General features: G+C 64.4%; 49 protein-coding genes and 1 pseudogene (1 of these 50 running past the window's edge). 22 read left to right on the top strand and 28 right to left on the bottom strand.

Annotated features, from left to right (window positions below):
- Positions 1–166: 166 nt before the first annotated feature.
- The 11 genes from HNS03_RS16350 to HNS03_RS16400 all read right to left on the bottom strand — a co-directional run bounded on the left by HNS03_RS16350 (position 167) and on the right by HNS03_RS16400 (position 12,418).
- Positions 167–604, bottom strand: a complete 438-nt coding sequence (locus HNS03_RS16350; protein ID WP_367196782.1) for a hypothetical protein — start codon at positions 602–604, stop codon at positions 167–169.
- A 155-nt stretch (positions 605–759) separates the two neighbouring features.
- Entirely contained in the window at positions 760–2,079 is a 1,320-nt protein-coding gene (locus HNS03_RS16355) for a TRAP transporter large permease (protein ID WP_367196783.1), read from the bottom strand.
- Positions 2,076–2,651, bottom strand: coding sequence for a TRAP transporter small permease (locus tag HNS03_RS16360; protein WP_367196785.1), 576 nt, complete (start codon positions 2,649–2,651; stop codon positions 2,076–2,078). The genes HNS03_RS16355 and HNS03_RS16360 overlap by 4 nt, the downstream gene beginning before the upstream one ends.
- Before the next feature lie 172 nt (positions 2,652–2,823).
- A complete protein-coding gene (gene dctP / locus HNS03_RS16365) occupies positions 2,824–3,942 on the bottom strand; it encodes a TRAP transporter substrate-binding protein DctP (RefSeq protein WP_367196786.1) in 1,119 nt (372 codons plus the stop codon).
- Positions 3,943–4,275: 333 nt separating this feature from the next.
- Positions 4,276–5,472 carry a multidrug effflux MFS transporter gene (locus HNS03_RS16370; protein WP_367196787.1) on the bottom strand — a complete coding sequence of 399 codons (1,197 nt, stop codon included), beginning with the start codon at positions 5,470–5,472 and terminating at the stop codon, positions 4,276–4,278.
- A 281-nt stretch (positions 5,473–5,753) separates the two neighbouring features.
- The gene (locus HNS03_RS16375; RefSeq protein ID WP_367196789.1) at positions 5,754–6,644 is read right to left on the bottom strand and encodes a LysR family transcriptional regulator; all 891 of its coding nucleotides are present in this window, start codon (positions 6,642–6,644) and stop codon (positions 5,754–5,756) included.
- Positions 6,645–7,968: 1,324 nt separating this feature from the next.
- Positions 7,969–9,261 (bottom strand): nitrate/nitrite transporter, encoded by a 1,293-nt coding sequence (locus HNS03_RS16380; protein WP_367196791.1) that lies wholly within the window; start codon positions 9,259–9,261, stop codon positions 7,969–7,971.
- A gap of 84 nt (positions 9,262–9,345) precedes the next feature.
- On the bottom strand, positions 9,346–9,792 hold the full coding sequence (locus HNS03_RS16385; RefSeq protein WP_367196792.1) for a cupin domain-containing protein: 447 nt from the start codon (positions 9,790–9,792) through the stop codon (positions 9,346–9,348).
- A gap of 21 nt (positions 9,793–9,813) precedes the next feature.
- Complete coding sequence (locus HNS03_RS16390; RefSeq protein WP_367196794.1) at positions 9,814–10,602, bottom strand: alpha/beta fold hydrolase; 789 nt, start codon at positions 10,600–10,602, stop codon at positions 9,814–9,816.
- The gene (locus tag HNS03_RS16395) at positions 10,599–11,186 is read right to left on the bottom strand and encodes an NAD(P)H-dependent oxidoreductase (RefSeq protein ID WP_367196796.1); all 588 of its coding nucleotides are present in this window, start codon (positions 11,184–11,186) and stop codon (positions 10,599–10,601) included. The genes HNS03_RS16390 and HNS03_RS16395 overlap by 4 nt, the downstream gene beginning before the upstream one ends.
- 11 nt (positions 11,187–11,197) lie before the next feature.
- A complete protein-coding gene (locus tag HNS03_RS16400) occupies positions 11,198–12,418 on the bottom strand; it encodes an acyl-CoA dehydrogenase family protein (protein WP_367196797.1) in 1,221 nt (406 codons plus the stop codon).
- Between the two features lie 213 nt (positions 12,419–12,631).
- Here HNS03_RS16400 and HNS03_RS16405 point away from each other — a divergent pair, with 213 nt between their 5' ends.
- Positions 12,632–13,408 (top strand): LuxR C-terminal-related transcriptional regulator, encoded by a 777-nt coding sequence (locus HNS03_RS16405; RefSeq protein ID WP_367196799.1) that lies wholly within the window; start codon positions 12,632–12,634, stop codon positions 13,406–13,408.
- A 517-nt stretch (positions 13,409–13,925) separates the two neighbouring features.
- Here HNS03_RS16405 and HNS03_RS16410 read toward each other — a convergent pair.
- Both HNS03_RS16410 and HNS03_RS16415 read right to left on the bottom strand, forming a co-directional pair.
- Positions 13,926–14,870 (bottom strand): Gfo/Idh/MocA family oxidoreductase, encoded by a 945-nt coding sequence (locus tag HNS03_RS16410; RefSeq protein WP_367196801.1) that lies wholly within the window; start codon positions 14,868–14,870, stop codon positions 13,926–13,928.
- Between the two features lie 195 nt (positions 14,871–15,065).
- Positions 15,066–16,310: a LysR family transcriptional regulator gene (locus HNS03_RS16415; RefSeq protein WP_367196934.1), complete on the bottom strand. Its 1,245-nt coding sequence runs from the start codon at positions 16,308–16,310 to the stop codon at positions 15,066–15,068.
- 173 nt (positions 16,311–16,483) lie between these two features.
- Here HNS03_RS16415 and HNS03_RS16420 point away from each other — a divergent pair, with 173 nt between their 5' ends.
- The 7 genes from HNS03_RS16420 (at position 16,484) to HNS03_RS16450 (ending at position 24,260) form a co-directional block, all read left to right on the top strand.
- Positions 16,484–17,365 (top strand): amidohydrolase family protein, encoded by an 882-nt coding sequence (locus tag HNS03_RS16420; RefSeq protein WP_367196803.1) that lies wholly within the window; start codon positions 16,484–16,486, stop codon positions 17,363–17,365.
- Between the two features lie 121 nt (positions 17,366–17,486).
- Complete coding sequence (locus HNS03_RS16425; RefSeq protein ID WP_367196936.1) at positions 17,487–17,837, top strand: protocatechuate 4,5-dioxygenase subunit alpha; 351 nt, start codon at positions 17,487–17,489, stop codon at positions 17,835–17,837.
- Between the two features lie 2 nt (positions 17,838–17,839).
- Positions 17,840–18,688 (top strand): class III extradiol dioxygenase family protein, encoded by an 849-nt coding sequence (locus HNS03_RS16430; protein ID WP_367196805.1) that lies wholly within the window; start codon positions 17,840–17,842, stop codon positions 18,686–18,688.
- 447 nt (positions 18,689–19,135) lie between these two features.
- Positions 19,136–20,254 carry a DNA polymerase III subunit beta gene (gene dnaN, locus HNS03_RS16435; protein WP_367196806.1) on the top strand — a complete coding sequence of 373 codons (1,119 nt, stop codon included), beginning with the start codon at positions 19,136–19,138 and terminating at the stop codon, positions 20,252–20,254.
- A 17-nt stretch (positions 20,255–20,271) separates the two neighbouring features.
- Positions 20,272–21,432, top strand: coding sequence for a DNA replication/repair protein RecF (gene recF, locus HNS03_RS16440; protein ID WP_367196808.1), 1,161 nt, complete (start codon positions 20,272–20,274; stop codon positions 21,430–21,432).
- Positions 21,433–21,487: 55 nt separating this feature from the next.
- The gene (locus HNS03_RS16445; protein ID WP_367196810.1) at positions 21,488–22,546 is read left to right on the top strand and encodes a low specificity L-threonine aldolase; all 1,059 of its coding nucleotides are present in this window, start codon (positions 21,488–21,490) and stop codon (positions 22,544–22,546) included.
- Between the two features lie 211 nt (positions 22,547–22,757).
- Positions 22,758–24,260: an acetyl-CoA hydrolase/transferase family protein gene (locus HNS03_RS16450; RefSeq protein WP_367196811.1), complete on the top strand. Its 1,503-nt coding sequence runs from the start codon at positions 22,758–22,760 to the stop codon at positions 24,258–24,260.
- A gap of 42 nt (positions 24,261–24,302) precedes the next feature.
- On the opposite strand, the gene HNS03_RS16455 is transcribed toward HNS03_RS16450, so the two are convergent.
- Positions 24,303–25,652, bottom strand: a complete 1,350-nt coding sequence (locus HNS03_RS16455; RefSeq protein ID WP_367196937.1) for an undecaprenyl-phosphate glucose phosphotransferase — start codon at positions 25,650–25,652, stop codon at positions 24,303–24,305.
- Between HNS03_RS16455 and HNS03_RS16460 the strand changes: the two genes are divergently transcribed.
- From HNS03_RS16460 to HNS03_RS16475, 4 genes are all read left to right on the top strand, one after another.
- Positions 25,602–25,802 carry a hypothetical protein gene (locus HNS03_RS16460; RefSeq protein ID WP_367196946.1) on the top strand — a complete coding sequence of 67 codons (201 nt, stop codon included), beginning with the start codon at positions 25,602–25,604 and terminating at the stop codon, positions 25,800–25,802. The two genes, HNS03_RS16455 and HNS03_RS16460, sit on opposite strands and share 51 nt — an antisense overlap.
- A 208-nt stretch (positions 25,803–26,010) precedes the next feature.
- Entirely contained in the window at positions 26,011–27,801 is a 1,791-nt protein-coding gene (locus tag HNS03_RS16465) for an ABC transporter ATP-binding protein (RefSeq protein ID WP_367196813.1), read from the top strand.
- Between the two features lie 57 nt (positions 27,802–27,858).
- Positions 27,859–28,761: a glycosyltransferase family 2 protein gene (locus HNS03_RS16470; protein WP_367196815.1), complete on the top strand. Its 903-nt coding sequence runs from the start codon at positions 27,859–27,861 to the stop codon at positions 28,759–28,761.
- The gene (locus HNS03_RS16475; protein WP_367196816.1) at positions 28,758–29,693 is read left to right on the top strand and encodes a glycosyltransferase family 2 protein; all 936 of its coding nucleotides are present in this window, start codon (positions 28,758–28,760) and stop codon (positions 29,691–29,693) included. Before HNS03_RS16470 ends, HNS03_RS16475 begins: the two co-directional genes overlap by 4 nt.
- Positions 29,694–29,805: 112 nt before the next feature.
- Here the strand turns inward: HNS03_RS16475 and polA are convergent, their stop codons facing one another.
- Entirely contained in the window at positions 29,806–32,805 is a 3,000-nt protein-coding gene (gene polA / locus HNS03_RS16480) for a DNA polymerase I (RefSeq protein ID WP_367196818.1), read from the bottom strand.
- A gap of 402 nt (positions 32,806–33,207) precedes the next feature.
- On the opposite strand from polA, the gene HNS03_RS16485 reads away from it, so the two are divergent.
- Positions 33,208–35,472 carry a transglycosylase domain-containing protein gene (locus HNS03_RS16485; RefSeq protein ID WP_367196820.1) on the top strand — a complete coding sequence of 755 codons (2,265 nt, stop codon included), beginning with the start codon at positions 33,208–33,210 and terminating at the stop codon, positions 35,470–35,472.
- Between the two features lie 30 nt (positions 35,473–35,502).
- Here the strand turns inward: HNS03_RS16485 and HNS03_RS16490 are convergent, their stop codons facing one another.
- Together HNS03_RS16490 and rplS are read right to left on the bottom strand one after the other, a co-directional pair.
- A complete protein-coding gene (locus HNS03_RS16490; RefSeq protein WP_367196821.1) occupies positions 35,503–36,702 on the bottom strand; it encodes a multidrug effflux MFS transporter in 1,200 nt (399 codons plus the stop codon).
- Between the two features lie 365 nt (positions 36,703–37,067).
- Positions 37,068–37,409 (bottom strand): annotated as a pseudogene (gene rplS, locus HNS03_RS16495) (50S ribosomal protein L19); the annotation flags it as partial.
- Here rplS and HNS03_RS16500 point away from each other — a divergent pair.
- Entirely contained in the window at positions 37,399–37,731 is a 333-nt protein-coding gene (locus HNS03_RS16500; RefSeq protein WP_367196823.1) for a hypothetical protein, read from the top strand. The pseudogene rplS and the gene HNS03_RS16500 overlap by 11 nt on opposite strands.
- Here the strand turns inward: HNS03_RS16500 and HNS03_RS16505 are convergent.
- From HNS03_RS16505 to HNS03_RS16540, 8 genes are all read right to left on the bottom strand, one after another.
- Complete coding sequence (locus HNS03_RS16505) at positions 37,684–38,916, bottom strand: phenylacetate--CoA ligase family protein (RefSeq protein ID WP_367196824.1); 1,233 nt, start codon at positions 38,914–38,916, stop codon at positions 37,684–37,686. The two genes, HNS03_RS16500 and HNS03_RS16505, sit on opposite strands and share 48 nt — an antisense overlap.
- 205 nt (positions 38,917–39,121) lie before the next feature.
- The gene (locus HNS03_RS16510; protein ID WP_367196826.1) at positions 39,122–39,976 is read right to left on the bottom strand and encodes an ABC transporter ATP-binding protein; all 855 of its coding nucleotides are present in this window, start codon (positions 39,974–39,976) and stop codon (positions 39,122–39,124) included.
- Positions 39,967–41,016 (bottom strand): alpha/beta hydrolase, encoded by a 1,050-nt coding sequence (locus HNS03_RS16515; RefSeq protein ID WP_367196828.1) that lies wholly within the window; start codon positions 41,014–41,016, stop codon positions 39,967–39,969. The genes HNS03_RS16510 and HNS03_RS16515 overlap by 10 nt, the downstream gene beginning before the upstream one ends.
- Before the next feature lie 135 nt (positions 41,017–41,151).
- Positions 41,152–42,486: an ABC transporter substrate-binding protein gene (locus tag HNS03_RS16520; RefSeq protein ID WP_367196829.1), complete on the bottom strand. Its 1,335-nt coding sequence runs from the start codon at positions 42,484–42,486 to the stop codon at positions 41,152–41,154.
- A gap of 156 nt (positions 42,487–42,642) precedes the next feature.
- Entirely contained in the window at positions 42,643–43,719 is a 1,077-nt protein-coding gene (locus HNS03_RS16525) for a branched-chain amino acid ABC transporter permease (protein WP_367196830.1), read from the bottom strand.
- 3 nt (positions 43,720–43,722) lie between these two features.
- Positions 43,723–44,679 (bottom strand): branched-chain amino acid ABC transporter permease, encoded by a 957-nt coding sequence (locus tag HNS03_RS16530; RefSeq protein ID WP_367196832.1) that lies wholly within the window; start codon positions 44,677–44,679, stop codon positions 43,723–43,725.
- 66 nt (positions 44,680–44,745) lie between these two features.
- The gene (locus tag HNS03_RS16535) at positions 44,746–45,570 is read right to left on the bottom strand and encodes an ABC transporter ATP-binding protein (RefSeq protein ID WP_367196833.1); all 825 of its coding nucleotides are present in this window, start codon (positions 45,568–45,570) and stop codon (positions 44,746–44,748) included.
- Positions 45,571–45,581: 11 nt separating this feature from the next.
- Entirely contained in the window at positions 45,582–47,573 is a 1,992-nt protein-coding gene (locus HNS03_RS16540; protein ID WP_367196834.1) for an AMP-binding protein, read from the bottom strand.
- A 250-nt stretch (positions 47,574–47,823) separates the two neighbouring features.
- Between HNS03_RS16540 and HNS03_RS16545 the strand changes: the two genes are divergently transcribed.
- Entirely contained in the window at positions 47,824–48,999 is a 1,176-nt protein-coding gene (locus HNS03_RS16545) for a DUF3734 domain-containing protein (protein WP_367196835.1), read from the top strand.
- 120 nt (positions 49,000–49,119) lie between these two features.
- Complete coding sequence (locus HNS03_RS16550) at positions 49,120–49,857, top strand: acetoacetate decarboxylase (RefSeq protein WP_367196939.1); 738 nt, start codon at positions 49,120–49,122, stop codon at positions 49,855–49,857.
- A 44-nt stretch (positions 49,858–49,901) separates the two neighbouring features.
- Here HNS03_RS16550 and HNS03_RS16555 read toward each other — a convergent pair whose 3' ends face one another.
- On the bottom strand, positions 49,902–50,279 hold the full coding sequence (locus tag HNS03_RS16555) for a bleomycin resistance protein (RefSeq protein ID WP_367196837.1): 378 nt from the start codon (positions 50,277–50,279) through the stop codon (positions 49,902–49,904).
- Between the two features lie 298 nt (positions 50,280–50,577).
- A complete protein-coding gene (locus HNS03_RS16560; protein WP_367196839.1) occupies positions 50,578–50,988 on the bottom strand; it encodes a DUF3775 domain-containing protein in 411 nt (136 codons plus the stop codon).
- A gap of 399 nt (positions 50,989–51,387) precedes the next feature.
- Here HNS03_RS16560 and ffh point away from each other — a divergent pair, with 399 nt between their 5' ends.
- The 6 genes from ffh (at position 51,388) to HNS03_RS16590 (ending at position 55,807) form a co-directional block, all read left to right on the top strand.
- Entirely contained in the window at positions 51,388–52,914 is a 1,527-nt protein-coding gene (gene ffh, locus HNS03_RS16565; RefSeq protein WP_367196841.1) for a signal recognition particle protein, read from the top strand.
- A 118-nt stretch (positions 52,915–53,032) separates the two neighbouring features.
- Positions 53,033–53,434 (top strand): 30S ribosomal protein S16, encoded by a 402-nt coding sequence (gene rpsP, locus HNS03_RS16570; RefSeq protein WP_367196843.1) that lies wholly within the window; start codon positions 53,033–53,035, stop codon positions 53,432–53,434.
- Positions 53,435–53,481: 47 nt separating this feature from the next.
- Positions 53,482–54,105 carry a ribosome maturation factor RimM gene (gene rimM / locus HNS03_RS16575; protein ID WP_367196845.1) on the top strand — a complete coding sequence of 208 codons (624 nt, stop codon included), beginning with the start codon at positions 53,482–53,484 and terminating at the stop codon, positions 54,103–54,105.
- On the top strand, positions 54,102–54,815 hold the full coding sequence (trmD, locus tag HNS03_RS16580) for a tRNA (guanosine(37)-N1)-methyltransferase TrmD (RefSeq protein ID WP_367196941.1): 714 nt from the start codon (positions 54,102–54,104) through the stop codon (positions 54,813–54,815). The genes rimM and trmD overlap by 4 nt, the downstream gene beginning before the upstream one ends.
- 128 nt (positions 54,816–54,943) lie before the next feature.
- Complete coding sequence (locus HNS03_RS16585; RefSeq protein WP_367196846.1) at positions 54,944–55,375, top strand: Hsp20 family protein; 432 nt, start codon at positions 54,944–54,946, stop codon at positions 55,373–55,375.
- Positions 55,376–55,540: 165 nt separating this feature from the next.
- Positions 55,541–55,807, top strand: a complete 267-nt coding sequence (locus HNS03_RS16590; protein WP_367196848.1) for a DUF1150 family protein — start codon at positions 55,541–55,543, stop codon at positions 55,805–55,807.
- A 377-nt stretch (positions 55,808–56,184) separates the two neighbouring features.
- Here the strand turns inward: HNS03_RS16590 and HNS03_RS16595 are convergent, their stop codons facing one another.
- A protein-coding gene (locus HNS03_RS16595) for a methylmalonyl-CoA mutase family protein (protein ID WP_367196849.1) crosses the window boundary here: on the bottom strand, positions 56,185–57,671 show its 3' portion. 508 nt of this gene lie beyond the right edge of the window; only the last 1,487 of its 1,995 coding nucleotides appear in the window; its start codon lies off the right edge, out of view; its stop codon occupies positions 56,185–56,187.

The raw sequence follows: 57,671 nt of genomic DNA on the forward strand, positions 1-57,671 counted from the left end.
CTTCCTCGCAAAGCCGGACGGAAAACCGGTGCCCACTTTTCCTGGCTTTGCCGGTTCCTTCCTCGCAAAGCCGGGCGAAAAACCGGTGCCCACTTTTCCTGGCTTTGCCGGTTCCTTCCTCGCAAAGCCGGGCGGAAAACCGGTGCCCACTTTTCCTGGCTTTGCTCTATTGGTTCGGACAGTAGAGCTGTACGCCGATGGTGTAGCAGCCCGCTGGCTCGGCCGGTTGTCCCTGATCGCCGCTCGCCGCATCGGGCAAGCGCGGACCGTCGATACTTTCGTCGGGCGGCGGACCGGCATTGCGCCAGGCCCAATCGTTCAGCGCACCCGCCGCAATCGATCCGGCCGCGGCGCCCGCGACCCCGGCAGCCGCCCAATCGCCAACGTCATGCCGCCACCGCGGCGAGTTCCAGTCGGGCCGATGCGGGTCGGACCATCCCGGAGGATTGTTCCAACCGGGACCGCCATTGCCGCGCTGATAGGGATCGGCCAGAGCAGGCGCGGTCGCAACCAGCATCGCCAACGCAGACAGCGCAAGACGCGGCAGTGCAGCTGGACGGGTCGCCTTGGCCCGCACGCGATCCTCAAACAAATCTTGCGACATCCAATCAATTCCCGTGCGCTGCCGATCCGCTGCGCGCATACGCGCTCCATGACAGCACCCGATCTGGCTGACGTGAGGCTTGCGCTGGCTTTGCTTTTCTCTCCGCAAAGCCGGTTTTCGATTTCCGCGATGCGACCGCCCGCCGGGCGAGAACCTTACCCCATGGAATTCGGCAGCCAGAGCGACAGCTGCGGAAATCCGAGCAACAGCGCCATGATCACGAGTTCGCACGCCAGGAACCAGCCGATCCCTTTGAAGATCGTGTGCAGCGGGATCTTGTCGCCAACGACGTTCTTGACAACGTAAGCGTTAAAGCCGACAGGCGGGGTCAGCAGTCCGATCTCGATATATTTGACCACGATAACGCCAAGCCAGATCTGATCCAGATCGAGCGCCTCGAACATCGGCTGAACGATCGGCAAGGTCAGAAGAAGAACGCCGAGCGGATCGAGAAACATCCCGAGCACGACATAGATGAGCGAAATCCCGATCAGCAGGAGCACCGGGTCGAGCGCCCAGTCGCCCATCATGCCCGCCATCATGTCCGGCAAGCCCACCAGGGCGAGGAAGCGCGTGTACATTACCGCGCCATAGGCCACGAAGAAGAGCTGCGCGGTGGTCTTGATCGTCTCCATGACGCTGGCGCGGATCACGTCGGGGGTGAGCCGGCGTTGGGTGGCGGCAATCACCACGGAGAGAAACGCGCCGGCCGCACCCGCCTCGGTCGGCGTGAAAATGCCGCCATAGAGCCCGCCGATAATGCCGAAGATAAGCACCAGAAGCGGCCAGACCGGTAACAGCGACTGCCAGCGCGCCTGCCAGAGCTCGCGCTTGGCAATCTCGCTATGATTCGGCGGCGCGATTTTCGGGTCGAGCACGCAGCGTCCGATGATCATCACCGCGTAGACGAACGCCGTCAGGATCCCCGGAATGACGCCCGCGATGAGCAGCTTGGTGATGGAGACCTCGGCAAATACGCCATAGATCACGAACATGATCGAAGGCGGGATGAGCGCGCCCAGCGTACCGGCCGATGCCACCACGCCGGCTGCGAGCGATGGGGTGTAGCCCGCATTCAGCATCGCCGGGATCGCGAGCCGGCCCATGGTCGCGGCGGTCGCGACCGACGACCCCGACGCCGCCGCAAAGCCTGCGGAAGCGAAATTGGTGGCGACCGCCAAGCCCCCGGGAAGCCCCGACAACCACAGCCGGGCGGCACGGAAAAGCGCCTCGGAGATACCGGAGGCGTGCGCGATTGTGCCCATCAGGATGAACATCGGGATCGCCGACAGGCCCCAGTTGGCGGCCACCTCGAACGGGGTTTGCGCCATCATGGCGAGCGCCACCCGCTCGTTGCGCAGGAGGGTGAAGCCAATAAAGGACACCACGCCGAGCGCAACGCCAATCGGCATGCGCACCGCGATCAAAAGCAGCACGAGACCCAGGCTGCCGAAACCGAGAAGCTCGGGACTCACAGATTTTCCTCAGTGTCAGGGATGTGGGTGCGCTCGGCCTCGCGCACTTCCGCATGTCCGGTGAAGCCGTCGCGAAGATCGCGGACCATGTAGTAGGTGACGTAGATCAGCATCAGACCGAAGCCGACGAACACCAGCCAGCGACCCGGCCAGACCTCGACGAAGCCGAAGCCCGCCTCCTTGGCGTCGCGGATGCGGGTCTTATCGACGGCCACCTCGAACGCCTTCCAGGTGAAGACGGCGATGTAGACGGTCGTGACGATGGCGACGAACCCGTCGAGGATGGCGCGCGGGTTCGGTTCCATCCATCCGGTGAACAGCTCGACGAAGATGTGCCCGCGCTCTCGGGCGATCAGCGCCAGCGGGAGAAAGGCAAGCGCGGCCATATTGTAGTTCGCGACGATTTCCAGCGTTCCTGTCAGGGGAGCGTGGAAGAAGGTGCGAGCGATCACGTCGGCCGTGACGTGAAACATCATCAGCACCGTCGCGATCCCGGCGATCCATGCGGCGGCGTCGACCACACGGTCGAAGATACGCTTGATGACGCTCATGCGTCCCTCGATTGCGGCCATCCGGGCGCCTCCTTCCGAAGGAGGGAACCGAACGGCTATGCGGTTTTCGGAGGAGAACTCAGAGCATGTCCCGTCCAAATGGACTCGATTTGAACGGCAAGGACTTGCTCACCCGATTAAGTCCGGAGCCATTTCTCGTCGCTTAGATGTGTCCATCTGAGCCGGAAAGACTCTAGAGCTTGTCGGGATCGACCTTGGAGTAGACCTCGTCCCAAAGCAGCCGGACGTAGGTGTCGTGGTCACGACCGTTCTCGGCAAGAAGCGTCTTCCACTTCTCGTAGGCATCCTTGTAGAAGGCGATCAACTTCTCGGGATTTTCGACCCCGGCGTCCTTGGCCTCCTCAAGCACCCGGCCGATCTGGCGCTTGTCGTGCTCGACCATGATGTCCTGGAAGGCTTCACTGTCAGGCGTGAAGGTAATGCCCCGCGCCTTGGCGTCCGCCACGATCTTGGCTTCCGTGACCTGGTTGCCGTCGATCTCCGCGCTCGCGATGAGCTCGGGCGCGAGCTCGATATGCGCCTTGCGCACCTCCGACGACATGTCGTTCCAGCGATCGCGGTTGACGAACATCAGAAGCGGCGGCCCGCCCATGCCCATCGGACTGTCGACGACACCTTCGACCACATCCATGTAGCCATAGCTTTGCAGCCAAGTGACCGAGCCCAGCACGCAGTCGATGGTGCCGCGCTCCAGCGCCGTGGTCGCATCCGCCGGCGACATGGAGACCGGCGTCGCGCCGGCGATCTCGGAGATGGAAACGCCGCCACCTGACGAACGGATCTTGAGCCCCTTCAGGTCGTCGACCGTTTTGATTGGCTTACGGCACATGAACAGGTAGGGCGTGGCGGAATAGCCGCCGAAGCCGACCGCGTTCAGCTCGTGATACTCTTCCTTGCATTGGTCGCAGCCGAGCAGAACCGCCTCGTTCATCGCGCCGCCCGCGGCGAGCTCGTCGGGACCCAGCAACGAATAGGAGAAGATCGTATTGGTCGCCGCCATCAGCCGCGGCTGGTAGGGCGCGATCGCAATCCCGGCGTCGACGAGTCCGTCGCCGACCGCTTCGGGCGTACCGGGACCGCTGGCGAGCTGTGCCCCGGTGACGAGCCGCCAATCGGCCTCTCCGTCAGTCTTCTCGCGCAAAAGATCGAAATAATGCTTGAGTCCCTGCCAGTTCACCGGATGGTTCTGGCCGAACCAGGAGCTGAACACATAGTTTTCCGCCTGCGCCATGGGCACTCCGGCGAGCGTTGCCGCCATCGCAACGGCACACATCAAACCCGTCGTCCGCATGTGACGATTTCCTCCCCTTTGATTTTTGCCTGCGTTGCCCCCGCCGGCAGGCTTCCGGACACCGTTTGTCACGTCCGGCGACGCGGTCTCCGCCGCGTCTGTCCGGCCGTCCCTCGGCGTCACATCTCTGTAGATTTCGGCATCAGATCAGGAAGATGCCCCAACACGCCTTCTTCCAGCGGAACAAACAGCGAGCGCGCGCAGAAAATCGATTTCCGCGTCGCAGTAACCCGCATCGAGGACAGTCACCAAAACTGTACGCAGCGGGAAATCAGGTGAGAATGCCTCAAACTGCGTGGTGATCTTTTGCGTTTCGCAAAAGCCCCCTTGCGGTTAAGCGCGGGTCTCCAGGCGAGCGAGCAGCAAGGTGGCGGCGAGCCCCGTGAGAGCGCTTGCAAACTGGATCAGAAGCAGCCGCTCAGGCCCGGCCCCGGCGACCATCACCGCACCGGCAAGGGCGGAGAGCGCGGCCCCTCCTCCGACCATGACGGCAGATCCGACCCCGCTGGCCGACGCCGCCAGCTTCGGATCGACGGAGAGAAGACCGGTCATCGCGTTCGGCAGCGTGATGCCATAGCCCGCACCGACCACAGCCATCAGGCCGAAGAAACTGCCGGCGCTGCCCTTGCCCAGAAGAAAGATCGTCAAGGAAACCGCAAGCGCGGACGCCGTGGTGATCGCCCCCGCGAACATCATCCGGCGCACGCCGAAACGGATCGACAGCCGCCCGGCCAGAAAGCTGCCGCTGACATAGCCCACCGACGTCGACCCGAACAGGATTCCGAGAGTGCCGGAATCGAGCCGGAAGATTTCCGCCCCGATGAAGGGCGCAGCCCCGAGATAAGAAAAGAACGTACCGGCCGCCGCGGCCATCGCGATGCAATAACACCAGAACCGGCCGGAGCTGAGAAGCACCGGATAGCTGCGAATCTGATCGCGAAAACTCGTGAACCCGGCCGGCCGGGTTTCCCCGACGTCGAGCCAGACCAGCATAAGGCCGATCAGGCCGAGCGCAAACATCAGCCAGAACACAAAGCGCCAACCGACCGCCTCCGAAATAAGGCCGCCGAAGGTCGGGCTGATCATGGGGAGCACGGCCATGCCCATTGTGATGTAGGCGATCCGCGACGCCGCCTTGTCGGTGCTCATGGTGTCGCGAACGATGGTGCGAGCAAGTGCGATCCCGGAATAGACGATCGCCTGCACCATCCGGAGAACCAGAAACAGCGAGACATCCTGGGCGAGCGCACAGCCGAGACTGGAAAGCGCGTAGGTGCCGAACGCGAACAGCATCACATTGCGTCGGCCGAACCGGTCGGCGGCGGGTCCCAGAACGATCTGGGTCACTGCCACGAAGGCGAGAAACAGGCCGACGGAAAGCTGGATGACGCCGTAGTCGGTGCCGAAATCGGCCGCCATCTCCGGCAAGGCGGGCAGAAACACGTTCATCGACATCGCTGCGATGCCGGCGAGCGCGATCAGGGTTCCGATCGTGGGCGGGGTGGCTCGATCGAGGAAGACCGGCCGCATATCCACCCTTTCTCCGAAGTCCGGGGCGCCCCGGTCGAATCCGCCTAGCCGTGACCCAATTTCATAGCGCATTTTCGCGCGCCCGGGATTGCAGGGCGCGCGAAAACGGCTGATCCAAATCGCAAAAGGCCAGAGCGTTTCCAGGCCAAGTGGACGCCGGTTGGCCGTGCGGAAACGCGTTAAAACAACAAAGTAGAGCCGTTCTGCGATTCCGTGAACGGCTGAACGTGTCAGGTTCGACGCCGCTGAACGCATCGCCCAAGACCGGTTCACCCGGCGCCTTACCCCCAGGGCGGCGGATCGAACGTCTGGCGGATGTGCTCGACGAACGCGATCACCTCCGGCCGCAGCGACTTATGACGCGGAACCAGTGCCTTGTACCAGAGCGGAACGACCGGATAATCGTCCATCACCGTTATGAGGCGCCCATCGCGAAGCGGCTCGCGCGCCAGGAATTCCGGGACGATCGCCAGCCCGAGACCATCCATCGCCGCGTCGACCAGGATCCGGCTGTCGTTGACGGTGTAGCTGGCCCGGATGTCAATCGACATCGGCCCGCTCGCGCCCACGAAGCCCCAGGTGTGACCGACCGACACGAAGGCCAGGCAATCGTGGTTCACGATGTCGGAGGGCACCTGGGGAATGCCGCGCCGCTCCAGATAGTCCGGCGCCGCGACAAGCAGACGCGGATAGGGACAAAGCGGCGTTTCCCGCACCCCGGCGAAACATTGCGGCAGCGCCCCGAGCGAAACGTCGAACCCTTCCTCCAGCGGATTTACCTGACGGTCGATCAGATGCAGCTCGATGCTCATGCTGGGATGCTCGGCGAAAAAGCCGGTCACCGAGCGGCCGACATAGAGCGCACCGATCGTGGTGGTCGCCCGCACCCGCATGGAGCCCCGCAATTCGACGCCGGCTTCGCCCCGGGTCAGGAGCGTATCCTCCAGCTCCGCCACAAGTTCCTGCAACCGCGGCTGCAGGCGTTCTCCGTCGGGGGTCAGCGTAAGCTCGCGGGTGGTGCGTCGGAACAGCTTGGCGCCGATCTCATGCTCCAGTCGCGTCACGCGCTTGGAAATCACCGAGGGCGTGGTGCCGATTTCCCGCGCAGCGCCCGAGAAACCGCCAAGCCGCGCACTCACGAGAAACGCCTTGATATCGATCAGAAGCGGCATGACCGGCCACCTCCAATCGACGGACGCGTCTGGTGGTGGTGCGGAGAGCCGGACCCGCGCATCCACGACGCTGCGTGCCGGTTCCGGTGCGGGTTCGCCGCTGGTTTCAGAACGTCCAACGCCAGACCAACGCGTTGTCTGGGATCTATCCTCTGCATTGCGTTTCTCTCTCCCTTTGCTTTTTCGCTTTTTCAGTCTTGATTTTCTTGGCCGGCGACGACGCGCCAACGGGTGTGATACGGCCAACACGGTGTCGATTGCGCACGGAAACGGCCATTTTACGAACGGCCGGGGCGACGCGACTACGCATCCGCATCGAATTCGGCGGCGCGCCGCATAAGAGGGTTTCCGATTGGACCGCCACGCGCCGGTCCCGAAAGCACCGACAGAAGCGCGCTTGCACAAGGCAACGACCTTGAGTAGATATGTATACATAAATCGCTTGATTTTTTGAATCAAGCAAGGTGGGTGGATAGGTTATCCGCTAAAACATCCTAAAAATCAGCCATTCCTGCCCGTCACGCGACGCGCGCGCTCGGTATTCTTGTATACCTATTGGGCATGAGATTGCCGGGACGGGAGAGGTTTGCCTGATGCCGGTGGGATCAAGCCAATCCACGACCCGAAGTAAGGCTTGAGACCTTGCACTCATAGAAAGGTTGGGAGCGCGTAAGCAAACACAGCACAGCTCCGATCATCGGATCCAATCCGGCCGGGCTGACCGATCATCTGTTTCGCCAGGCGGTCACCTCCGCCGGGATGGGCTGCATGGCGGCGCTGGACGCGGAGCGCTTCTTGATCGAGGCCGAAACGATGGGCCGGAATGCCCGGCGGTCTGAAGCCGGTGCGCTCGGCGCGCAGCGCGAAAATGACGGAAGAGAGTGGAGGTCGAACCCACCCAGGACGGGCTAACAACCCTACCCGGATTTTAAGCCCCACGCGCAGAGAGGACCAGCCGCGCCCACGCCACCACGTCTCCATTCGCTCGCCACAGCAGATAGACAGGCCCTCGATCGGCAGGGTCAAGGCCGCCACGCAGCGGCAGCCGAAGGGCAGCCTTGTGGCTGCCGGCGGGCCTGCCCCAGAGCAGCACCGATTTCTGGACCGTGAAGCGATCAGCGCCGAAGGGCGCAAGCGCCATGCAGCGAAGGCGTGAGCTGCATGGCATCATTCACCACTTCGACGGCTGCCTTGGCTGGCACTGCGGCCGTTGGCCGGACGGTCAGCCGTCCCCCGAACGATCAGGGAACAGCTTCGGCTTCAGAGCGTCGAGCGGTTCGCTTTCGCTCGGATTGCCTCGATCGGCAAGGAGAGTGTTCTCCGGTCACTCGGCTGGATTCGCCTGCGGGTGCGCGACCGAACCCGGTTCGCTCTCCCGGGCGAGCACGACCAGGATTGCAAGGAACAGGGCCTCCCCGACCGCGAAGACGACGAAGGCCGCGGTGAAGGATCCTCCGGACAGGTCGATGGTCAGCCCCATGATCCACGGCGCAAGGAAGCTGGAGAGAATGCCGAAGACCTCGGCATACCCCACCGCGGCTGGCGCCAGTTCCGGAGGATACTTCTCGCTGAGCAGCGCGAAGATCGCGCCGCCGGCAAACACCGCCAGGCCACTCAGACCGGCCAGGACAACCAGCCAGAGAAAACCCATCGGGTAGATGGTCGCTGCGGTGAACGCGAGCGCCGTCAAGAACGCCAGCCCGGCTCCGACCTTAATCATCGTCAGCTTGGCGATCTTGTCGGACAGATAGCCGCCGATGATCAGGAAAATCACCTGCGAGATGCCCATCAACGAGCCGATGACGGCCGCGTTCTCAACCGCCATGCCCTGGACGTTAATGAAGGCAGGCACCACCCAGGTTGCGGTTCCGGCGATGGCGAAGGTACAGGCGGCAATGCCGAAGCCCGAGACCAGGATCCACTTGGATCGGAAGATGGCCGTCAGCGGCAGGCTGGTTTCCCGTGGCTCGTCGTCATCCCAGACGAAGCCAGAATAGCCCAGGCTTGCCGGACCGTTGCGCGCGACGAAGGCATTGACCGAGGCCACCACCAGTGTCCCCCCGGCCAGCACCGCAAAAAAGGTCCGCCATCCCGCCGATATGGCGAGCGGAATGCCCAGGGCGAAGTCTGCTGTGATGGCAAGGCTGTAGGCCGCCAAGATCACGCCGACCATCATCCCTCGACGTCGCTGCGGAAACCATCCAAAGATGAGCTTCATGTTGCCGATGAAAATCGCCGCATCGAAGAAGCCGATGAAGAGCCGCAAACCGATGAGCTGCCAATAGCTCTGGACGAACACCTGCAGCAACATACCGGCACCGGTTCCGGCAAGACCCATTAGAAGCATTTGCCGGGCTGTCATGGTCCGGCTGATCGGGGACCAGATCACCATGCCGATGCCGTAGGTCAGCGCGAAGATCCCCTGCGCCAACCCTGCCTGTCCGGCGCTCAGTTGAAGGTCCTCGGAGATGAAAGGAATGACGGCCGCAAGCGCATACCAGTCGGCGGCCAGGAACATCTCGCAGACGATGGCAAGCGCCAGCATCCCGATCTGCCATTGCTTGACGCGGGACCGGTCGCCCGGCGCAAGCCGTTCGTAGGTCGGAGCCATACTCATCGAACACCCCTCTTTATTGATGAGTTTGGTTGGTCGGTCGAAAGATGTGGCCGCAGTCTCTTTACGGGCCGTCGGCCCTCCACCTCAGTCTTGGGTCGGCGGCGGCAGGAAGTCGACCTCATGTTCCGCGGCGATCCGCACGACTTCGGCCGGATCCGGAACGTTGTGGATCCGCTCGAATAGCTGGCGCAGTTCGCGCGCCGGCGAGACCCAGAAGAAGCAAGTCACATCCGAGGAGGAGTTGTTGAAGATGCCGTGTCCGAGGCCACGCGGCATGCGTATCAGGTCGCCGGGGCCAGCCTTCATGTCCTGGCCATCGAGCCAGATATCGAAGGTCCCCTCGAACATGTAGATGAACTCGTCCTGGGTCGGATGGATGTGCGGTGGCACGAACGTCCCGGACGGGAAGGTGGCGTGCCAGGCCATCGAACTCTCGTCGACTTCCTTCAGCACATAGGTCTGGCCGAGAATGTTCCAAACCGCGCCGTCATAGGCCTCCGGTGCCCGGGTAATACCGGCGGGTTGCGCCATGAAGTTGCTCCTTCGGTGATATCAGTCGGTGAGAAAATCGAGGACGACGACGCCGGCGGCCGGGGTTTCCTCGAAGACGAGGTGGCCGGTTTCCGATACGAGCTCACGGCGCGCGGTCTCGGGCAGAAGCTTCATCCACGTTTCGCTCTGCGCGGTGGGACGCAACCGGTCGTTCGCCCCCCACAGCAGCAGGGTCGGCATCGTCAGCCGATGCACCCAGCGGGCGAGTTTCGGATTTCCCTGGGGGTTTGCAGCCACCAGCACCCCGAGTGCCTGCATTTCGCGACCGAGCTGCGCCTCGAATGCGGGATCGGGTTCGGCGGGGAAATAGCTGACAGGCACAGCAGGATCGTGCGCCAGATAGGCGGGCAGTTCCTGCGGCGGAATGGTGAAGATATCCGGCGCCGGCGTCTCTTCGTCCACCAGACCCGCAGGGGCAACGAGCACCAACCGTTCCACCCGGGTCGGTTGCCGGATCGCGAACTCGGCCGCGATCCATGCCCCCACCGAAAAGCCGGCCAGCTCGAATCGGTCGAGTCCCAGCTGATCGAACAGGTCCATATAATGGAGGACGTGGTCCTCCACGCAATCGATGCCGGGATCGGTGTCGCTCTGGCCGAAGCCCGGATGGAACGGGATGATGACGCGGCGCTTTTCGGCCCACAGCCGCGCCATATCGAAACCGGTGAATGTCCCGGTTCCGTGCAGGAAGACGAGATCCGGCCCCTCTCCGATGGAGAGCACGACCGTGTTCACGCCATTGACCACGTGCTCCGATCGCTCGAAGCCGTCGAGGCTCGCTTTAGTCACGATATTTCTCCGAAATTTGCGGGTTCCCGCACTCCCGATTGCGCGGCTGCGGACCGCCGATGGACCAGACTGACGAACTGTTCGGCGGCATTGGCCAGGCGCGCTTCGAGCATCGACCCGACAGGTCGGCCTTCCACGAATTCTTCGGCGCTGGCGTAGATGGCCGTCGACACGGTCGCAGCCTCGAAGAAGCCGAACAGGGGCCGCAGCTGATGTTCGACGACGAGCGAATGCCGCATGCCGCCTCCGACTGCCGTTAAAAGCACCGGTGTGTTACGCAAGGCCGACGGATGAACGAGGTCGAAGACGTGCTTGAACAGGCCCGGATAGGAGCCCTGAAAGACCGGGCACCCGATGACCAGGCCGTCCGCGCCTTCCAAATCTTCCAGAACGGCACGCGCGGGATCGTCGAGATCGTCCCGCCGATACGCCCCCAGTCCTGGACCGGCATCCACGAGATCGACAAGCTCCACGGAGAGGCCGTATCGATTCTCAAGGGTCTCTCCGACCGCCGCCACCAAGGCCCGTGGTTTTGCAGGCCGCCAGCTCGAACCGCAGAAACCGATGATCTTGCCGGTATGCATGGGCCGGTCTTTCAGCCGGCCACCCCGAAGACCGTCCAACTCGCCCCTTCGCCCGGGAGACCAAGCATCGCGCGGCCGCACTCCTCCACGATCTGATCCGCCATGAGGATGTGCTGTGTGCCAGCGTGGATGTCCCGGTAGACCCGCTGCATGGGCGTGTTGTGGAGGGACGCGCCGCGTGCGTGCCGATGCGCAAAGGTCGACACCTCTGAGATGACATCGTGGATGTGGCGAAGCGAGAGTTTCACCATCGTCATCTGCTCCAGAGACGGCTTCTGTCCCGCGGCACAGGCGTCCGACACGCTTTCCCAGGTCTCGTAGGCCATGGCGCGGGCGGCCCGGTACTTCGCTTCGGCCTGAGCGAACTGAAACTTGAAGCTCGCACTGTCCTTCGAGAGGCCGAACGGATCGCGGCGTTCGACGATTACCTTGACCAGTTCGTCCAGCACCCGTCGTCCGACGCCGACTGCCCAGCCGGTGTGCGCCCATGCGCTGTAACCGGCGAGGCCTAGGGCGCCCTGCGGGCCTCCGCGGCGCGGAGCTCCAATGTTGAAGTCGTAGAGCATGTGATCGGGAACAAAGAGCTCGTCGGCGCCCATGAGCGTGTAGTCAAAGCTGCCGGTGGCACGCAGACCGAGCACATCCCAGTTGCCCAGAAGTTCGATCGTCTCACGTGGGTGATGACAGATGATGATCTTCGGCTGGCCGCTCTCCAGCATGATCATCTCGCCGTCATCGTCTACGACGAAGCAGCCGGTGTGGATCCACTCCGCATGCTGGACAGCACTAGCGTAGGCCCATTTGCCGCGGATCATATAGCCGCCGTCGACGCGGCGCGCGAACCCGCGGGGAACGCCGTTGCCAGCAATGGTGATGTCCGGCCGCTCGCGGAAGACCTCGTTGATCCCCTCGTCTTCGATATAGAGAGCCATACTCGTGCCCTCCATGTTGTTGACGATGGTGCACCAGCCGGTGGAGCCGTGCACATAGGCGATCCGCTCGGCAATCCTCATAGCCTCGACCGGCAGGAGCTCGGCGCCTCCGACCTCCTTCGGAAAGATCATCGTATAGATGCCAGCCTTGCGCAGCGCCTCGACCACGTCATCGGTAAGGTAGCCCTGCTTTTCGGCCTCAGCAGCACGCTCCTCGATCAGGGGTAGGATGTTGTCGAGACGGCGATGAAGCTCTTCTTCCGTGGGTGAAGTTTGCTTGGTTTCTTCTGCGAGGCTCACGTTCTTCTTCTCCTCTGGATTTTGTCATTTGACCGCGAGCTTGAAACCAGATGATGCCCCCCTCAAGCCCCCCAGACGGGGGGTGAATGACTTCGAAAACGCACACCGTGCTCACCAAATGGGCTTGACCAAACGGCATGCCGTCGGAAATGCTGCAATCGTCGTTGGGAGTGTCCCCGAGATTTCGATCCCAATTCCTTTTGGGGGAGCCGAATGGCGCGCCTTGAGGAGATTTCTCCGTCGGCAACGGCGGACAGTGTTTTCCAGATCGCCGAGAGCACCAGCTTTCCTGCGCTCGGGCACGCCTATCTCTGCGGCCTCCAGCGGATGACTGGGTGTCCGATCGTCGGGCTCTACCGATTGCAGGACGAACGGCCGGAACTGCTCTTCGTCAACGGCGTCCCGGATGGCTTCACCGCCGAATACAGTGAGGGCCTCGGTCGCGCCGACCCTTTACTCGATGCGATCATGACCCGGCGGCAGGCGGTGGACGGGCTGTCACTTCTCGGCGCACGTCACTGGCAGAAGAGCAAGGTCTATGACCTGCTTCGCCGGTGGGGACTGCACCACAACATGTGTGCCCCGCTCACGGTCGAAGGTCATATTTACGGCTGTGTCTACACCGCTACACGATGCGAGGATGCCCCTTATTCCGCCGATTCCCGTGAGTGGATGGAGATTTTGGCCCGAGCTGCTTCGATCGCGATGGAGGCGATGGCGGAAAAGGGTCGTCTTCAGGGCATCGTGGCGGACGCCGCACCGGTCTTTGGTTCCGAAACCGCGCTCGAAAATCTGCGCCGCTGGCTTCCGCCGCGCGCTGCGGAGGTGGCCCATAGGGTCTGTGGTGGCCAGTCCAACAAGATGATCGCTCAGGAAATGGGCATTTCGGATCACACTGTGAAAGAGCACGTGGGCAATCTGTGCCGCCGTCTGAACGTCCGAAATCGAACCGAGCTGGCCGCGTATCTGACCCGGAACCCGATGCACTGACGTCGGCCGACCTGCGCCGGGGCCTTCCGCACGATCTCCCACGCCTCAGTTGGACAGGTACTTCGGAAGCCAGCGCGTGACGGCTGGGAACACCATCAGCGCGACCAGCGCCGGGATCTGCAGGACCACAAATGGGATCTCGCGGTTCCGCAACGAGATGCTCGATTTTAAGTCCGGTCGCCCTACACGGAGCGAGCAAATCTCTTCCCCAATCGTGCCGGCAGAGGCGTCTTGCGGGGCCGCTGCCAGATAGGTTTCCGATCGATGCGGAACGATCCGGCGCGAACTCGGCCACGCGCTGCTGACGTGCCATCACCTTCAGAACGCGGCGCACATCAAGTTCGTGCGCGCCCACCGTGGCAGCGCATTCCCGACCTTGCGGCGGAGGAAACCGGTTCTCGCCGGATAGAAGCGACAGGATCTGCTGCCAGAGCCGATGATCCTACTTGTCGAGTGCCAGCCGATGACCGGGCAATCAAATCGCCCCGCCCTCCGACACCAGCCGCCATGGCTCCCCTCAGCTCATGCAGCGTTCGATCCGGTCGAGGGTTTCCATGGTCGGGAGCGCCTGGACGACCGAGCTGTTGGGCTCCCGCCCCTCCTTGATCGCGGCGATGAATTCGCGGTCGACGAGTTCGACGCCATCGGACGACACCGCAACGCCGCTCAAGTCGATCGGCTTGTCGTAGCCATCGAAGAGGTCGTCATAGCGGGCAAGATAGGTGCCGTTGTCGCAGATATAGCGGAAATAGGTGCCGAACGGCCCGTCGTTGTTGAAGCTGAGCGACAAGGTGCAGATCGCGCCGTTTTGGGCTTTCATGCCGATGCTCATGTCCATGGCGATGCCGAGCTCGGGATGTTTCGGCCCCTGCAGGCCAAAGGCCTCGGCGGCGGCACCGCCGGTCTGATACTGGAACAGGTCGACCGTGTGGCAGGCATGGTGCCACAGAAGATGGTCGGTCCAGGTGCGCGGCTCGCCCTTGGCGTTCAGGTTAGAGCGGCGGAAAAAATAAGTCTGCACGTCGAGCTGCTGCAAGGTCAATTCGCCCGCCTCGATCTTCTTGTGCATCCATTGGTGGGACGGGTTGAAGCGCCGCACATGGTCGACCATCGCGACCAGATCGGTCTCCTTCTGCACGTCCACGACCCGGCGCGCATCCGCCAGGGAATCGGCAATCGGGATCTCGCACAGCACGTGCTTGCCCGCCTTCAGGCAAGCGATCGTCTGCTCGGCGTGGACCTGGGTCGGGGTGGCAAGGATGACCGCATCGACATCGTCGCGCGCCAGGCTCTCGGCCAAATCCTTCGTCGCATGGCCGACGCCGCGATCGCGCGCCACCTTGTCGATATCGTCCGGAGCACCGCCGACGACCGAGGTAACTTCGACGCCATCGATGCGGGCGAGCGCGTCCAGATGCTTGCTGCCGAATGCGCCGGCTGCACCGGCCACACAGATCCTCATCGCCTATCCTCCTGTCAGCCGCGTTTCGCTCTTAAAAATGCGAACCACTAGCAATTGCTTATGTCGAACGCCCCATGGATGCGCGTCGCAGCGCTCGGCGAGCGCTCTCTACCAGATGGCGTAGGGATACGGGACCGGCCAGGATGGCCGAAATTGAATAGCGTCATTTGCCATTCGATCTTGTTATAGGGGGAACTACTTAGAAGAAATGCCCTCGCCGTAGGCGCGCCGGCAATAGGCCCGGATCAGGTCCAGAAAGCGGGACTGGGTCGGGGTCGGGCGCCAATCGGAGCGATAGGTGAAGCCGATCGCCCGCGTGGAATCGGGCAACGGCACCGGCATGGACGCCAAAAGCCCCTGCTCGCGTTCGATCTCGAATTGGTTCTCCGACATGATGGTCAGATAATCCCGGCGCATCATCAGCCCACGCGCCAGCACCAGCGAACTCGACACGATCCTGACTGGCGTCTGCGGCTGGTCCTCGATCTTCAGCTTCTGAAACAGATAGGCGCCGGACGGCGTATCCTTCGGCGGCGCGATCCACGGAAAAGCCAGTGTATCGGCAATGGTTGGCGCAGAGGCGCGGGTCAGCGGATGGCTGGCATTTCCCACGATCACGAGCTGATCGTGAAACAGGACCTCCTGAGAGATATCGCCCACTGGCGGCGGATCGCGCAGCGCGCCGATCAAAAAGTCGAGCTCGCCATGACGCAGATCGCGCAGCAGCGCTTGATAGGGTCCATCGACACACCGGATCTGCAACCCCGGCCCGCTGGAAACCAGCAGCTCGTCGATTGCCGTCGGCAGGATCGACGTCCGTGACAACGGCAGCGAGCCGATCCAGATCCGAGTGGAATCCCGGCCCTGAAAGGCGCTGATCTCGTAATGCGCCTGACGCAATTCGGCGGCCGCGAGGCGGACATGATGGGCAAAGGCCTTGGCCGAGGGCGTCAGCGTCACCCCCCGGCGCGAGGGCTCGAAGAAGGGCGTGCCGGCCAAACTCTCCAGCTCGCGCGCCGCGCGATGCACCGCCGGCTGCGTCGCCCCCAACTCATAGGCCGCCTGACTGTAGCTGCCCGCCCGCGCGATCGCGACAAGCGCATGCAGTTGCGGCGGCGTCACCTGCTTATGAAACTCGCGCGCACCGACCGCCGGCGACGTCCTGGGTGCCCGTCTGAGGGCAAGCTGCGCGCCGAGCTTCAAATGCTCGATCACGCGGGCGATGCGCCGATCGAAGATCTCGCCGACCTCGCTCAGATACATGCCGTCCGGCCGGCGCTCGAACAGCGGCGCGCCGATGTCGCGTTCGAGTTTCGCAATAGCCTGCGTAATCGCAGGCTGAGAAAGATGGACCCGCTCCGACGCCAGCCCGATCCGCCTGGTCTCCGCCACCTCCCGAAACGCAATCAGATGGCGGATGTTGGGAAACCTGGTTTCGATGACGTCCTCCCCTCGATTTCACACATCTATAACAAATCCAAATGGCTCCGGCCAAGCTTCGAAATGGTGCCGGCGTCCCGGCGCGCCTTAATGGAGACAACAAGGCTTCTCGGTTCGCCGCCCCTCGTGGCGCGAGCGAAGAAAGCCGAGCTTAAGGGCATGGAGAAACGTCCATGGATCGAGACTATCTGCCGTTTGACCCGAACCCGAGCCGGCCGCGCTACCGCCCGCCGGCGGGCGCCGTGGACGCCCATTGCCACGTGTTCGGCCCGGCGGAACGGTTTCCATATGCGCCGGAGCGCAAGTACACCCCATGCGACGCGCCGAAGGAGACGCTGTTCGCCCGGCGCGATGCCCTGGGGTTTGCGCGCAACGTCATCGTGCAGGCCTCCTGCCACGGCACCGACAACGCCGCACTTCTGGACGCGCTCAACACCGCCGGCGAGCGAGCGCGCGGGGTGGCAGTAGTCGATCCGTCAGCCGTCAGCGACGCGGAGCTTGCCGCGATGGATGCCGCCGGCGTGCGGGGCGTGCGGTTCAATTTCGTGAAGCGCCTGGTCGATGCGACGCCAATAGATGCCTCGCGGGCGTTGGCAGACCGGATTGCGCCGCTTGGCTGGCATGTGGTGGTCTATTTCGAGGCTCCGGACCTTGCCGAACTGACCCCATTTCTGACCACCCTGCCGACCCCGGTCGTGGTCGACCATATGGGCCGCCCGGACGTGGCGAAAGGCATCGAAGATCCGGATTTCCAGCGCTTTGTCGCCTTGCTCGCCGACAACCCGCATATCTGGACCAAGGTAAGCTGTCCGGAGCGGCTCACGGTCGCGGGACCACCCTATGACGATGTGGTTCCGTTCGCCCGGATGCTGGTCGAGCGCTTTCCCGATCGCGTGCTCTGGGGCACCGACTGGCCGCACCCGAACATGAAATCGCACATGCCCGACGATGGGCAGCTCGTGGACGTTATTCCGAGGATCGCCCCCATCGAGGCGCTGCAGACCGCTCTGCTGGTGGAAAACCCGATGCGCCTCTACTGGGCCTCGAAAACATAAATCGTCTGCCCCCGCCCGCTTCGCGGGAAGCGGACAACGCGAAATGGCTAGCCTGCATATGCGAAAGGCCAAGCAAGATTACAATTTAAGATTAAACATCACCGGGAGACTTCTCATGGAGATGATATCCGCCGACCCCCACCACATCGAGGGAACCACGATCTTCGATGGCGAGCAGGCCATGAAGGGATATGCCCTCAATAAGATGTGCTACTCGTTTAATTCAGCGGACGCGCGCGCCGAATACTTGGCCGATCCTGAAGCCTACATGGCAAAATTCGGCCTCAACGAAAGCCAGAAGCGCGCCTGCCGCAACAAGAACGTCCTGGAAATGATCGACGCCGGCGGGAACATCTACTATCTCGCCAAATTTGCCGGCATCTTCAACCTTGACGTTCAGGATGTCGGCGCCCAGCAGACCGGCATGACCAAGGAAGAATTCAAAGAAAAACTGAGACGCGCGGGAGACTGACGATGGCACAGATCATCGGTGGATTGACGAGTTCGCATATTCCGGCAGTCGGAAATGCCATCCAGAAAAAGCTGTTCGACGACCCGTATTGGAAGCCCTTTTTCGACGGTTATCCGCCGATCCGCGAATGGCTGGCCGATCACAAGCCGGACGTCGCGATCAACATCTACAACGATCACGGCCTGGGCTTCTTTCTGGACAAGATGCCGACCTTCGCGATTGGGGCCGCGCACGAGTACCATAACGAGGACGAAGGCTGGGGCATCCCCAAGCTGCCGCCCTTTCCGGGCGACCCGAAGCTGAGTTGGCACATCATCGAGAGCATGGTCGAGCAGGAGTTCGACATCACCTCGTGCCAGGAGCTGGTGGTCGATCACGGCTTCGTGGTGCCGATGCAGCTCTTCTGGCCCGGCGCACCGAACAATCCGGACATGCCGCGGGTGGTACCGATCAGCGCCAACACGGTGCAGCATCCGATCCCGACCCTGAAGCGGGCACTGGATTTCGGCAAGGCGCTGCGCAAGGCGCTGCTCAGCTATCCGGAGGACATCAAAATCGTGGTGCTGGGCACCGGCGGGCTGTCACACCAGTTGGACGGCCAGCGAGCGGGCTTCATCAACAAGGAGTTCGACCAGATGTGCCTGGATAAGATCGTCACCGCTCCGGAAGAGCTCACCAAGATCAGCCGGATGGAGCTGGTGGAAAAAGCCGGCGCGCAGGGCACCGAGTTTCTGATGTGGATGATGATGCGCGGCACGCTCGGCGACCATGTGACGCCGGTGCACAAGCACTATCACATCCCGATCTCCAACACCGGTGCCGGCACCATGATGCTGGAGTGCGCGGCCTGATCCCGGAAGATATGAAAGCCGTGCAAGAAGCGGGACCCATTCGGTCCCGCTTTCCTATAATGTCTCAGCGCTGCAGCTTTCGGCGGCGGACCTTTTCGGTACAGCGCTCATAGCGCGATCCCGCCCCAAGATCGGGCTCGGCTCCAGAGTGGCCCAATTACACGCCACTCATTCTATGGAAAGCTCAACGGGGCCAACACCGAACATCGCGGTGGCGATGGCTTCCCGGCCCCGCGACCCGTTTCGCCGCGCAATCTCACGCAATCTTCCCCCGAAAACTGACGGGCTGCGCTTCTCTTTGACGCCGTTCGGCACACGGGGCTTGCATCCGAGCCCCGATCGCTGCAACTTGCGCTCCCCCGAAGCGGCCCCGCTTTGGGCCGGTCGTTCCTCCAATCGGCGGCCGGTCTCCTTTTCGACAACACCAGCCTCGGACGTCTCAAGGCCATGCGTGCGACACTGGAACGGGCTCATCTTTTGAAATCCCTGACCCACGTGCATCGCGTGGTCGAACGGCGCAACACGATCCCGATTCTGTCGAACGTCTTGATCCGTACCGATGGCAGTGCGCTGAACCTGAAGGCCACGGACCTCGACATCGAGGTGACCGAGCAGGTGCCGGCGATGGTGGAGCAGACCGGCTCCACGACGGTGCCCGCGCACATGCTGCACGACATCGTGCGCAAGCTGCCGGAAGGGGCGCAGATCGTCCTAGAGACCAACAGCGATGGCGCCACGCTGACCTTGTCCGCCGGCCGCTCGCGCTTTGCGCTCCAGATCCTGCCGGAATCGGATTTTCCCGACATCACCGCCGGCACCTTCAGCCATGCCTTCAAGCTCAAGGCCGGCGATCTGAAGCGGCTGATCGACCGGACCCAGTTCGCGATCTCGACCGAAGAGACCCGCTACTATCTGAACGGCATCTACGTGCACACCGTCGACAGCCCGGACGGCACGATGCTGCGCGCGGTCGCGACCGACGGCCACCGGCTCGCCCAGGCGGAGATCCCGGCGCCGGAAGGGGCTGCCGGCATTCCGGGCGTGATCGTGCCGCGCAAGACGGTCGGCGAGATCCAGCGCTTGATCGAAGATCCGGAAGAGACCGTCGCGCTGGAACTCTCCGACGCGAAGATCCGCTTCACCTTCGAGCACGTGGTGCTGACCTCCAAGCTGATCGACGGCACCTTCCCGGACTATGTCCGCGTCATTCCGCAGAACAACGACAAGCTTCTGCATGTCGACCGCCAGGAGTTCTCCAGCGCTGTCGACCGCGTTTCCACCGTATCGAGCGAGCGTGGCCGGGCCGTGAAGCTGTCGCTGCAGCCGGGCAAGCTGACGCTTTCCGTCAACAACCCGGATTCCGGCAGCGCGACGGAAGAGCTGGTCGTCGAATATGACGCCGATCCGCTCGATATCGGCTTCAACTCGCGCTATCTGCTGGATATCGCAAGCCAGCTCGAGACCGAGACCGCCGAGTTCAAGCTCTCCGATCCGGGCTCGCCGACCTTGGTCCACGACATCGGCGAAAGCCGGACGCTCTACGTCCTGATGCCGATGCGGGTGTGACGGCGGAGCCATCCGCCATGGCGTCCGCGACCGACCCTTCCGTTTCCAGGGTCGCGGTTACGGCGCTGACTCTGACCGACTTCCGCAACTACGCCCAGCTTTCCGTGCGCTTCGACGGGCGCTCCGTCGTGCTCGTCGGCGCCAACGGATCCGGCAAGACCAACCTCCTGGAAGCGCTCTCCTTCCTGTCGCCCGGCCGCGGTCTCAGACGGGCGACCTATGACGCCGTCGCCCGGACCGGCGGTGCCGGCGGCTGGACGGTGCACGCCGTTCTCGACACCGACGACGGATCGGTCTCGATCGGGACCGGAACCGCCCCCGACGGCACAGGACCGCGCAGCCGACGGATCCGCATCGACGGCGAAGACGCGCCGACCTCGGATGCGCTCTTGACCCATCTGGACGTACTTTGGCTGACGCCCGCGATGGATGGCCTCTTCACCGGGCCCGCCGGCGATCGGCGCCGCTTTCTCGATCGGCTGGTGATGGCGCTCGACGCGGGACACGGACGGCGTGTGTCAGCCTATGAAAAGGCCGTGCGCCATCGCAATCGCCTCCTGGACGAGCCCGGCGCCGACGCTGCCTGGCTCGACGCAATTGAAAGCGAAATTGCCCGCCATGGCGCCGAGATCGTGGTTGCCCGCCGGCATCTGGTCGAGCGCTTCCAGGTCGCGATCGCTGCGGTGCCGGCCGATCCCGCAGCCTTTCCCCACGCATGGATCGCGCTCGAAGGGGACTTGGAAGCGCGCGCCGGCCCCGATGTTGCGCCGGACGCCCTAGAGGCACCGTTTCGCGACCTCTTGCGGGAAGGGCGACCGCGCGACCGCGCCGCCGGGCGAACGCTCACCGGGCCGCATCGGGCCGATCTGGTCGTAACCCACGCGGAGAAGGAGATGCCGGCCGCGCTTGCCTCCACCGGCGAGCAGAAAGCGCTCCTGATCGGGCTCGTGCTCGCCCATGCCGAACTGGTGGCGACCGCGAACGCCCGGGCACCGGTTCTGCTTCTCGACGAGATCGCCGCCCATCTCGATCCCGGCCGGCGCGGGGCCCTGTTCGACCGGCTCGACCGGCTCGGCGGCCAGACCTTCATGACCGGCACCGACCCGATCCTGTTCGAAGCGATTGGCGACCGCGCCCAGATCTTCCGCGTCAGCGACGGTCGGCTGCAACCGTCATGACGAGCCGGAAAAGGGATCACTTGATCCTCAACAGGCCCGAGACGAGGATACGTCCATGAATTTTGCCAGCGACAATTGGGCCGGCGTGAGCCCGAAGGTGGCCGCCGCGCTCTCCGAGGCCGCCGACGGCCTCGCCCCGGCCTATGGCTTCGACGACCTCACCCAAGCGGCCGAGGCCAAGATCGCGGAGACGTTCGAGACGGATGTGGCGGTCTTCTTCGTCGCGACCGGAACCGCCGCCAACGCCCTGTCGCTTGCCGCAGCGTCGGGACCCGGGGCGATCGGCTTCTGCCACGCCGACGCCCATATCGCGATCGACGAGGGTGGCGCGCCGGCCTTTCTCGGCCGAGGCCTCACGCTGACCACGCTCTCCGGTGCAAACGGCAAGATCGATACGGACGCTCTGGACCGCGCGCTCTCCTTCTATCCCGCCGGCTCCTTCCAGCGCGGCACCCCGCGCGTCGTCAGCCTCTCTCAGGCAAGCGAGGCGGGAACCGCCTACACTGCAGACGAGGTTGCGGCGATCGCCGACATCGCCCGGAGGCGGGACATGACGGTCCACATGGACGGCGCACGCTTTGCCAATGCCGTCGCCCACCTGGGCTGCACGCCGGCGGAGATCACCTGGAAGGCCGGGGTCGATCTCCTGTCGTTCGGCCTGACCAAAACCGGCGCCTGGTGTGCCGAGGCGATCGTCGTGTTCGACCGCTCCAAGGCACCCGACGTCGCCGCCCACCGCAAGCAGGCCGGCCATCTCTTTTCCAAGAGCCGGTTCATTTCCGCCCAAATGCTCGCGATGCTGGACGGCGACCATTGGTTGGAACTCGCCGGACGGGCCAATGGTGCCGCCGGACGCCTTGCCGCCGGACTCGAGCGGTCGAAGAACGCTCGCCTTGCCTGGCCGTGCCAGTCGAACGAGGTGTTCGCCCATATCGCCGCCGCGCGGCTCGCCCGGCTTCAGGACGAAGGTGCTCGCATCTATCCCTGGGAGGTGCGCGGCGCGCCGGAAAGCGAAGCTTCGCGGCCCGGCGAAACCCGCGTGCGCATGATCACAAACTTCGCCACCCCCGATCGCGAGATCGACGCCTTCCTCGACGCACTCGACCGCGACTGACGCGACCGCCCCCCAAGATCGCCATTGGATTTGCGCGGAAGTAAGGCGCGTTTGGTTGCACCTGCGACAATCAGCACGGTCCACCCGCATTGATTCCAATGATCCGACCGGGACATACGCCAGGATACCCCGTCACGCGCGGTGGACCGCATAAGCCCCGCGACCGGGGGCCCCGTTTGAGTAGCAACGTAGAAGTCGAGGACAGTGTCGCATGGTTCATGAGCGCGTGCGTCGGAGTGACCTTCTGGACCGCATCGTCTCCGCGGAGGAGGCCGCGCGCCTGATCCGCGACGGCATGACCGTCGGCATGAGCGGGTTCACCCGCGCCGGCGAGGCGAAGGCCGTGCCGCTGGCGCTTGCCGAGCGGGCCAAGGCCGAGCCTTTGAAGATCACGCTGATCACCGGCGCCTCGCTGGGCAACGATCTCGACAAGACGCTTGCGGAGGCCCATGCGCTGTCGCGCCGGATGCCGTTCCAGTCGGACCGATATCTGCGCAAGGAGATCAACGACGGCGAGGTCATGTTCATCGACCAGCACCTGTCGGAGACGGTCGAACTGCTACGCAGTCGCCAGATCGGACCGGTCGATGTCGCCGTGGTCGAAGCGGTCGCCATCACCGAACAAGGCGGCATCGTCCCGACCACCTCGGTCGGCAATTCCGCGAGCTTCGCCATCCTCGCCGACAAGGTGATCGTGGAGATCAACACGTCCCAGCCCGACATCCTGGAAGGGCTGCACGACATCTACATCCCGACCCACCGGCCGACCCGAATGCCTATCCCGGTGGTGGCGCCGGAGAGCCGGGTCGGGCTGCCCTTCATCTCCATCGATCCCGACAAGATCGCGGCGATCGTGATCACCCACAAGCTGGACTCGTCCTCGACCGTGCTGCCGCCGGACGCCGAGACCCGCTCGATCGCAGGCCACCTGTCCGAATTTCTCCTCAACGAGGTGAAACAGGGCCGACTGACCCATGCGCTGCAGCCGCTTCAGGCCGGCATCGGCACGATCGCCAACGCCGTGATGCACGGCTTCATCGACACGCCGTTCCACAGCCTGAAAATGTATTCCGAGGTGTTGCAGGATTCGACTTTCGACCTGTTCGACGCCGGCAAGCTGGATTTCGCCTCCGGCTCCTCCATCACGCTATCGGAGGAAAAATACCGGGAGGTCCTGCCGCTGCTTCCCAGCTACAAGTCGCGGCTGATCCTGCGGCCGCAGGAAATCAGCAACCACCCGGAAGTGATCCGCCGCCTCGGCATCATCGGCATCAACACCGCCTTGGAGTTCGATCTCTACGGCAACGTCAACTCCACCCATGTGGGTGGCACCCACATGATGAACGGGATCGGCGGCTCCGGCGATTTTGCCCGAAACGGCTACCTCTCGATCTTCGTGACCAAGTCGATTGCCAAGGGCGGCGCCATCTCCAGCGTGGTGCCCATGGTCAGCCACGTCGACCATACCGAGCACGACGTGGACATTCTGATCACCGAGGTGGGACTGGCCGACCTGCGCGGCCTGGCCCCGCGCGAACGCGCCGCCACGGTCATCGCGAACTGCGTGCATCCGTCCTATCGCGACCTGCTGTCCGACTATTATCGCCGCGCCGTCGCCCGGGGTGGACATACGCCGCATGTCATCGAAGAGGCGCTCTCCTGGCATGCGGCCCTGCGCGAGACCGGCAGCATGATGGATGCGGGCGCGCGATGATGGCGGGGGGCGAGACCTTGCCCTGGATTACTCGAAGCCGCCTCAGTAGGCGTTCTCACGCTTGAAGAGCACCACGAACGGCGTGATCGCGAGGATATAGAGGTCGAAGCTGATGGACCAGTTGTCGACATATTCGAGATCGTAGCGCACCCGCATCTGGAGCTTTTCGGTGCTGTCGGCCTCGCCGCGCCAACCGTTCACCTGGGCCCATCCGGTCACGCCCGGCTTGACCCGGTAGCGCTGCATGTAGTTCTGCACGCTGCGCTCGAACGGCGTGTCATCCACCAGGGTGCCGATCGCATGCGGGCGGGGGCCGACCAGGGACATGTCCCCTTTCAGGACGTTGTAGAACTGCGGAAGCTCGTCGAGGCTGGTGCGCCGGAGAAAACGCCCCACCCGGGTGACGCGCGGATCGTCGCGCGCGGTCTGTTGTTCCCCCAGCGTATCGGCCATATCGGAGCGCATGGAGCGGAACTTGAAGATCATGAAGGTTTCGCCGTTGAAGCCCGCCCGCGGCTGGCGAAACAGAGCCGGGCCCGGACTATCGAGACGCACGGCAAGCGCGATGGCTGCGATGATCGGAGACAAGAGCACCAGGAGCAGCGCCGACAAGACCTTGTCTTCGAGGACCTTCGCCACCCCGGCCCAACCGAACATCGGCTGATCGAGCAGCCGCGGTAGAGGGAGCCCGGCCAGCGAATAGGAGTTGCGCTGAAAGATACGCCACATGATCAGGTCGGGCGCGAGCAGCACCAGGACGGGATAACGGTCCAACTGTTCGGAAATGTGCATCAGGCGGTCGGCCGCGTTGAGCGGCAGCGCCAGGATCACCGTGTCGATCTCGCCGGCGGCAACCTTGCCCACCATCTCGTCGAGCCCGCCAAGCCGGGCGAGGCCGTCGAATTCCTCCGGCACCCGGTCGCCGCGCTCGTCGAAAAAGCCGATTACGCGCAAGCCCGGATCGGACGAGGCCTGCAGGTAGCGCATCATCTGCTTTCCCTGATCGCCTGCCCCGAAGATCGCGGCGCGGCGCACCAGCCAGCCATGGCGCATAATCCGGCGGACAGCGATGGCCGTCGCAATTCGCACCGCGATCAGCACGACCCAGGTCGCGACCGCCCAGGACACCACCCAGATGCGCGAATAGGTCTCCGATTCCTTCAGCACGAAGGCGATCGTGGCCATGACCGCCACGCTCGACACCAGCGCAAGCGTAATCTGCAAAATGGTGCGCGGGCGGAGACGATAGGGCTGATCGGTATAGACCTTGTTCAACCACAAGAACCAGCAGCCGACGGCCGCACCGAGCAGGACAGCCATCGCATATTCGGAGCTATTGCCATGGCCCCTGCCGGGATAGACCAGAAAGATCAAGAGTCCCGTAACCGCCACGGCAAAAAAGTCGGCAACACGGAGCAGTTCCGCGATATGCTGCAAGCGAAGGGGGAACTGTTTCATCGGTCACTGATCTTCCGGACTTCGGGCAAGCCGATTTCCTCGCTCCGGTTCGTCGCCGAAGCGAAGAAAACGGCAACGGCATAGCCGCGATCGAAGTTCATAGCAGCCTATGGAAAGCCCACCCCTTCGGCGCGCGCGAACCGAATTGCCCCTCGTTTATCGCAGCCGATTATCAACTATTCCGACAATATTAGGGATTCGTTATCGCCACACGTGAAATTTACGTTCGCGTAAGGCATGGGTTGCTTTGCGCCACCGACATCGCAATCTCAACAGGGTCCATCCGCCGGACATGACCTCAAGCGCCGAAACCGACGAAGTCCCAGACGTCTCCAACCTTGAACTGGTGAAGCGGTTCGCCGGGCATCTCTCGGCGCAGCGCCGGCGGGAATTCATCGGCCTGGCGCTGCTGTCTTTCGTCGGAGCGATCTCCGAACTCGTGACGCTCGGGGCCGTGCTGCCCTTTCTCGCCGTCCTGTTCGACGCGCAGTCCACCGCGAGTTCCGGGGCCAGTGCGGCGATCGAGAACCTGCTTCCCGCCGCGGTAATGCAATCGCCGGATGCGCTTTATTGGGTCAGCGGAATTTTGATTGCCGTCGTGCTGACCGCCTCGCTGTTACGATGCGTGATGTACTGGGTTCTTTTCAAGTACGTCTTCGCCATGGCGCACGATTTCAGCATCGACATCTATCGGAAAGCGCTATACCAGCCCTATACTTACCATCTGAACAAGAATTCCGGTGACATCCTGGCGATCACCAACACCGTCCAGGTACTGCTCTACTATGTACTGCTACCGGCCTTCGAAGCCGTGATGGCGGCGTTCGTGGCCGTGTTCATCGTCGCCGGGCTGCTGGTGATCGATGCCGGCAGCGCGATCATCGCCGGCACCTCCTTCGTGGTGGTCTATGTCGCCATCACCCGGGTGGTGCGCCCGCTGCTCGCTCGCAACAGCCAGAAGATTTCCAAAGCCCAGATCGACCGCGTCCGCCACATCCAGGAAGGCCTGGGCGACATCCGCAACATTCTCCTGGAAGGCAGCCAGGAGGTCTACGCCTCCAAGTTCGGCGTCGTGGAAGGCGTGCTCCGCACCTCCCAGGCTGTCAATATGAGCTATTCGCTGCTGCCGCGCTTTGCCGTGGAAGGGCTCGGAATCTCCATTATCGTGCTCCTCACCCTCGTGCTCAGCCAGACCAGCACATCGCTGGTCGCGGCATTGCCGGGCCTTGGGGCGTTGGCGCTGGGCGCCCAGCGGCTGTTGCCGCTGATCCAGAAAGTCTATCTGGGCTGGAGCCAGGCGACCGGCAGCCGCCAGGTTCTGTTGGAAGTGCTCGGGCTGTTGGACCAGAAGATTCCGCCGGAATATCTCCCCGGCGCGAGCTCCGAACCAATGCCGTTCACCTCCGAGATCCGTTTCGACCACGTCTCGTTCCGTTACGCGGACGATCAGGACCTGGTGCTGAGCGACATCGACCTCACCGTCCGCAAGGGCGCGCGGGTCGGGATCGTCGGCAAGACCGGGTCGGGCAAAAGCACCTTGATGGACCTGATGATGGGGCTCATCCAGCCGACCGAGGGGAGCCTTCTAGTCGATAGTGCCGCCCTTTCCCGCGACAATCGCCGCTCCTGGCAAACGCAGATCTCCCACGTTCCGCAATCCATGTTCCTCGTCGACGGCACGATTGCTGAGAATATCGCGCTCGGCGAGGCCAACGCGGCGATCGACCCGGACCGCGTGCGACAGGCCGCGCATCAGGCCCAGATCGCCGACCAGATCGAAAAGCTTCCCGAAGGCTACGAGACCGTCGTCGGCGAGCGCGGCGTCCGGATTTCCGGCGGCCAGCGCCAGCGCATCGGCATTGCCCGCGCCCTCTATAAGGAAGGCAGCGTGCTGGTGTTCGACGAAGCAACCAGCGCGCTCGATCCGCAAACCGAGCGCGACGTGCTCGCCGCCATCGATGCGCTTGGTCGCGACACCTACACCATGTTCTTCATCGGGCATCAGGCCTCATCGATGGTGCTGTGCGACTATATCATCGAGCTGGAATCGGGACGGATCGTCGCCCGGACGGAGCGGCAATGAGGACGGCCCCGGCCGCGTCGGATGACCCGCCTTCGGGGCAATGAGCGGAAGAGTGGCATGGTCGCCATCAGCCTCGTCGTCATCACCTATGCGCGCGCCGACATGCTGCGGGCCTGCCTGAAGAGCTGCATCCGGCAGACTACCGACTTGGACGGTGGTGTCGAGATCGTCGTGGTCGACAACAATCCGGCCGGCACCGCCCGGCCGATCGTCGACGAGATCGCGTCACGGGCGCCGGTGCCGGTCCGCTATGTCCACGAACCGACGCCGGGGATCCCGAACGCACGCAATGCCGGAATTGCCGCCACCGAAGGCCCGATCCTCGGCTTCGTCGACGACGACCAAACGCTTGCCGAGGACTGGCTGGCGCTCATGACCCGCCGGTTCGGAAGCGATCCGGTCGACTGCCTGTTCTCCAATGTCGAGCCGGTGTTTTCCGAACCCGGCCTTCAGCCGCCGCCGGCGATTGCGGGTGCCTACCGACGCCGGCTCGGCGACCGTGGTTCCGGCGGGGCGTTGTTGCGTCGGGCGACCTGCTTTGTCGACACCACCCCGTTCGATCCGCGCACCATGCACACCGGCGGCGAGGACACGGAGTTCTTCGCCCGCCTCGACCAGCTCGGGCGGACTTTCGGCTGGTGCATGGAGGCGATCGCCTATGAGCACGTCCCGAGCGGCCGGCTGAAGCTGTCCGTCGTGATGCAGCGACAGTTCGCCGGTGGTCAGCATTTCGCCGAAAGCCGGGTGCGCCACAGCGCGTACCCGATCGCGACCGCCGCAAAAATCCTCGCGAAAGCGGTGATGCAATCGGGCGGGCTGGCCGTTGCCGCCCTCGTCTCTCCGCTCCTCGGGCGCGACCGGCGCTGCTATGTGCTGATCCGGCTTTCCGGCGCCCTCGGCAAGCTGCTCTGGCCGCTCCGCCTGGAGCTGCGCCGCCGATCGACGGTGACCGCCCCATGACGACCGTTTCCGTCATCGTGCCCACGCTCCGGCGCCCGGACCGGCTGGTGCGGGCGATCCGCTCGCTTCTCGATCAGGCTCTGCCGGTCGGCGTCGTTCTGGAGATTGTGGTCGTCGACAACGCCCCGGAGGGCGGCAGCGAAGCCGTGCTCGCCAGCCTCTGCGATCCCGGCGCCCACCATCTGCGTGTCGTCCACGAGCCTCGCCTCGGCGTCGCGACCGCGCGCAATGCCGGTCTCGCGGCGGCGACTGGCGACCTCGTCGGCTTTTTGGACGACGACTGCACCGCCGCCCCTGACTGGCTCGCCACCCGGATCGCATGTCTGGAGGCGACCGAGGCCGATGCGGCGTTCGGACCGCGCCTGGCGCATCTGGAGAGGGTGCCTGAGCGCGACGCCGACTGGTTCGTCACCCGATTTTCTCAGGATCTCGGCTTCAATGACGGCAGCCCTGTCGAGGGCCTGTGCGACTATCTCCCGCTTCCGGGCTCGCTCTATCGGCGCGCGCGCTGCTTCCCGGAGGCCGACACCTTCGATCAACGGCTCGACCAGACCGGCGGCGAGGACATCTTGATGTTCAAGCGCCTCGCCGCCGCCGGCCGGCGCCTGGTCTGGTGCGACGAGGCGCCGGTGATCGAACATGTCCCTGCGACGCGCCTCACCCATGCCTATGTCTGGCGCCGGCGCTATGCCGACGGCCGGGTGCGTTGCCTGGTGCCGTCGCTGCTTAAGCCGCCGCACCGCCGCGAAATCGCCATCCAGATGGCAAAGGGGCTCGCCCAACTCGCCCTTGCCGGACCGATCGCTCTTGCCGGCCGCGTGACGGGCGCTTGGCCCAACGAACCCACAGCGATCGCCATGAGCGGTCTCGGCAAGCTCACCTGGTGGCGCGGCACCGGCCCCCGCCTCTACGGCGCGGGGCATGTCGGGTGATGGGACCCGCCGGATTTTAAGTCTTCTCCATCCATTCCAACGACGTCTGCCCCGAACTCCGGCCGTCGCCGGAGTGAGCGGCATGCAAAGTCACCGGTTCGTCTGGCAACGCTCAGTGCGCGGCCGCCCAAGTGCCGGCAGCCTTGGCTTCCACTTCCAACGGAACCGACAGCACCACCGCCGGGGCGCTTGCGTCCTGCATCACGGAGCGGATCAGCGGAATGGTCTCGTCCACCTGATCGTCGGGCACCTCGAAGATGAGTTCGTCGTGCACCTGGAGCAGCATGCCGGCATCGAGCTTGGCCTTGGCAAGCGCCGGCTCCACCCGGATCATGGCGCGGCGAATGATGTCGGCGGCCGACCCCTGGATCGGCGCGTTGATCGCCGCGCGCTCATAGAAGGCGCGCATGGACGGGTTCTTGGTATCGATCTCCGGATAGTGCGCTTTGCGGCCGAAAATCGTGGTGACGTAGCCGTGCTCGCGCACGAACGTCTTGGTGGCGTCCATATAGTCGCGAATGCCGGGAAAGCGCTCGAAATAGCGCTTGATGTACTCGCTCGCCTCGCCGCGCGCGATGCCAAGCTGGTTGGCGAGACCGAACGCCGAGATGCCGTAGATGATGCCGAAATTGATGGCCTTGGCGCGGCGGCGGATCATCGGATCCATGCCTTCCACCGGCACCCCGAACATCTCGCTCGCCGTCAGCGCGTGAATGTCCAGCCCGTCGGCGAAAGCCTGCTTGAGCTGGGCGATGTCGGCGATGTGGGCCAGCACGCGCAGCTCGATCTGGCTGTAGTCGGCCGCAACCAGCTTGGTGCCGGGGGCGGCGACGAAGGCGGAGCGGATCTCGCGCCCGGTCTCTGTGCGGATCGGGATGTTCTGCAGGTTCGGCTCCGAGGAGGCGAGCCGGCCGGTGGTGGTCGAGGCCATCGCGAACGAGGTGTGGACGCGCCCGGTCTCGGCGTTGATGTAGCCCGGGAGCGCGTCGGTATAGGTCGATTTCAGCTTCGACCACTGCCGCCACTCCAGGATCTTGGCCGGCAGTTCATGGCCTTCCGCCGCCAGGTCCTCCAGCGCCTGGGCCCCAGTGGCCCAGGCCCCGGTCTTCGTCTTCTTGCCGCCAGGCAGACCCATCTTGTCGAACAGGATCTCGCCAAGCTGCTTCGGCGAGCCGACATTGAACGGCTCGCCGGCGAGCTCCTGAATCTCCGCCTCGACGGCTCCCATCTTCTGGGCAAAGTCGCCGGAAAGCCGCGACAATACCTGCCGGTCGATGGACACGCCACGCCGCTCCATGCGTGCCAGCACCTCCACCAGCGGCCGTTCCAGCGTGGCGTAGATGGTCGCGACCTGTTCCGCAGCGAGGCGGGGCTTCAGCACCCGCCAGAGCCGCAGCGTCACGTCGGCATCCTCGGCGGCGTATTCCGTCGCCTTGTCCAGCGGCACCCGATCGAAGGTGATCTGGGCTTTGCCCGCCCCGCACACCTCCTTGTAGGGGATCGGCGTGTGGCCCAGCCAGCGCTTGGAAAGCTCGTCCATGCCGTGCGCCGTGACCCCGGCATCGACGGCATAGGAGATCAGCATGGTGTCGTCGAACGGCGCCACCTCGATGCCGCAGCGCACCAGCACCAGCCAGTCATACTTCATGTGCTGGGCGATCTTGAGGACCGACGGATCTTCCAGAAGCGGCTTCAGCCGGGCAATCGCCTCGCCGTAGGGGATCTGTCCCTCCAACAGCGCACCGTCGTCGAACAAGGTCGTCTCGCCGGACTTGTGGCCGAGCGGGATGTAGCAGGCCTTGCCGGGCGCAGTGGCGAGCGAGACGCCGACCAGGTCACATGCCATCGCCGAAAGCGAGGTGGTCTCGGTGTCGACGGCAACCACGCCCACTTCGCGCGCCTCGGCGATCCAGCGGTCGAGATCTTCCAGCGTCTGAACCGTCTCGTAGCCGGACCGGTCGACCGGGGTGGCGACCGCCTCCGCCGCCCGCGCGGTGGCGAGCGCAGCGGGTGACGGCTCGGAGGATCCCTCGCCCGCCGCAGCCGGCGCACCTTCCGGTTCGGCGACGGGCGCCGTGGTGGTTGGCGCGATGCCGTCGGGCAGGCCCGCGAAGGCAGCGTCGGCCTCGATCGCCCCCGCCTCCATGTCGTAGACCTCGGCCACCCGGCGCGTGATGGTGGTAAACTCCATCGCCTTCAGGAAGCCGATCAGCTGCTTGGGATCGGGATCGTGGACGGCGACATCGGCAAGCGGCACCCGCACGTCGACATCGTCCACCAGCTTCACGAGCTGGCGGGAGATGCGGGCAAGTTCGGCGTTCTCGATCAGGTTCTGGCGGCGCTTGGGCTGCTTGATCTCCTCCGCCCGCGCCAGGAGCTCGTCGAGCGAACCATATTCGGCGATGAGCTGGGCGGCGGTCTTCTTGCCGATCCCCGGCACGCCGGGCACGTTGTCGGTGGAATCGCCGGCAAGCGCCTGTACGTCGACCACCCTCTCCGGCGGCACGCCGAAATAATCCTCCACCTCGGCCACACCGATGCGCCGCTCGGGTCGATAGGATCCGCGGCTGCGCTCGCCGGACGCCGGGTCGTACATCGCCACCTTGTCGCCGACGAGCTGCATCAAGTCCTTGTCGGCGGAGATGATCAGCACGTCGGCGCCGGCCGCCTCGGCCTGGCGGGCGTAGGTCGCGATCAGATCGTCCGCCTCGTAGCGCTCCTGCTCGATCGGGATCATGCCGAACGCCGTCACCGCTTCGCGCATCAGCGGAAACTGGGGAACCAGGTCCTCCGGCGGCTCAGGCCGGTGCGCCTTGTACTCCGGATAGATCTCGCGGCGGAACGACTCCTCCGACTTATCGAAGATGATGGCGAGATGGGTCGGCTTGATGTCGACGGCGCCGTCGCGGATGAACTGGAACAGCTTGTTGCAGAACAGGCGGACAGCACCGGTCGGCAGCCCATCGGAGCGGTAGTTGTACTTGCGGTCCTGGTTCATGGACTGGAAATAAGCACGGAACACGAACGACGAGCCGTCGACGAGAAAAACGTGGTCGCCGGGTCCCGGCGGACGCGCGGAAATCGGAGACGGCGTGGTGTTGGCGGTCGCCATATCGTTGAAAGCCTTCCGGGACTGAGGTGGGCGCTGTCGCGACGGGATTCGCACCTGCCGAGCTATCGTCTTTTACCCCCCCTTAAAATGCCACATCTAGCCTCCAAACGCGTGATCGCGATGATCTGGGCTGACCGAATCGGTCACGATCGCGCGTGTCTTGAGAGTGGGATGAGGATCGCGGATACCGGTTTTCCGCCCGAATCCCGCTATCAGTTGGAGCATTTCCCGTTCAGATCGGTTCGATCTGAACGAAAGGATTTGCTCAAGTTATTGAATCTGGAGCCGTTTCCGACCGGGTATAGCCACCTGATCGGAACAGGCGCTAGTGGAACTGATCACGCTGGTGGGGCTTGCCCGATCGGGCCAAAACCCGCCGTGATCTAGGAGAACCCGTCTACCATGACATCGCGCCGGCCGCCCGAAGGCCGCCCCCAGCGTCGCAAACAGGCGACGACCGGCAAGACGCTCGACCTACACCCGATCCGCTCCGAAGCGGCCGGCAATGGACGCCGCCGCGCAGCGCCGGATGCGGAGCCGAGACCAACCCGCGCGCCGACCCAGAAGCAGACGAACCGCGCGGCCGAAAGCCGTGCCGGCGCCGGAAGCGGAAGCGGTAACACCGGCAGCAACCGACGCGGCGGCTCGGGGCGCGGCGCCGGCGGCAACGGCGGTGGTGGACGACGTCCTCGCAAGAAGCGCGGCCTTTTGCGCCGGCTGGTCGGCTGGACCACGTTCGTCGCCTTCTGGGGCCTGATCGCGCTTGCCGGCGTGTTCGCCTATTATGCTGCCACCTTGCCGCCGACGTCGGAATGGGCGGTTCCCGAGCGCCCGCCGAACGTGAAGATCGTGTCGGAGCGCGGCGAGTTGATCGCCAACCGAGGCGATACCGGCGGCGAGGCCGTCACCCTATCGGAAATGTCGACATATCTGCCCGAAGCGGTGATCGCGATCGAGGATCGCCGCTTCCGCGACCATTACGGCATCGATCCGATCGGTCTCGTGCGTGCCGCGGTCTCCAATTTGAGGGCGGGCGGTGTGGTCGCCGGCGGCTCCACGCTGACCCAGCAGCTTGCCAAGAACCTGTTCCTGACGCCTGAGCGCACCATCGAGCGCAAGATGCAGGAAGTGGTGATGTCGCTGTGGCTGGAGACGCAATACTCCAAGGACGAGATCCTGGAGATGTATCTGAACCGCGTTTATCTGGGTGCCGGCGCCTATGGCGTCGACGCGGCAGCCCATCGCTATTTCGATACCTCCGCGCGCAACCTGAACCTTGCCCAATCTGCCATGATCGCGGGGCTTCTGAAGGCCCCCTCGCGTTACGCGCCCACGAGCAACCCCAAGGCAGCCGCCGACCGCGCCTCCGTGGTGCTGCAGGCCATGGCCGAAGAAGGCTACATCACCGAGATCGAGGCGAAGATCGCGAGTGCGAACCCGGCGCAGGTGGTGAACCGCGCCACCTCGCCGAGCGCCGGCTACGTCGCCGATTGGGTCGCCGACGTGCTGCCGGGTTTCGTGGGTTCGGTGGACGAGGACATCGTGGTGGAAACGACGATCGACCTCGGCCTGCAGGAGATGGCTCAAAAGGCGCTGCAAAAGAAGCTGAACGAGGAAGGCGAGAAGCTTGGCGCCGGCCAGGGCGCGATCGTCGTCTTGGACGGCGGCGGTGCGGTGAAGGCCCTCGTGGGCGGGCGCGACTACGCCAAGAGCCAATACAATCGGGCAACCGTCGCCAAGCGTCAGCCCGGATCGTCGTTCAAGCCGTTCGTCTACCTGACCGCGATGGAGCAGGGCTACACGCCCCAGACGGTGATGGTCGACGAGCCGGTCCAGATCGGCAATTGGTCGCCGGAAAACTATAACCGCAAGCACTACGGCCCCGTCACTCTGACGCGTGGCCTCGCCTTCTCGCTCAACACCATCGCCGCCAAGCTTGCCGCCGCCGTCGGGCCGGAAAATGTGGTGCGCACCGCGCATCGGCTCGGGATTCATTCCGAGCTGGACCCGAACGCCTCGATCGCGCTCGGCACATCGGAAGTCACGCTCCTGGAGCTAACCGCGGCTTACGTGCCGTTCTCCAATGGCGGCTACGGCGTGGTGCCGCACGTCATCAAGACAATCACGACCAGCGACGGCAAGGTACTCTACAAGCGCTCCGGTTCCGGACCGGGCCGGGTGATCCAGGAAACCCAGGTCGGCCAGATGAACGCCATGCTGTCGGCAGCGCTCACCTCCGGCACCGCTCAGCGCGCCCAGATCGAAGGCTGGCCGGCGGCCGGCAAGACGGGAACCAGCCAGAACTGGCGCGACGCCTGGTTCGTCGGCTACACGGCCTACTTCACGGCCGGCGTCTGGATCGGCAACGACGACAACTCGCCCACCAAGCGCGCCACCGGCGGCCACGCGCCGGCGGAGCTGTGGCGCAGCGTGATGACTCAGGTGCATGAGGGAATGGCGGTCGCCGACCTGCCCGGGGCTCAGGCGGGCGGCGAAGTGCCGATGGCGAGCGCCAGCGTTCCCGTCGACGGCCCGAACCCGGGCGCCTACCCGGCCCGCGGCCAGCCGTCGTCCGGCGCCAGGAACCAGAACGCGAACCATGGCGCCTGGGAGCCCCCGGAGCGCAATGTCGGAACCGGCTTCTTCAAGCGCCTGTTCGGAGGGTAGCAGTCCCGTACGGATCGGATCAGGGACCGCCTACCACTGCGGCCCGCGAGCGCGGATTTTGCGCGACAGGAGATAAATCGCCAGCGCACCGACGCCGCAGACGCTGAGGAACAGCGCCATCGGCCAGGCACTGTCGCTCAGGATCGCGCCGAGCGCGGAGCCGACAATGGCGGCAAACACCATCTGAGAAAAGCCGAGCAACGACGAGGCGGCGCCGGCGCGGGTGGCGAAGGGCATCAACGCGGCCGCCATGCCCTGAGGCAGGGCCTGGCCGATGCCGGCCATATAGATCGCCTGCGGGATCGCGATCGCGACAGGGTTGTGCCAACCCAGGGCCAGCGCCACCACCATAGAGACACCGCCGATCGCCAGGAAGCTGCAGCCGACCCCGAGCGCGCGGGCAAGCCCGAGCCGTTGCATGAGGCGCTGCCCGATGATGGTCCCCGACACATAGGCAAGCGCGATCGCGCCAAACACCAGGCCGAACGCCAGGCTGCTCAACCCGAACACGTTCTGCAGGATGAAGGGGCCACCGGAAATGAACGTGAAAATGCCGGCATAGCCGAAACAGACGATCGCCACGTAGACGCGGTAGGAAGGCTGGGCAATCACCGGGCCGAAGCCCCAGACGAAGCTTTTGGGAGTGAGCTTTTCCGGAACCCGCTCCTTCAGCGTCTCCGGTAGCTTGAGGGCGACCATGGTGAACAGGCCGACCCCCAGCGCAAGAATCGCGAAGAACGGACCGCGCCACCCGAACGCGATATCCAACACACCACCGATCGAGGGAGCCACCGCCGGCATCAGCCCCATGATGGTGCCCATCCGCGACAGTTCGGTGCCGGCCCTGCGCCCCTCATAAAGATCGCGGACGATCGAGCGCGACAGAACGACCGGGCCTGCGGCCCCGCAAGCCTGAAAAAAGCGCGCGACGATCATGACCTCGACGGACGGCGAGAGCGCGCAGGCGAGCGTTGCCAGCGAATAGACCGTCAGCCCGACCAGAAGCACCGGCTTGCGGCCGTAGCGATCGGAAAAGGGTCCGTAAAGGATCTGGGCGATCGCGAAGCCGACCAGGAAGGACGACAGCGTAAGCTGCACCGTGGCAACCGGCGCATTCAGATGAACCGCGATTGCCGGCAGCGACGGCAGATAGGTGTCGGTGGCGAGCGGCCCGACAGCTTGCAGCGTGGCGAGCAGTGCGGTCAGGGCAAGAGTGCCGGCCCTTAGCATGGCGAGAGGGCCCGACGGCAGCGCGACCTCACCTCTCCGGTCACCGGCATGCCTAGATCCGCTCTCGACTTCACGGACTCACAGGCCGGCTCGAACTCATCGTTTTGAGGCATTTCCGGACGGTGAACCGGTTTCAGCTTCGCCCGGAAACGCGCCCCTGCAGCAAGAGAAAAACGCCAAATGCGGCCGCAACCATAGGGCCACGACCGCCACATCGATTGTTCGTCGGCGAATGTGCGCGCGGGAAACGGTGCGTGCCGCTTCCCCACCCCGCGCTGCGCCAACCGAGAGACTTACTCGGCCGCGTCGGCGGTCGGCTTCGTCGTGGTCTTGGTCTCTTCGCCGCGACGATCGCGACGCTCGGCGATGCGGGCGGACTTACCGCGACGGCCACGCAGATAGTAGAGCTTCGCGCGACGGACCTTACCGCGGCGAACCACGTCGACCGATTCGATCATCGGGGAGAACACCGGGAAGACGCGCTCGACGCCCTCGCCGTAGGAGATCTTGCGAACCGTGAAGTTCTCGTGCAGCCCCGCTCCGGCGCGCGCGATGCAGACGCCCTCGAAGGCCTGGACACGGGTGCGCGTACCTTCGGTCACGCGAACGTTGACGCGAACCGTATCGCCCGGCTGGAAAGGCGGCAGAACACGCTGCGCCTCGATGGTCGCCATCTGCTCGCGTTCGATCTCTTCGATGACGTTCATGACAATCTACCTTCTCACTCAATTCGTTCACGAGCGCGGCGCCGTCGCCGTGTTGCAGGCGCGAATGGCAGCGATATCTCTCGGGAAAAACAGGACGACGGGTCTACACCGAAGTGCGCCCAATGTCGATCCTTTCGAGATAGCGATTTCTGAACGGCAAAATCAAGGGCACATCGGCGAAAATATTGCGCCAACGCCCGGCCCGGCCACCACCGTGCCGTTCAAGCCGCACTTTCTCGCCCTTTCGGCGAGCCCAACGGCGCGCGAGAAGGTATCAGCCCACCGGGCGTTCGTCGGAAATCACCTTGCCATCATTGGGTAGGCTGCCCGCCGCCACGATCTCGACCTCCCCGCCGAGCTTGGTCACGTCGCGCAACGTCTCAGTGAGTCGCTCCTTTAGGCCCGGCGCGGCGTCCGCTTCCACCGACAGCGTCATAACGTCCCGTTCGCCGGCGCGGGAAACCACCAGCCGGACGCGACCGAGCTCGGGATGCCGCTTGGCGATCTGGTCGAGCTGCGTCGGGTCGACGAACATGCCCTTCACCTTCGTGCGCTGGTCGGCGCGCCCCATCCAGCCCTTGATCCGCACGCCGGTGCGACCACACGGGCTCGGGCCAGGCAGGATGGCGGAGAGATCTCCGGTCGCGAATCGGATCAGCGGATAGCTCGGCGACAACCGCGTCACCACCACCTCGCCGACCTCGCCGTCGGGCACCGGATCACCGGTCCCCGGCCGCAGGATCTCCACGATCACGTCTTCGTTGATGATGAGCCCCTCGCGCGCCTCGCTCTCATAGGCCACGACGCCGAGCTCCGCCGTCGTATAGGCCTGCAGCACCGCGACGCCGCGCGAATCGAGATCGGCGCGCAAGGAAGCCGGTAGCGCGGCACCGGAAACCAGTCCGTGCCGGAGGGAAGACAGATCGAGACCGAGCTCGTCCGCCTTGTCCAGCAGCACTTTCAGGAAGTCGGGCACGCCGCAATAGAAGGGCGGCTTCAGCGCCGCGATCGTCTGCACCTGCTGCTCGGTGTTGCCGATGCCGGCGGGGATCACAGTCGCGCCGAGCGCCCGCGCGCCCTCGTCCAGAATCCAGCCTCCGGGAGTCAGGTGATAGGAGAAGGCGTTGTGGACCATTTCGTCCTTGCGCAGGCCGGCCGCGTAAAGCGCCCGCGCAGCATTCCACGGATCGGGACCAATGCCTTGCGGCTCGTGGATCGGCCCCGGCGACACGAACACGCGAACGAGTGCACTGTCGGGCGCGGCAACAAGACCGCCGAAGGGCGGGTCTTCCGCCTGTAACGCGGTGAGGTCACTCTTGCGCAACACCGGCAGAGCGGCAAGCGCCGCCCGGCTTTCCACAGCGAGCGTGTCGTAGCCTTCGAGCAGACGTCGCCAGCCGGGCGCGTTGTGGACGCCGTGGCGCACCAGCGCCGCGAGCCGCCGCATCAGGTCGCCTTCGCGCGCTTCCGGATCCTGGGTCTCGCGATCGTCGAAATGGTCGCTCATTCCGCTCCTCCCTATTCTGCCCGGCTAGCGGTTTGATCTTGGCGCAATCGCGAACGGAAAACCGGTACCCGCTTTTCCTGCGATTAGCGGTCTTCCCTCGACGCAATCACGAATGGAAAACCGGTACCCACTTTTCCTGCGATTAGCGGTCTTCCCTCGACGCAATCGCGAACGGAAAACCGGTACCCACTTTTCCTGCGATTGCTTAGGAAAGCCACCGCTTGCGGCGCTTGTAGTGTTTGACGTTGCGGAAAGAACGCCGCCCCTCCCCGCCGACGCCCAGATAGAACTCCTTCACGTCCGCATTCTCGCGCAGCGCCGTTGCGTCGCCATCCATCACGATCCGGCCGGATTCCAGGATGTAGCCGTAGGTCGCATAGCGCAGCGCGATATTGGTGTTCTGCTCGGCGAGCAGGATCGAGACGCCCTCGTTGGCATTGAGCGACTTCACGATCTCGAAAATCTCTTCCACGAGCTGGGGCGCGAGCCCCATCGACGGCTCGTCGAGCAGGATCATTTTCGGCCGCGACATCAGCGCCCGACCGATGGCGCACATCTGCTGCTCGCCGCCGGAGGTGTAGCCGGCCATGGACGACCGCCGCTCCTTCAGCCGCGGAAAGTAGGCGTAGACCATGTCGAGATCGTCGCGGACGTTGCCGCGCCCGTCGCGTCGGGTATAGGCGCCAGTCAGGAGATTTTCCTCGATGGTGAGATGGCCGAAGCAATGGCGGCCCTCCATCACCTGGATGCAGCCCCGCGTGACCAGCCCGTTCGGCGACAGAGCCTCCACCCGCTCGCCGGCAAACTGGATCGAGCCCTTGGTCACCTCGCCGCGTTCCGCCCTGAGCAGATTGGAAATCGCCTTCAAGGTCGTGGTCTTGCCGGCCCCGTTAGCCCCAAGCAGCGCGACGACGCCGCCGGTCGGGACCGTTAGCGAAACGCCCTTGAGCACCAGAATCACATGGTCGTAGATCACCTCGATGTTGGACACTTCCAGGATCGGCGAGGCAGCGGCCGGCGCCGAAGCCACGTCCGGGGCGAGATCCGAACTCACAACCATGGGACATCCTCCTCACTCTGCGCCCGCGCGGAGCGAACCGCGGGCGCAGCCGAGCCGGGTCCGCGCGCGTCCTTGTGCGGAGCGACCGCGCAGGACAGGCCGTCGCATCCGGCCGTTGGATCGTCCGCCAGACGGAGCAACAGGGCGTTCAGAGTCTCAGCCGTCGCACCGAACATGGGCGCATGGCCGCCCGCCTCCAGGCCGAAGAAGCGACAGTCCGCCAGACGCCCGCACATCGCCCTGGTGCCATCGAAATCGACCTCGCCGTCGTCCTTCGCCATCACAATCGCAACCGCCCGGTCAATCCCGTCGACCGACGGTGCGACAGCATCCGCGTAGTCGAAAAGCTGAAGAACGGCGTCCGGCACGATGAAGAAGAAGATGGCCTGGGCATAGATCTCCTCCACGGCCTTGCGGTCGTTGCGCTTCGGGTTCGGCGTCTTGCAGCCGAACTCCACGATATCGCAGTAGGCCGACCACACCCGGAAGGCTTCAAGCTCCAGCGCCGTTGTCCTGGTATTCGCGATGATGTCGATCGCCGGCGCCAGGAGAAGGACGGTCGCGCTCTCGGGGATCGTTCCCTGCGCGACCAGATCTGTGACCAACGCTCCACCGAAAGAATGGCCGATCACGACCACCTCGTCGTAGTTTTTCATGCGCGCGGCCATCCGATCGGCCAGATCGGCACGGATCGCGTCCGCATCGAACGCCGCGAAGCGTTCCAGCGTCCGGCCATGGTAGGCAAGCAGCGGCGCCCAGAGATCGGCATCGGTGTTATCGGCGAAGGCATCGAAGATCGGCGCCATGGTCATCGGCGAGGCCCCGAAGCCGTGGACCAGCACGACCAGACGATCGGACCCGCGCTCCAACAGCCGCTCGCGCGCCTTGGCGATGATGCCATCCGCACCGAAGTCGTTGTGGTGACGATGGATGCGCTCCGCGTTCCACTCATAAATCCACCCGGTTCCCAGAAAGACGGCGACCACGACGATGGCGGAAATCACAACGCGGCGGACTGTCCGCCAGGTCCGGTGTGCCAAAGCCCCAACCCTTCGAATGATGTATCGAGGCTTGGAGACTACCACCCGACGCGACGGAACCGATAGCGATCCCGGCGCGCCAGACAGGCCGTGGCCCGGCCGCACGCGACTTGGGCCACGGCTGATCCGATCGCGCTACTGAGCGCAGGGCTCGGAGCGCTCGGGCCATGGCTGGTTGGAGGCCACATACTCCTCCGCCGCCTTCACCAGCATCGGTCGAACCACCTCCTTCATCGGCGGGAACCAATCCGACACCTTCTGCCAGTTCTCGCCATCCCACTGCTGGATGTAGAGGTCGTTCTCGCCAGAATGGTCGGAGCAGGTGAGCTTCAGCGGCGACATGAAGCCGTCGAGGCCGGCCTCCTTCAGCCGTTCCGCCGTGATGTTCAGGTTCTCCAGGCCGACCCGCATGTCGGACGCGTCGATCATGGTCTTTCCGGTCATCTCCTGAGCGGTGCGGATCGCCTCCGCCATCAGGAAGGAGTTCAAGACGCCACGGTTGTAGAGATTCTCGCCGACCCGCGCCTTGTCGGATACCTGGCTCATGCCCTTGTCCACCACATAGGTCAGGATGTCCTGGATGGCGGGATAGTCGGCACCCACCCCATGGAAATTCAGCGTCTTGAAGCCTTTCGCGCTGTCGCCCGCAGGACGGACGTCATCCTCGCCGGGCCACCAGACCGAGACGAACTTGTCCATCGGGAACCGGATCTTCGCCGCTTCCTTCACTCCGGTCGGGTTCATGGCGCCCCAGCCCCACATGATCATGTAGTCCGGCCGGTCGCGCCGCACGTTCAGCCATTGCGACGACTGGTTCTGCATCTGGTCGACGGGAACCGGATACTGGGTCAGCGTGAAGCCGTAGTCCTTGGCGAACTGTTCAAGCAGCGGGATCGGCTCGCGACCATAGCCGGCGTCCAGGAAGATGTAGCCGATCTTCTTCCCCTTCAGGTTGGAGAGATCCCCGCCTTCCTGCTCGGCGATATACTTGATGATCGCAGACGCGGCATCCCAATAGGTGTCCGGCGGATTGAAAACCCAGGGGAACACTTCGCCATCGGCCGCCGCCGACAGGCCGTAGGCCATCGACAGCACCGGGATCTTGTCGACCGCCGCCTTCGGAATGAGCTGCAAGGTGATGCCCGTGGACCAGGGATTGTAGATCAGAGGATCCTGATTCTTTGTGCTTTCGTAGCACTCGACGCCCTTTTGCGTGTTGTAGCCGGTCTCGCATTCCTCGATCTTGATCTTGACCCCGCCGACGCCACCGTCGCGCTCGTTCAGCATGTTCAAATAGTCATGCATGCCGTTGGCGACGGGAATGCCGGACCCGGCGAACGGTCCGGTCCGGTAGGTCAAAAGCGGAATGAAGAGCTCGCCGTCCTGCGCCTCAGCGGCCGGGGCGGCGAGGCCCGTAAAGGCAACGGCGGCTATTGCCGCGCCGGCAAGCACGGTCCTTTTGGATATCATCCTGTTCCTCCCTGCTGCGGGATGTTTCCGCAAGCTCGTTTTCGACTGGAACTCGTTGGCGGTCCCATCGCTCGATCTTAAGTGCAGTGTCAGCCATTGCAAGCCGACGTTGCTAACGCCAACCAGGGCGGCCGGCCGAATTCGCGTAGAAATTCCTCAGTAAGGGAACGGCCAGACCCGAAGCTTCTGCTTGAGGATCTGCCACATGCGCGCCAGGCCGTGCGGCTCCACGATCAGCACGGCCACGATCAGCGCGCCCACGACCACGAAGTTGATGTGCTCCGTCGTTGCCGCCTCCAACGGCAGGCCGAGCGCCTCCGGCACCATCGGGATCAGGATCGGCAGGATCCAAATGAAGGCGGCCCCAAGATAGCACCCGATCAGGCTGCCGAGCCCGCCCAGGATCACCATGAACAGGATCTGGAAGGACAGGTTGATGGAGAAGGCCGAGGGCTCCGCCGCGCCGAGCCAGAAAAACACCATCATCGCGCCGGCGACGCCGCAGTAGAACGACGAAACGGCGAAGGCGAGCAGCTTGGTGGGTAGCGGCCGAACCCCGATCAGCTCCGCGGCGATATCCATGTCGCGGATCATCATGAACGATCGCCCGATCCGACCGCGCAGGAGATTCGAGGCGATCCAGGTCATGACGACGACGATCGCCAGCACCGCGAAATAGCGCGGCAGCGCGCCGGCCGCTGGCCCCGCCAGCGTCACCCCGAAGCCGGTGCGGGTTGCCACCTCGATCGCGCCCGAGGCGTTGGAATTGTAGAGCCACGGGATGCGGATGAACGCCCATTCCAGAAAGAACTGGGCCGCAAGCGTCGCCACCGCCAGATAGAAGCCCTTGATGCGCAGGCTCGGCAGGCCGAACACTACGCCGACGGCAGCGGAAAAGAGGCCGGACGCCAAGATCCAGACCAGAATGTTGGTGTCCGGGAAGATCGAGGTGAGCTTGTAGCAGGCATACGCGCCCACCCCCATGAAGGCGCCCGTCCCCAGCGAGAGCTGACCGCAATAGCCAGTCAGGATGTTGAGCCCGATCGTCGCCAGCGTGAAGATCAGGAACGGGATCATGATGGAGTTCAGGAAGAAGTCGCCCGCCAGCAGCGGCACGCCGACGAAGGCGACGGCCAGAATGACCCCGATCCCGATCCGGTCCTGGCGGATCGGAAACACCGCCATGTCGGCGGCATAGCTCGTCTTGTATTGCCCGGCCTCGCGGTAGAACATCGATCAGATCCTCTCGATGATGCGTTCGCCGAACAGGCCCTGCGGTCGCACCAGCAGGAAGGCGAGGGCGATGATGTAGGCGAGCCAGCCTTCGATGCCGCCGCCGACCAGCGGACCCCAGTAGATCTCCCCGATCTTCTCGCCGATCCCGATCACCAGCCCGCCCACGATGGCGCCGGGGATCGAGGTAAGCCCGCCGAGAATGATCACCGGCAGCGCCTTGAAGGCGACGATCTGCAGCGCAAACGACACGTCGGAGCGCGCGCCCCACATGATGCCGGTGACGAGCGCCACGATGCCGGCGGCGAACCAGACGATGACCCAGATCTGATTGAGAGAAATGCCCACCGACAGCGCCGCCTGGTGATCGTCGGCGACGGCGCGCAGCGCGCGTCCGATGCGCGTTTTGGAAAAGAAGAAGCCAAGCGCCGCCACCATCACGATCGCGATCACCGCGGCGGCGATATCGATGTGCTGCAGGATCAGAAAGCCGCCGGCCACATCGAAATCCGACGAGCCGGTCGGCAAGAGAAGCTCTTCCGTGACCATCGTTTTCGGCTCGCCGCCGAAGATCAGTTCGCCCAGCCCGATCAAGAAATAGGTCAGCCCGATCGTCGCCATGAACAGGATGATGTCGGGCTGGTTGACCAGCGGCCTCAGCACCATGCGTTCAATGCCGACGGCGAGCACGAACATGATTGCGACGCACACCACGAGCGACAGCAGCGCCGGAACGCCAAGGGCCGTCAGGCCGACCAGCGACAGCGCGGCGAACACCACCATGATGCCTTGGGCGAAGTTCAAGACGCCGGAGGCCTTGAAGATCAGGACGAAGCCGAGCGCGATCAGCGCGTAGAGCACGCCGGACACGAACCCTTCCCACAGCACCTGCAGGAAAAAATCCGGCGCCTGCACCATCTGCACGAACGGATCGATGAAGACGAGATAGAGGGTTTCCATCCGGCTAGCTTTCCACCTCCATCTCGTCGTTTGCTCTGGCGTCGCCCCCGCCGATCGAAAAAGCCGTCATCCGTGCGACACCCCCAAATAGGCGTCGATGACGTCCTGGTTGGCCCGCACCTCGTCCGGCGGCCCGTCGCCGATCTTCTTGCCGTAGTCGAGCACGACGACGCGGTCGGAGATGTCCATCACGACGCCCATGTCGTGCTCGATCAGCGCGATCGTGGTGCCGAACTGCTGGTTCACATCGAGTATGAAGCGGGACATGTCCTCCTTCTCCTCCAAGTTCATGCCGGCCATCGGCTCGTCCAGGAGAAGAAGGCGCGGCTCCATGGCAAGCGCACGCCCGAGTTCCACCCGCTTCTGCAACCCGTAGGGCAGCTTGCCCACCGGGGTCTTGCGGATATGCTGGATCTCCAGAAAGTCGATGATCTCCTCGACGCGCTTGCGGTGCGCGATCTCTTCGTTGAGCGCCGGGCCGAACCGGAGCGCCTGCCAGAAGAAGTTCCGCCGCATCATCAAGGTCCGCCCGGACATGATGTTGTCGAGGGTCGTCATGCCGCGAAACAGCGCGACGTTCTGAAACGTGCGCGCGACGCCGGAGCGGGCGGCTTCGTGCGGACGCATGCGCCGGCGCACCTTTCCCTCGAAAGTGATGGTGCCTTCCTGGGGATGATAGAAACCGTTGATGACGTTGAGCATCGACGTTTTGCCGGCGCCGTTCGGGCCGATGATGGCCCGGATCTCGCCTTGGCGGATGTCGAACGAGATGTTGGAGATCGCCTTCACGCCGCCGAAGGCGAGCGAGACGTTCGCGACCTCCAAAAGCACGTCGCCGGGCACGGCCAGGCTGGTCGGCGGCATTTCGGGGCGGTCCATCACGGCAACCATCGCCACCTCCCCTATTCCGCGGCCTGAGAGAGAGGATCCGCGCCGGCCGGCGAGAACGTCTCGGCGTCGATGATCTTCACCGTCGCCTCGATCACGCCCTTGCGGCCGTCCTCGAAGGTCACCTCGGTCGCGACGAACTTCTCCGTCGAGCCGTCATAGAGGGCCTCGATCAGCGGCTGATAGCGTTCGGCGATGTAGCGCCGGCGCACCTTCTGCGTACGGGTCAGCTCGCCGTCGTCGGCATCGAGCTCCTTGTGCAGCACGAGGAAGCGGCGGATCTGAGCGGAGGCCATCATCGGCTCGTTCGCGAGGTCGCGGTTCACCTGCGCCACGTGCTCCGCCATCATCTCGTAGATGCGCGGAAGGCCGGCGAGCTCCTGGTAGCTGGCATAAGAGACGTTGTTGCGCTCAGCCCAGCTTCCCACCGCGATCAGGTCGATATTGAGGAACACGGCCACGTAGTCGCGCTCGTGCCCGAACGCGACCGCCTCCTTCACGTTCGGGAAGAATTTGAGCTTGTTTTCGATATATTTCGGCGCAAACAGGCCGCCATCGACGAGCCGGCCAACATCCTTGGCTCGGTCGATGATCTTAAGCTGGCCATCGGCGGTGAAGATGCCGGCATCGCCGGTGTGAACCCAGCCGTCCTCGGTCTTGGTCTCGCGGGTTGCCTCGTCGTTCTTGTAGTAGCCCAGGAAGACGCCGGGCGAGCGGAACATCACCTCACCGCTTTCGGCAATCTCCACCTCGACGCCGGGCGGCGGCGTGCCGACTGTCTCCGCGTCAATCGCCCCATCGGGCTGCATGGTGATGTAGACGCTTGCCTCGGTCTGCCCGTAGAGCTGCTTCAGGTTCATGCCGAGCGAGCGGTAAAAGCGGAAGATCTCCGGCCCGATCGCCTCGCCGGCCGTGTAACCGACCCGGATCCGGGTAAAGCCCATCCGGTTCTTCAACGGCCCGTAGACCAGGAGTTCGCCGAGCCGGTAGAGCAGCCGGTCGCCAAGCGGCACCTGATCGCCGTCGAGAATCCGTTCGCCGACCTTGCGCGCGTGGCGCATCAAGGCATGGAACATCCAGCGCTTGGCTGCGCTGGCATCCTCCATGCGCACCATGATCGCCGTCAGCAGCGTCTCATAGACCCGGGGCGGCGCGAAAAAATAGGTCGGCGCGATCTCGCGGCGGTCGTCGTTGACCGTCTCCGGGCTCTCCGGGCAGCAGACGCAGTAGCCGGCGACATAGCTCTGGGCATAGGAGAACATGTGGTCGCCGACCCAGGCGAGCGGCAGATAGGCGATCACCTCCTCGTCGGGACCGAACTTGTCGAAAATATTGGCATTTTGAGCCGAGATCACGAGATTGTCGTGGGAGAGCATCACCCCTTTCGGCTTGCCGGTGGTGCCGGAGGTGTAAAGCATTACGGCGAGATCCGCGCCTTTGTGGGTCGCAATGCCCCGCTCCCAGTCCTCCGCACGTCGCGGCGCGGCGGCAAGCGCGGTGTCGGCGAGCGCCTGAACGTCCTCGTAGCTCTTCAACCGGGTGTGGTCGTAGTCGCGCAAGCCTCGCGGATCGTCGTAAACGACGAGCTCGATCGTGGGCACCTCGGCCGCGATCGCGACCACCTTGTCGACCTGCTCCTGGTCCTCGCAGACGGCCGCCTTCACCTCCGCATGATCGAGGACAAAGGCCATCTCTTCGGCGACGGAATCGGCATAGACGGGGATCGGCACGCCGCCGAAAGCCTGGACGGCCGCGAAGGTCCAGTAGAGCCGGGGCCGGTTCTGGCCGACGACGGCCACCCGGTCGCCGGCACCGAGGCCAAGTTCGGTTAGCCCGATGGAAAAGCGGCGCACTTCCTGCAGCACCTGGCTCCACGTCCAGGTCTGCCAGATGCCGAGATCCTTTTCGCGCATGGCCGGACGTGCGGCCATCTCACGCGCATTGCGAACGAGAAGCTTCGGCAGCGTGTCATAGCTGCCGTCAGCGGTCGCGACCGCTCGGTTCATCCACTGTTTCCACCCTCTAGCGATCCCCGGCTTCCGTTGTCGGAATGCCTTGTCGAGACCGATCTTGTCGTTACCTTGGAGCTAAGCCGACCAGAGCGCGCAAATCAAGGGGGGTGGAAGACCATTGGTCGTCTTAGAAATCATCGGCACAGACGCACATGCTGCACCGCAAAATGCCCTTTCTCCAACGGCATGAAACGATTATGGTCGGTCCGCTTGAGCCGATTTCGCTGCAGAGAGGAAACCGCGCATGCCCGATCCGACCCCTGAGGAAATGGCGTCTGGCGATCCGTTCGGCGAATGTCGAAAACAGATCGACAAGAACTACAAGACGACCGCTCTCGTTCTGCAGGGCGGAGGTGCTCTCGGGTCCTATCAGGCCGGCGTCTATCAGGTCCTGAACGAGGCCAAGATAGACATCGATTGGGTTGCAGGCATCTCCATCGGTGCGATCAACGCGGCGATCATCGCCGGCAACCCGCCGGAGCGGCGGGTGGAACGGCTGCAAAGCTTCTGGAACCGGGTGACGAGCGGCATCAACTGGCCGCACATTCCCGACGGCGACGATATCCGGGCCGCCTACAATCAGGTCGCCTCCATGGCGGTTATGGCGTTCGGGGTGCCGGGCTTCTTCCAGCCTCGCCTGCCGACGCCGCACTTCCACCCCGCCGGATCGACCGCCGCGCTCAGCTACTATGATACCACTGCGCTGAAGCACACGCTCGAGGATCTGGTCGATTTCGACTATCTGAACAACGGCCCGGTGCGCCTGTCGGTTGGCGCGGTGAACGTGCGTAGCGGCAACTTCGCCTATTTCGACACCGCCGACCGCAAGATCGGACCGGAGCACATCATGGCGTCCGGCGCGCTCCCACCCGGCTTCCCGCCTGTGGAGATCGAAGGCGAGCTCTACTGGGACGGCGGCCTCGTCTCCAACACGCCACTCTCCTACATCATCGATTCCGGCAAGTACGATCGCACCCTGGTGTTTCAGGTCGACCTGTTCAGCGCCCGCGGTCCGCGGCCGCGCAACCTCCAGGACATCTCGGAGCGGGAGAAGGACATCCGATTCTCCAGCCGGACCCGTCTCAACACCAACATGTTCCGCCGCATCCAAGAGGCGCGCCAGGCGGTGAGCAAGCTGCTCGACTCACTGCCCGATGAGCTGAGAGAAAGTCCGGAGGCCAAACGGCTCAAGTCGTTCGGTCTGAAGGCGAGCGTCAACGTCTTCCACCTGATCTACCGGCGCAAGCTCTACGATCAGGCGTTCAAGGACTACGAGTTCTCGCGCAACACCATGGTCGACCACTGGAAGACCGGCGCCTCGACCATGCGCCGTACGCTGCGCCACACCGACTGGTTCGATCCGCCGGATCCGGAGGTCGGGTTCGTCACCCACGACGTCGACCGGGAAGCGGAAGACTGAGACGTTTGCGCGTTGCGGCGGGCCTCAGAGGCCGCCTAACAAGGGCGGCACGATCCGGGTCCGCACGCTTATTTGGACAGCCTTTCGCCCTCGCGTTCTTCTCAGCGGAGCTCAACCATGATCAGCGAAGACACCATCCGAAGCAAAGCCTTCGCGATGCCCTTTACCTCGCCCGCTTTTCCCAAGGGGCCCTACCGGTTCACGAACCGCGAGTTCTTCATCGTCACCTACCGGACCGACCCTGAAGCGCTTGCCCAGGTGGTGCCGGCGCCGCTGGAGATCGCCGAGCCGATCGTGAAATACGAGTTCATCCGCATGCCGGACTCCAACGGCTTCGGCGACTACACCGAGTCCGGCCAGGTGATCCCGGTCACCTACAAGGGACAAAAGGGCGCCTACGTCCACTCCATGTACCTGGACGACGGCCCGCCGATCCTGGGCGGTCGCGAGCTCTGGGGCTTTCCGAAAAAGTACGCCAAGCCAACCATGCAGGTCTTCAAGGAGACGCTTGTGGGCACGCTCGATTTCGGGCCGGTCCGCGTCTGCACGGCCACCATGGGCTACAAGCATGCCGACCTGGCGGAAGCCGACGTCATGCCGTCGCTGACGGCGCCGAACTTCCTCCTGAAGATCGTGCCGCATGTCGACGGCACCGCCCGCGTCTGCGAGCTGGTGAAGTACCACATGACCGACATCGTCTTCAAAGGTGCCTGGACCGGACCGGCCTCGATCGAGCTGGCGCACCATGCACTGGCGCCGGTTGCCAGCCTGCCGGTGGTCGAGGTGCTGGGTGCGACCCACATCCTCTCCGACCTGACCCTTGGACTCGGCGAAGTCGTCCACGACTATCTGGCCTGATACCGAAAGGTGCGGCGCCGGATAGACCTCCGGCGCCGCGGTTTCTATCGTGCCTGCCCGATATCGATCCGGTTGCCGTCCGGGTCGGCGAGGACGAAGGCCCTGAGGCCAAAGTCCTTATCCTTCAAGCCCTTGACGATCCGCACCCCGTTTTCCTGACAGAGCGCGTGCAGCGCGTCGACGTCCTCCACCATCATATGGGCGACGTTGAACGGGCCGCCCTTGTGGTCGCGGTGGAGCGTGAGGTGAAGTTCGGCGGCGTCGCGGCGCAGAATCACGAAGCCCACCGGGCTGCCGTTCTCAAACACCTTCTGAAACCCCAGGACGTCGACATAGAACGCCAGAGCGCGGGCCATATCGCTCACGGGCACCGTGGCGGCGATCCGTCCGAACCGGATGGAATGGGGGGTGTCGTGGGACATCTCACGTCTCCTCGCAGATCCTGCCCCGCCGCGCCGGACGGTGCCGGACAAGACGAGCGGATCCAGGTTGGGTGCGCGAGACGGTGCTCACGGGAATCTTGTCGCGAATCGGACAAACCGATTGAGTTCACAAGCTACGGCATTAGAGGGCGCTTTCCGCGCAAATCCCGGAGGGAAAACCGGTTCCCACTTTTCCTGAGATTGCTCCTGCGAAGCCAGCGGACGACCGTCCGCCGGCCGGTCAGGCCGCCTACCCGAAGCCGGTGAGCGCAAGCGAACTCGGCGTGAGGAGCAAAAATTAGAGCTCCAGCGCGTCGAGGCCAGCTTCCAGATAATCGGCCAGGAGCGGCATCGCCATCAGATAGGTTGCCGTCGGCCCTTCCGCGCGCGCCTGCGCCTCCGAGCGCGCCTGCTCGAACTCGGAGGCCTCGAAGTCGCCGCGACCGATCCAGGTGATGGCCACCAAATCGGCGGACTCATCGACATTCAAATCGTCGATAAGCTCCTTAAGCTCCTCTTCGGTAAGGTTGGCTTCCTCTTCTTCTTCCAACCCATCGTGGGCGTGGCTGCGCTCCAGCGTGTCGGGATCGAACTCGGTGTCGTGCTCGCCACCATCGGCGTAAGTATCGCTCACCTCGGTCGCGATCGTCCGCGCCTTCTCGATGACGCTGCGGACGGTGTCGGGAGAAAGCGTCAGCTCGACGGGCATCTCGGTGTCCTTTCGCTGGCCTGCATCGCGGCGGTCCGGAGCGCTCCCCGAACCGTCACGGGCGATTCTGATCTCTTGGAGCCGAAGGACGCCGGAAAGCCGGCTTCCGCGCCGCCCCCGAACCGCTCGATCGGTCTCCTCACGCCTGACAGATTGCAGGCTGTTGGCGCGCTGGCAAGCGGCAAGCCGATCTCAGTCGCAAGAGGCGGTGTCGCAGATCGCGGCTTGACCGTCCACCGGCGACGGACTAGGTAACCAAGTCCACCGATCCTGAGCGATCACCGAGACCCGCCGACCGGGACCAGATCCCGGAGGCCACCACCCGCCAGCGATGCTCGCTCGCGGGTGCGTTTCGCGTTGTTCGGGCATGGTTCGGCGAGAGGACGATTGCGAGGAGCGATGTTCGAAAGCCTAAGCGACCGCTTAAGCGGTATCTTCGACCGCCTGACCCGGCGCGGCGCCCTGTCGGCCGAGGACGTCGACGCGGCTCTGCGCGAGATCCGGCGTGCGCTGTTGGAGGCGGACGTGGCCCTCGAGGTCGTCCGGCCGTTCGTCGAGCGCGTCAAGGAGAAGGCCGTCGGCGTCGAGATCGTCCGCTCCGTCACGCCCGGCCAGATGGTCGTCAAGATCGTCCACGACGAGCTGGTCGCCACGCTCGGCGAAGAGGCTGTGCCGATCGACCTCAACGCGCCGCCGCCGGTGGCCGTGATGATGGTCGGCCTGCAGGGCTCGGGCAAGACGACCACCACCGCCAAGATCGCCAAACGCTTCACCACGCGCGACAAGCGCAAGGTGCTGATGGCCTCGCTCGACACCCGCCGCCCCGCCGCCATGGAGCAGCTCAAGGTGCTCGGCGAGGAGAACGGCATCGAGACGCTCAAGATCGTGCCGGGCCAGACGCCGACCCAAATCGCGGAGCGCGCTCTGACCGCCGCCCGCCTCGGCGGCTATGACGTCGTCATTCTCGACACCGCCGGCCGTCTGCATGTGGACGAGCAGTTGATGCACGAGATGGCCGACATCAAGCGCATCGCGAACCCGCACGAGATCCTGCTGGTCGCCGATGCCCTCACCGGCCAGGACGCCGTCAAGGTCGCCCGCTCCTTCGACGAGCGCGTCGGCGTTACCGGTATCGTGCTGACCCGTGTCGACGGCGACGGCCGCGGCGGCGCGGCGCTCTCCATGCGCGCCGTCACCGGCAAACCGATCAAGCTGATCGGCGTCGGCGAGCGCGCGGACGCGTTGGAGGACTTCTATCCCAAGCGGATCGCCGACCGAATCCTGGGCATGGGCGACATCGTCAGCCTGGTGGAAAAGGCGGCGGCCAACGTCGATCAGGAACAGGCCATGGCGATGGCCAAGAAGCTGCAGAAGGGCGGCTTCGACCTGGAAGACCTGAAGAACCAGCTCAAGCAGATGGAAAAGCTGGGCGGCCTGTCCGGGCTGATGGGCATGATGCCGGGCGTGGGCAAGGCGCGCAAACAGATGGAAGCCGCCGGCGTCGACGACAAGATCATCAAGCGCCAGGTCGCCATCATCAATTCCATGACCGCCCAGGAGCGCCGCAAGCCGGAGCTTTTGAAGGCAAGTCGCAAGAAGCGCATCGCCGCCGGCTCCGGCACCCGCGTCGAGGAGGTCAACAAGCTCCTCAAGATGCACCGCCAGATGTCCGACATGATGAAGTCCATGGGTAAGAAGAAGGGCCTGCTCTCCTCCATGATGGGCGGTGGCGGCATGCCCAACATGGACCCGGCGGAGCTGGAAAAAATGGCCAAGGAAGGCGGCCTGCCCGGCGGTGGCGCCGGCGGCGGCATGCCTCCCGGACTGCCGCCGATGCCGGGCGGCTTCCCCGGCGGCGCCGGCGGTTTGCCGGGCTTGCCCGGTGGCGGACGCGGCCAGCAGAAATTCAAGTTCAAGAAACGCTGAGCGGACTGAGGAAGAGAGGGAAACCGGTTTCCCGCCCCCTCTGTAAGCGACATCCAAAGCCCGCTCTCTAAGAGAACCGAACAACCGACACGACTGAAGAGCAAGAAAAGGACACCTTATGCCTCTGAAGATCCGTCTTTCCCGCGGCGGCGCCAAGAAGCGTCCGTACTATCGCATCGTCATCGCCGACGCCCGCTCGCCGCGCGACGGCCGCTTCCTGGAGAAGGTCGGCACCTTCAATCCGCTGCTGCCGAAGGACCATCCGGAGCGCTTCACCCTGGTGGAAGAGCGCGTAAAGCATTGGCTTGAGGCCGGCGCCCAGCCGACCGATCGCGTGCTGCGCTTCCTGGATGCCGCCGGCATCAAGAGCCGTCCGACCCGTCAGAACCCGAAGAAGGGTGAGCCGGGCAAGAAGGCCCAGGAGCGCATCGAGGCTCGCCGCCAGGCTGAGGCCGAAGCCGCCGAAGCGGCTGCCGCTCCGGCCGAGGCTGCGCCCGCCGAGGAAGCCGCGGCCGAGTAACCGGCCGTCGTTCTCGTCCAGGGCCTGTTGATGTGGCAGGCAGCGCCATGAGCAAGCGGCCGTCTCGTCCCCGCACGCAATCGAAGGCGCGTCCGCGAGAGCGGAAGGGGCCGGCAGTCGATCCGTCCACCTATGTGGCGCTCGCTGAGATCGGGGCGCCGCATGGGATTCGCGGGTCGGCCCGGATTCGCTTGTTCGGCGAGGACCCCGCGCTTCTTCTGGAGCGCGGGCCATTGCTGCTTGGTGACGGCCGTGAACTGCGGCTCGTTGCCCTGGAACCACAGGGGTCGCGCATGACCGCACGCTTCGAAGGCGTTCCCGACCGAACGGCCGTGGAAGCGCTTCGCGGCGAAAGGTTGTGGTTGCCCCGCTCCGCCTTGCCGGAGCTGGAGGACGAGGACACCTTCTATCACGTGGACCTGATCGGACTGGCCGTGGTCGACACCGACGGCGAGGCGATCGGGCGCGTGCGGACGATCCAGGACTTTGGCGCCGGCGACCTGATCGAGGTCGAACGGGCTGACAAGCCCAGCGTGTTCGTCCCGTTCACGCTTGCCTGCGTGCCCACGGTCGACCTGAAGGCCGGCCGCCTGGTGGTCGAACCGCCGGTGGGCCTTCTGGAAGACGCGCCCCCAGAGGACGAGGCCGACGGCGAGGGAGACCACTCCTGAGCTTCCGCGCCACCGTTCTCACCCTGTATCCGCAGATGTTCCCCGGCCCGCTCGGCATCTCGCTGGCCGGTCGGGCGCTCGCCGACGGCACCTGGTCGCTCGACCCGGTCGACATTCGCGACTTCGCGAACGACCGCCACCGCACCGTGGACGACACACCGGCCGGCGGCGGTCCCGGCATGGTTATGCGCGCCGACGTGCTCGCCCGCGCCATCGATGCGGTGAGCCCCGCCTCCGACACGCGGCCGCGACTTCTCATGAGCCCGCGCGGCAAGCCGCTCAGCCAATCCGATGTGCGCCACTATGCCGAAACACCGGGTCTCACCATCGTTTGCGGCCGTTTCGAGGGCATAGACGAACGCGTGATCGAGGCCCGCAACCTGATCGAAGTGTCCATCGGCGACTATGTGCTCTCCGGCGGCGAGATCGCCGCGATGGTCACGCTCGACGCCATCGTCCGGCTCCTGCCGGGCGTCATGGGAGCGGCGGACTCCGCCCACGAAGAGAGCTTCGAAGACGGACTTCTGGAATATCCGCAGTATACCCGGCCGGCGCAATGGGAAGGCCGGGAGATCCCGCCGGTGCTTCTGTCCGGCGATCACGGCAAGGTCGCCCGCTGGCGGCGGGCGCAGGCCGAAGCTTTGACACGCAGGCGCCGGCCCGACCTTTTGTCCGCAACGGCGCCCCAGCCCGGCAACAAAGAAGGCTGAGCCGAAGTCCTCGCCGCCTTCCCTGCTTGAACGCGAACACGCTTTCCCCATATTTCCAAAACGAGAGCGGACGCCATCGATTGGGTCCGGTCTTTGAGAAGTCGCTTTGGAAAAAGGACTGAAAGCGCATGTCGCGTTTGACCACGTTCTCGAGCCCGTTCCTGCTCGGGTTCGACGATATCGAGCGGGTGCTCGACCGGGTGTCGAAAGCTGCCAATGACGGCTATCCGCCCTACAACATCGAACGGCTCGCCGGCGGTTCGGAGCGCGGAGACATCCTGCGCATCACGCTCGCCGTTGCGGGGTTCACCCGCGAGCAGCTTGAGATCACGCTGGAAGAAAACCAGCTCGTGATCCGCGGCCGCCAGAGCGAGGACGAGGGCGATCGCGAATTCCTGCATCGCGGGATTGCGGCGCGCCAGTTTCAACGCACCTTCGTGCTTGCCGAAGGGATCGAGATCCGCAGCGCGGAGTTGAAGGACGGTCTGTTGTCGATCGACCTGATCCGGCCGGAACCGGAGCGGATCGTCCGCAAGATCGACATCACCGCCAACGGCTAAGCACAACTCAATATTTTCCGCCGCGCAGTGCATCCCGCCACGCAGCGCCATGAATGCCTCCCGTTGCGACCGGTCGTTCGCAACGGAAGCACACTGCCCGCCGATCAGGGGGCAGACGCCGCCGGCTCATAAGGAGCGGCGCCGAACCAGTAAGGAGTATGGGTCATGAACCACGCGACCGATAATCTCGACCACAAGACCATTTCGCAACAGGCGCTCGCCCAGCTTGGTGGCGGCGAAGTCGCCTACATGAAGCCGCTCACCGGCGAAGAGGTGAAGTCGCTCTTTCCCGATGCGCCGCAGCTTTCGCCCGACCACAAGCTCTGGGCCCTGTTGGCGGCCGACGGCACGCCGATCATGCTCTCCGATTCCCGCGAGGCCGTGATCGCCAATGCCGAGCAGCACCAGCTGTTCATGGCGACGGTGCACTAGACGCTTTCCCGCTCGGATCGAAGCATCCTAGCGATAAGAAATAGCTTGAGAATCAATATCTTGACCAACGCTAGGCGAAGCGGATCCCGGTACGTCGCTGGTTTCCGCTTCGCTCGCGGCTGCGGGCCGACGGGCAAAGGTACGATGCAGCGGAGCTGTTCTGCTCGGCGCGAAATTCAATTTCCGCTCCCTCCCCCGCAAGCGGGAATCCATAGGTAGACGGCTGTCAGAACTAGGCCGAGCCCGTCCAAGCCCCGCCCGCTACACAGCCTCAAAATATGTCCAAGACCCGATGGATTCCCGCTTGCGCGGGATGAGCGGCGCCGAGGGTTCACCCTACTCCCACCACCCCGAAAAAAGCCGGGGTCCAGGGCGGATTACGCCGCTTCGGCCTGCCCCGCCGCGACGATCTCCACGATCTGGCGCATGATCTCCGACAATCGGAAATCCTTCGGGGTGTAGACCGCGGCCACCCCTTGCGCCTTCAAGGTCTCGGCGTCTTCGGTCGGGATGATGCCGCCGACGACCACGGGCACGTCGTCGAGGCCAGCCTTGCGCATGCGTTCCATCACCTCTCCCACGAGGGCGATATGGGAGCCCGACAGCACCGACAGCCCCACCACATGGACGCCTTCCTCCAGGGCGGCGTTCACGATTTCCGCCGGCGTCAGTCGGATGCCCTCGTAGACCACCTCCATACCGCAATCGCGAGCGCGCATGGCGATCTGCTCGGCGCCATTCGAATGGCCGTCGAGGCCGGGCTTGCCGACCAGGAATTTCAGCCTCCGGCCGAGCCGATCGGAGACCGCATCCACCTCGGCGCGGATTTCGGCGAGCTCCTCGCTGGACGAACGCGCAGCCTGGCCAACACCGGTCGGCGCCCGATATTCCCCGAACACCCGTCGCAGCGTCTCGCCCCACTCGCCCGTGGTCACACCGGCCTTGGCGCAGGAGATCGACGGCTCCATCACGTTGCGGCCTTCGCGGGCAGCGGCCTCCAGCTCGGCCAGCGTGCGGGCGACGGCCAGTTCGTCCCGGCTCGCCCGCCAGGCGTTCAGGCTCTCCACCGCCTCCGCTTCCACCGTCTCAGGCACCGTCAACACCGCACCCGCCCCCGTGGTGAGCGGCGACGGCTCGGTCTCGGTGTAGCGGTTGACGCCGACCACGACCTGATTGCCCTTTTCGATTGCGGCGAGCCGTTTGCCGTTGGATTCCACCAGTTGCTGCTTCATGTAGCTGGATTCGATCGCGGCGACCGCGCCGCCCATGGCATCGATCCGGGCCAACTCCTCCTTGGCGGCCGTCTTCAGCGCCTCCACCTTGGCCTCGACCACGACGGAGCCGTCGAACAGATCGCCATATTCCAGAAGGTCGGTCTCGTAAGCGAGGATCTGCTGGGCCCTGAGGCTCCACTGCTGGTCCCAGGGACGCGGCAGACCAAGCGCCTCGTTCCACGCCGGGAGCTGCACGGCACGCGCCCGCGCCGTCTTGGAGAGAGTAACGGCCAGCATCTCCAACAGGATGCGATAGACGTTGTTTTCCGGCTGGCTTTCCGTCAGGCCAAGCGAGTTCACCTGCACGCCATAGCGAAAGCGGCGATATTTCGGATCCTCGACGCCGTAGCGGGTCTCGCAGATCTCGTCCCAGAGCTCCACGAACGCCCGCATCTTGCAGATCTCGGTCACGAACCGCATGCCCGCGTTGACGAAGAAGGAGATCCGCCCGACCGCTTGGGGAAACTCCTCTTTCGGGATCGCGCCGGAGTCGCGCGCCGCATCGAGCACGGCGATCGCGGTCGCCAGCGCGAAGGCGAGCTCCTGGGTCGGCGTCGCGCCGGCCTCCTGCAGATGATAGGAGCAGACGT

Origin of the sequence: Amorphus sp. 3PC139-8 (assembly GCF_040750475.1) — a bacterium.
Taxonomy (GTDB): Bacteria; Pseudomonadota; Alphaproteobacteria; order Rhizobiales; family Amorphaceae; genus Amorphus.

Bases quoted from the DNA above. Each gene is read 5' to 3' on its own strand.
- HNS03_RS16395 (WP_367196796.1), bottom strand. From the start codon at position 11,186: ATGCATACCGGCAAGATCATCGGTTTCTGCGGTTCGAGCTGGCGGCCT.
- HNS03_RS16520 (WP_367196829.1), bottom strand. From the start codon at position 42,486: ATGATATCCAAAAGGACCGTGCTTGCCGGCGCGGCAATAGCCGCCGTT.
- recF (WP_367196808.1), top strand. From the start codon at position 20,272: ATGGCGTCCGCGACCGACCCTTCCGTTTCCAGGGTCGCGGTTACGGCG.
- HNS03_RS16385 (WP_367196792.1), bottom strand. From the start codon at position 9,792: ATGGCGCAACCCGCCGGTATTACCCGGGCACCGGAGGCCTATGACGGC.
- HNS03_RS16470 (WP_367196815.1), top strand. From the start codon at position 27,859: ATGGTCGCCATCAGCCTCGTCGTCATCACCTATGCGCGCGCCGACATG.
- HNS03_RS16475 (WP_367196816.1), top strand. From the start codon at position 28,758: ATGACGACCGTTTCCGTCATCGTGCCCACGCTCCGGCGCCCGGACCGG.
- HNS03_RS16370 (WP_367196787.1), bottom strand. From the start codon at position 5,472: ATGCGGCCGGTCTTCCTCGATCGAGCCACCCCGCCCACGATCGGAACC.
- HNS03_RS16460 (WP_367196946.1), top strand. From the start codon at position 25,602: ATGGCCCCTGCCGGGATAGACCAGAAAGATCAAGAGTCCCGTAACCGC.
- HNS03_RS16350 (WP_367196782.1), bottom strand. From the start codon at position 604: ATGTCGCAAGATTTGTTTGAGGATCGCGTGCGGGCCAAGGCGACCCGT.
- HNS03_RS16405 (WP_367196799.1), top strand. From the start codon at position 12,632: ATGGCGCGCCTTGAGGAGATTTCTCCGTCGGCAACGGCGGACAGTGTT.
- HNS03_RS16375 (WP_367196789.1), bottom strand. From the start codon at position 6,644: ATGCCGCTTCTGATCGATATCAAGGCGTTTCTCGTGAGTGCGCGGCTT.
- HNS03_RS16485 (WP_367196820.1), top strand. From the start codon at position 33,208: ATGACATCGCGCCGGCCGCCCGAAGGCCGCCCCCAGCGTCGCAAACAG.
- dctP (WP_367196786.1), bottom strand. From the start codon at position 3,942: ATGCGGACGACGGGTTTGATGTGTGCCGTTGCGATGGCGGCAACGCTC.
- HNS03_RS16505 (WP_367196824.1), bottom strand. From the start codon at position 38,916: ATGAGCGACCATTTCGACGATCGCGAGACCCAGGATCCGGAAGCGCGC.
- HNS03_RS16420 (WP_367196803.1), top strand. From the start codon at position 16,484: ATGGATCGAGACTATCTGCCGTTTGACCCGAACCCGAGCCGGCCGCGC.
- HNS03_RS16410 (WP_367196801.1), bottom strand. From the start codon at position 14,870: ATGAGGATCTGTGTGGCCGGTGCAGCCGGCGCATTCGGCAGCAAGCAT.
- HNS03_RS16445 (WP_367196810.1), top strand. From the start codon at position 21,488: ATGAATTTTGCCAGCGACAATTGGGCCGGCGTGAGCCCGAAGGTGGCC.
- HNS03_RS16555 (WP_367196837.1), bottom strand. From the start codon at position 50,279: ATGTCCCACGACACCCCCCATTCCATCCGGTTCGGACGGATCGCCGCC.
- HNS03_RS16510 (WP_367196826.1), bottom strand. From the start codon at position 39,976: ATGGTTGTGAGTTCGGATCTCGCCCCGGACGTGGCTTCGGCGCCGGCC.
- HNS03_RS16560 (WP_367196839.1), bottom strand. From the start codon at position 50,988: ATGCCCGTCGAGCTGACGCTTTCTCCCGACACCGTCCGCAGCGTCATC.
- HNS03_RS16585 (WP_367196846.1), top strand. From the start codon at position 54,944: ATGTCGCGTTTGACCACGTTCTCGAGCCCGTTCCTGCTCGGGTTCGAC.
- rpsP (WP_367196843.1), top strand. From the start codon at position 53,033: ATGCCTCTGAAGATCCGTCTTTCCCGCGGCGGCGCCAAGAAGCGTCCG.
- HNS03_RS16450 (WP_367196811.1), top strand. From the start codon at position 22,758: ATGGTTCATGAGCGCGTGCGTCGGAGTGACCTTCTGGACCGCATCGTC.
- HNS03_RS16590 (WP_367196848.1), top strand. From the start codon at position 55,541: ATGAACCACGCGACCGATAATCTCGACCACAAGACCATTTCGCAACAG.
- HNS03_RS16545 (WP_367196835.1), top strand. From the start codon at position 47,824: ATGCCCGATCCGACCCCTGAGGAAATGGCGTCTGGCGATCCGTTCGGC.
- HNS03_RS16525 (WP_367196830.1), bottom strand. From the start codon at position 43,719: ATGTTCTACCGCGAGGCCGGGCAATACAAGACGAGCTATGCCGCCGAC.
- HNS03_RS16490 (WP_367196821.1), bottom strand. From the start codon at position 36,702: ATGCTAAGGGCCGGCACTCTTGCCCTGACCGCACTGCTCGCCACGCTG.
- HNS03_RS16360 (WP_367196785.1), bottom strand. From the start codon at position 2,651: ATGGCCGCAATCGAGGGACGCATGAGCGTCATCAAGCGTATCTTCGAC.
- HNS03_RS16430 (WP_367196805.1), top strand. From the start codon at position 17,840: ATGGCACAGATCATCGGTGGATTGACGAGTTCGCATATTCCGGCAGTC.
- rimM (WP_367196845.1), top strand. From the start codon at position 53,482: ATGAGCAAGCGGCCGTCTCGTCCCCGCACGCAATCGAAGGCGCGTCCG.
- HNS03_RS16465 (WP_367196813.1), top strand. From the start codon at position 26,011: ATGACCTCAAGCGCCGAAACCGACGAAGTCCCAGACGTCTCCAACCTT.
- HNS03_RS16530 (WP_367196832.1), bottom strand. From the start codon at position 44,679: ATGGAAACCCTCTATCTCGTCTTCATCGATCCGTTCGTGCAGATGGTG.
- HNS03_RS16500 (WP_367196823.1), top strand. From the start codon at position 37,399: ATGACGTTCATGACAATCTACCTTCTCACTCAATTCGTTCACGAGCGC.
- ffh (WP_367196841.1), top strand. From the start codon at position 51,388: ATGTTCGAAAGCCTAAGCGACCGCTTAAGCGGTATCTTCGACCGCCTG.
- HNS03_RS16540 (WP_367196834.1), bottom strand. From the start codon at position 47,573: ATGAACCGAGCGGTCGCGACCGCTGACGGCAGCTATGACACGCTGCCG.
- dnaN (WP_367196806.1), top strand. From the start codon at position 19,136: ATGCGTGCGACACTGGAACGGGCTCATCTTTTGAAATCCCTGACCCAC.
- polA (WP_367196818.1), bottom strand. From the start codon at position 32,805: ATGGCGACCGCCAACACCACGCCGTCTCCGATTTCCGCGCGTCCGCCG.
- HNS03_RS16380 (WP_367196791.1), bottom strand. From the start codon at position 9,261: ATGAGTATGGCTCCGACCTACGAACGGCTTGCGCCGGGCGACCGGTCC.
- HNS03_RS16535 (WP_367196833.1), bottom strand. From the start codon at position 45,570: ATGGTTGCCGTGATGGACCGCCCCGAAATGCCGCCGACCAGCCTGGCC.
- HNS03_RS16425 (WP_367196936.1), top strand. From the start codon at position 17,487: ATGATATCCGCCGACCCCCACCACATCGAGGGAACCACGATCTTCGAT.